Origin of the sequence: uncultured Parabacteroides sp. (assembly GCF_902493135.1) — a bacterium.
GTDB lineage: Bacteria > Bacteroidota > Bacteroidia > Bacteroidales > Tannerellaceae > Parabacteroides.
This window is the reverse complement of record NZ_CABUOD010000017.1, coordinates 1-57671: the sequence shown is the minus strand read 5'-3', so window position 1 is coordinate 57671 and position 57671 is coordinate 1. Positions and strand designations below refer to the sequence as shown.

Sequence of the window (57671 nt, the reverse complement as noted above, 5' to 3'; positions counted from 1 at the left end):
CGGCATACGGACTTCTCGGATAAAAAGGAGTCGTCTCTTTCTGCGGCACTTCCTGCACCAGGCCATAAAGTTCGGATGTGGAAGCCTGATAAATGCGTGTCTTGGGGATCAGGTTCAGCAAACGAACCGCTTCAAGAATACGCAAAACACCCAGACCATCGGCATTAGCCGTATATTCGGGAGTATCGAAACTCACTTTCACATGACTCATGGCCGCCAGATTATAAATTTCATCCGGCTGGATCTCACCGATGATGCGAGTCAGGTTCAAACTGTCGGTCAGGTCACCATAATGTAGGATCAGGTTACGATTTTCCACATGCGGGTCCTGATAAAGATGGTCGATACGATCCGTGTTGAACATGGACGACCGGCGTTTGATACCATGCACTACATATCCTTTCTTGATCAGGTACTCGGCCAGGTAAGCCCCGTCCTGTCCTGTTATTCCTGTTATTAAAGCAACTTTACTCATCGTTGTTAAACGGAAGACGCAACAACCTCCCTATTTTTAATTTTTAATTCTTAATTCTCCAAGTACCAGCCATAAAGGCGCTCAACCCCTTCGTCTATCTCAATCGTATGATGCCAGCCCAAAGTATGCAACTTCGTGACGTCCGTCAGTTTGCGCATCGTCCCGTCCGGTTTGGACGAATCAAACACGATCTCACCTGTAAACCCTACCTTTTCCCGGATCAGGGAAGCCACTTCACGGATAGAAAGTTCCTTGCCAGTACCTATATTGATATGCGTATTCCGGATATCGCCGGTAGCAGGACGGACATCGGCAAAATCGACCTTCTCCATCACATAGACGGAAGCATCCGCCATCTCCTCGCTCCAAAGGAACTCACGAAGCGGTTTGCCAGTCCCCCACAACTCCACTTTACCCGGATAGATGCCGTACTTGGCAAGCACATCCAATATCTCGGATTCGGAAGCATCGCCGGATACGTTTTCAACCGGACGCGTATTCAGGTCCTTCCGGAGCGAACCCCAATCCCCTTCGAAAAGACACTTGCCTAAATGCACTTTACGAATCATGGCCGGCAGCACATGCGAAGTCTCCAGATTAAAATTATCATTCGGGCCATACAGGTTGGTCGGCATCACTGCGATATAGTTAGTCCCGTATTGCAAGTTGTAACTCTCGCACATCTTGATCCCGGCTATCTTGGCTATCGCGTAGGGTTCATTCGTATATTCGAGTGGCGAAGTGAGCAAGCAATCCTCCGGCATCGGTTGCGGAGCATTTCCCGGATAGATACAAGTACTGCCCAAGAACAGGAGTTTCTTTACCTCATTCAGATAAGAAGCATGAATCACATTGTTCTGAATCATCAGATTCTCGTAGATGAAGTCAGCCCGGTAGCGGCTGTTCGCCATAATCCCTCCGACATGGGCGGCCGAGAGGAACACATATTCCGGCTTTTCGGCAGCAAAGAAATCATGAACGGCCTGCTGGTCGGTCAAATCCAGTTCCGCATGCGTACGCAGGACGAAGTTCGTGTAACCTTTCGCCTTCAGATTCTTCAGAATGGCGGAACCGACCAGTCCCCGATGACCTGCTACAAATATTTTACTCTCCTTATTCATTCTCTCCTTTTATCAAATTCAGCAGATATTGTCCATATTGGTTCTTCAGCATCGGAGTGGCAACCCGCCTCAACCGTTCCGCATCGATCCAGCCGTTCCGGTAAGCCACTTCTTCCAGGCAGGCTATTTTCAGTCCTTGCCGCTTCTCTATCACCTCGACGAAGGTAGAGGCTTCGGAAAGAGAATCGTGCGTGCCGGTGTCAAGCCATGCAAAACCACGCCCCAAGAGCCGGACTTTCAATTCCTCCTCCTTTAGGAATTCCTGGTTGACAGTCGTAATCTCCAGTTCCCCGCGGGCGGAAGGTCGGATCCGTTTGGCGACTTCCACCACCTTATTCGGGTAGAAATAGAGACCGACAACCGCATAATTCGATTTGGGGCATGCCGGCTTTTCTTCAATGCTCAACACATTACCCGCCTCGTCGAATTCGGCCACGCCGTAGCGTTCCGGATCATTGACGTAGTAACCGAAGACGGTTGCTTTTTGTTCGTTTTCCGCATTGGCAACGGCGCCTTTTAACATAGCCGTGAAGCTCTGTCCGTAAAAGATATTATCACCTAAGACCAGGCAAACGGAATCCTTCCCGATGAACTCCTCGCCGATCAAAAAAGCTTGTGCCAATCCGTCAGGCGAAGGTTGTTCGGCATACTCGAAGCGGACACCATAATCGGAACCGTCTCCTAACAGACGCCTGAAACCGGGAAGATCCTGCGGTGTGGAAATCACCAATATCTCACGTATTCCCGCCAGCATCAAGACTGACACCGGATAATAGATCATCGGTTTATCATAAATAGGCAATAACTGTTTTGAAACCCCTTTGGTTATCGGATACAAGCGCGTACCGGACCCTCCTGCTAAAACAATACCTTTCATAATCTTCTATGATTTATGATTTATGATTTATGATTTATGATTTATGATACTGGAATCATGTATCAATAATAAATCATAAATCTAAAATCATAAATCCTTAATAAATATACCGGGGGGCAAATGTATTAAAAATAATTCACTTTACCGGCCCGATGAAACTTTTCTTTCCAAAGGTTTGTTACAAAGTAGATTTCAAAATAATTAAAAAACGAATTTATTATGAAGACTTTTATTGACACAATCAACTTCGGAGTAAAAAACTGGTGGGTTTCCCTGCTGTTGGGCCTGCTTTATATCCTCATCGCAATCTGCCTGATGTTCACACCGCTGGCAAGTTATGTCGCACTGAGTGTTTTGTTTAGTGTATCCATGTTTGTCAGCGGCACGTTGGAAATTCTTTTTGCCGTCACCAATAGAAAGAATATTTCCAGTTGGGGTTGGTATCTGGCAAGCGGTATCATCGACCTGATCTTAGGTATCTACCTGATGGCCAATATCGGCCTGAGCATGGCAGTGCTGCCTTTCATCGTCGCCTTCTGGCTGATGTTCCGCGGTTTCGCTTCAACCGGCTACGCTATGGACCTGAAACGCTACGGGACACGCAACTGGGGCTGGTATATGGCTTTCGGCATACTGGCAATCCTTTGCAGCATCGGCATTATCTGGCAACCGGGCCTCGGAGCGTTATCCCTTGTCTATATGATCGCATACACTTTGCTGATCATCGGCATCTTCCGGGTTATGCTTTCCTTCGAACTGAAGAGCTTGCACAAACGGAACAAAGAATACAACGAATAAATCGTATGCTTTTCTCAGCAGTTTCCAATCCATGAGAAAACTTTCTCACCGGGGAGAGAATATATTCTCATCCGCATGAGAAAAGTTTCTCATTACGACGAGAAAAGATTCTCATCCTTATGGGAAAAAGCCCCTCATAAGACGAAAATCTTTTCTCGCTGTAGCTTTATGATCATTCGCCGGCCATCTTCCGCTTAATAAATACGGCCTTACACTTAGCACAGTCCTTCCGGCAGTTCACTTCGGATACGACAACGGCGGCCGGTCGACTATACGCAAGGTAACCCGCTGTTCGGAGGAGGTTCCGACAAAGCCTAAGCCACCCGATATGTTTTGAGGGACGATGACCGGCTCCATAAAGGTTTCGTTATAATCTTCCGAATTCAGGCAGTTCATCGCACGCAAATAACGATAATAAGATTGTGATATGCTCAGCAGCCGGACCGTGACATCCAAGTAAAAATGATCTTTTCTGTTTAATTCGCTAATATACGGGATAGAGGTGTAGACTTTAAGGGTATATGAACCATTTTCAAACCGGCCGTCCGTGAAGACATTGCTGAGATTACGGACAGTCAAGTCCAGGATACCGAACTTGTCATCGTCGGCAGTCGTAAGATGCCCGTCGGTCAACACGATATCCTCCTGGTTGATAATTTCGGGATAAGAGGAAAAGGGACCGTATTGGATACCCGTTTCCGAAGCGATCCTGTATGTATTTTCTTCGATAATAAGACGGTAATAGTTTTTCTCGTTCGGGCGGTCGCGGACCGTTATTTTGTATTGCATACAATCCATCATGCTATAGCTCCCTCTCAGTTGCGTACGAAGCGTATCCACATGGATAGGCTCCTCAATCGGCAACGGGATTTCCACCTCGCAGCCTGCCTCGTATCGCCCGTCTTCGGCTGTCGCCTCAAAACGGATACGGTCACCGGGACGGAAAGGAGTTTTCAATGTGCAATTGGAATCATTGAAAGAATCATAGACCTTCTCCACCTGCGCCGTTTCGGTCTTTTCGCCGTTGACATATACGGTGATGGAACCATTGGAAACACAATCCGCCTGTTGCTCGTCGGCATCGATCAAGCGCAAGGACACTCCGTTTTCTCCTTTTCCGGCTTCGAGGAAAGCGTTCATCAGGAGTTGCGGTACCTGCGGCTTGTCCATGTATGGAAGTTCATTCTCACAAGCCGGGAACAGCACGGAAGCCATCATGAATAATATGGACAAATTCTTTTTCATTTTCTATTCCTTTTTTATTAGAACCGGTACGTATAAGTAATCGAAGGGATACAAGGCAGAAGCGTTTGCTTTATCAGCCTCGTTTTCCGCTTCCAGATTGTCTCATTGCCGCCATCCGGCGTCGTATGCTCCACACCGATATATTCTTCTTCCTTATAGACAAGATTCGGAGTCATGGCATTGTAGGCGTTATAGATCGAAATATTCCAGGTCTGCATCCCGCGGCGCAGTTTCTTATGGAAATTGATGCTCAGATTCAACCGGTGGCTGACAGGGAGACGGTAATTGTTGCGATGGGAAATATAGTCGATCAAGTTGCCCGATGCCGTTCCGGTACGCTGTTCGGCAACCGTAGCCGTTCCTCCCGTATTGAAGATCCAGGTGATCCCTATATCCGTTTTCTTGCTGAAAGCATGGTTCACACAGAGGTTGATGTTGTGGCGGCGGTCGTATTTATAAGGGAAACGCTCGCCGTTGTTGACCGTCCCGTCCTTGAACCGTCGGTCGCTCTTGGCGATCGTATAACCCAGCCATCCCGTTGTTTTCCCGATGGTCTTCTGGGCTAAAATCTCCAAGCCGAACGAGCGTCCCCGGCCCATCTCCACCTTTTCCTGCCATCCGCCGGATGATCCGAAAAAGGTGGCGCCATCCTGGTATTCCAATACATTATGCATATCCTTATAATAGCCTTCCAGAGAGAACTCCCACCCTTTCACACCGGTATAATAGCCGCCTGCGGCATACTGGAAGGAGCGCATCGGGCGGATGTTTTTAGTAACCGGGACCCATAAGTCGGTCGGCAGCGAAATCGGCGAGGATGACAGCAGGTGCACATACTGTTCCATCTGCGTGAAGGAGGCTTTTGCCGCAAAATCGTCATGAAAGCGATAACGGGCGGAGAGACGAGGCTGGGCCGACCAGTAACCTCTCCCTTGTATGGAAAACAAGGAAAGGTGGATGCCGGCATTCAGGCTCAGACGGTCGCCGATATCGGCATTGTCTTCGGCATAAAGCGAGAACTCGTGCCCGTGCAGATAGCTGTTCGAGGAATCGTTGTAGACGGTGTCCTGTGCCGTCTGCCCGTCTGCCGCTTCTTTCACACGCGAGGTCGTCACCTCCGGCCGGAAAGTATGATACAGATAGGAAAGTCCGAACTTGACATGATGGTCCGGGACAGGCATATAATCGAAGTCCGTATGGAAACTATAGTCATGTATTCCGGAACGGTAATCGGAATTATAGACATACGATTCGTTTTTATCGGTTATCAGATTGCCGTCTTTATCCGTTTCGATGATGTCTTTCCGGTAACTGTCTGCCATGCCCACCTGATAATGGTTGTATGCAACGGTCGTATTGCTGAACAACCGGCTGTTGAAGACATAATTCCACCGTCCGGCGGCAATCGTGTTCCCCCAGTTGAAATCGATCCGACTGTTGTAGAAATACATGCTCGGCCCATAATGATTCGAATAGCCGTCATATTCCTTGTCCTGCTTGTAGTCATAATGATCTTTCCCCTTGTAGAAGCTGAGGAACAGGCGGCTGCGGTCGGAAAACTTATGATTCACCTTGGCGTTGATATCATAGAAATAGTAATCGTATTTCTTGTCCTCCGGTAAGAACGGCCTCGCCATCAGGTCGAGATAGGTGCGGCGGCCGGTCAGACAAAAAGAGGTTCTGTCTTTCAGGATCGGGCCTTCGAGATGCAGCTTGCTTGTCAACAGGCCGATGCTGACCGTGCCGTGATAATGCCGCATATCGCCGTCGTTCGTCCGGATATCCACGATCGAAGACAGGCGTCCGCCGTAGCGGGCGGGAAAGGAACCTTTGAAAAGCGTGACCTTTTTCATCGCTTCCGGGGTGAAGATGGAGAACACGCCTAACATATGGTCGGCATTATAGATGGGAATGCCATCGAGAAGGATCAGGTTCTGGTCCGGTCCGCCACCCCGCACATACAGACCGCTGAATCCTTCCGTTCCGGCCTGTACGCCGGGCATCAGCTGGATCGTCTTGAGGATGTCGGCCTCTCCCAAGATAGCCGGAGTATTCCTGATCTGCGTCATCGGGATGTCCAACGTGCTCATGCCCGTTGCCCGGATGCCCGTCTCTTTTTTATCGGAAAGGACGATGACTTCCGCCAACCGGTTATGGGTCTGCAGGCGGATGTTCATCACGGTGTCCCGGCTTAAGAGGAAACGGCAATGCTTGGTTTCATATCCTAAATAAGAAAAGGAAAGTCCGGTCTCTCCTTCCGGCAAGGTAAGGCTGTAGAACCCGAAAGGGTTTGTCGAAGTCCCGGTATGCCGGCCGGTTTCCAAGATATTGGCCCCGATCAGCGTTTCCGACGACAAGGAATCGGCAATATATCCGCTAACCGTATAGCTGCGGGAGACAGGCCGCTCACTCAACAAGACGTGCGTACCGGAGATTTTAAACGCGATCGCTTCCTGCCCGAAAGCATATTGCAAGATTTCCTCGATGGTCTTTCGGCGGACATCGAGGGTGACCGGCTGCCGGAGCCGTACCTTCTCGCCGTAGATAAACGAAAAGCCGGTAGAATCCTCCAACTGGCGGACGAAAGCGTCCAGTGCGGCCTGCCGGACCTGGAAGTCCAGACGCGCCGCCCGGTCCTGTGCGGCGAGCGGCGCAATTCTGAAAACTATCCATAACAGAAGAATAAGCCGGGTGAGCCGGCGGAGACAATATAGGTAATAATTCATGACTCAATTAAGTTTAGAATGGATCAAGATCGTATCATTCACCCTTGCATAACTGAAATTACCGGCAGACTGAAGCAGATCAAGCATCTGTTCCAAACTCTCGCCTTCGGTGAAATGCGCCCTGATATGGAAATCCTTTATATCTTCATCTGTAATCCTGATTTTTACATGAAAAGCATTTGACAGCTCCCGTGCAATCTCCTGCAACGGCAGATAGTCAAAATGGAAATGGCCGTCGCGCCAGCCGGTAGCCGTATCGTTTTCCCCTGTTTTTTCTTCCTGCAGCGTTTTACCGGCCCGGTTATAAACGGCGCTTTCTCCGGGAGAAAGCATAATCCGGCTGCTTCCAGCCGGCGCACTGACGGCAACGGAGCCTTCCAAGAGAGTCGTCTTTACTTCCGCATCGCCGGGATAGGCTTCAACATTAAAGTGTGTACCGAGCACTTCGACCTCGACCGGGTCCGCTTTCACGACAAAGGGATGCCGGACGTCTTTCTCGACTTCGAAATAGGCCTCTCCCTGTAATTGCACTTCCCTCCTGCCCTCTTTGAAACAATCCGGATAGGTCAAAGAGGAATAGCGGTTCAGCGTCACTTTTGTCTGGTCCGGCAAAGTGATTACCGAGATGGTTGCACCTGCTGAAACGGTTTGCATCGTTGCCGGCTTCCGGTAATCATAGACAAACCAGCTTGCAAGGCATAGAAGGACGGATGCGGCGACGGCTCCCGTCAGACGGAACAGCCTCAGCCGCTTTGTCCGGGGAGAAACGATCCGTCTCTGCAACAACTTCCAACTTTCGGGAGCGGAATAGCGCCCGCGGGGTGAACGCGTGGAGGCGACGAGCTTGTCCAGTGTCTTTTCTATATGATCGTGCGAAGGTTCCATGCTTTTCTCTTCTACTTGATTTCAGAGATAAAGACAGGCGGGAAAAAGAAACTCACTATGTGTTTTATCTAAAAGTAAATGCAAGTTTGTTAAAAAATATCATCACATGATAATCTTTGCACTCTATGGAGAGCATATTCTGAGTATTTATGCTTTCCATACAAAGCAAAAGTTGTATATTTGCATTCAAAGTCAGACGAACATGGATAAATCAATTATCAAATCAATCATCCTTCAGAACCAGGAACGAATAGAAACGATTCCCTTGCAAAAGCGGAAGATAGACTTCGATGAAAAAGGGAATTATGTACTGGTAGGGCTTCGCCGTGCCGGAAAGTCTTTCATGCTTTACCAAAATATACAGGAAAGGATCCGAACCGGTAAATCTCAACGTGAAGATATTCTATACATCAATTTTGAAGACGACCGGCTTCAAATAGGAGGCCTGGAAGATTTGGACACGCTGATAACAGCCTATCACGAAATATACACCGAACGCAAGCCTATCGTTTATTTAGATGAAATCCAAATCATCAACGGATGGGAAAAATTCGCAAGACGCTTGGCCGATACTCAATACCGCGTGTTCATTACAGGCAGCAATGCCAACATGTTGAGCCGGGAGATAGCGACCACTTTGGGAGGAAGATTCATAGCCAGAGAGATATACCCGTTTTCGTTTGAAGAATATCTGATCTACAAAGGCATCCGGCTGGATGCCAACTGGGAATACGCTCCTATCGCGACAAAAGTAAGGGGACTGTTTGATGAATATTTCCATTACGGCGGATTTGCAGAGATATTCAATCGGGCAGATAAAAGGGAATGGATAAACAGTTTATGCCAGAAAATCCTATTGGGAGATATCATTGCAAGAAATGATATCAGAAATGCTCCGCTAATTCGCCTATTAGTAAAAAAACTTGCCGAAAGCGTGATGCAACCCACTACACAGACCCGGCTTTTAAACATATTGCAATCGACCGGCATCAAATTAGGACGAAATACGATCAGTGAGTATCTTTCGTACATGGATGATGCTTATCTTACGTTTAGCATTACAAACTATACCGATAGTTTGGCAGAGCGTATCTCCAACCGAAAACGATATTTCAGCGATAACGGATTGCTCAACAACTATCTGTTCGATCCTACCACCAAACTATTGGAAAATCTGGTGGCCGTAACCTTGCTCAAGAAGTATGGAGGATATGAAGAAGACAATTTGTATTACTATAACAAGGGAGTAGAAGTCGACTTTTATGTGCCTTCTCAGGAATTGGCAATTCAAGTATCCTACAATATCAACGATCTCGATACACGGGAACGCGAAACAAAAGCTCTGCTCAAAATGGCTTCGGTATTCCCGCTGAAGAAACTCATGATCATCACAATGGATCAAGAGACTACTATCCAAGAGGATGAAAACAGCATCGAAGTAGTCCCTGTTTGGAAATGGTTGCTAAAATAAGGTAAACTAAAAATAAAAAAACAGCCGAATTATTTGCAGTTTGTCAGAGAATGCATATATTTGCTGCCGTAATAACAACAAAAGTCATGAGAACAATTATAGTAAATACATATTGGTGGTGGCGCTCTTTACAACTCACAAGGTCGTAAGGAACCAGTCCTCATGTATATACTATCGTGATACAATAAAAGGTCTGTCGCACTTGCGGCAGACCTTTTTTCGTTTAAGGCAATTATAAAGATCCGAAAAGACAAAAACAATAAATAAAAACAGAAGGAAAGATGAAAACGTATCAAGTCGATGAAAACGGGTATTATGGTGAGTTTGGAGGGGCATACGTGCCAGAAATACTTCACCAATGTGTGGAGAACTTACAGAAGAAGTATCTGGAAGTATTGGAAAGCGACAGCTTCAAGGAAGAATTTAACGGGTTGCTTCGGGACTATGTCGGCCGTCCCTCTCCTCTCTACCTGGCCAAAAGGTTGAGTGAGATGTATGGCTGCAAGATTTATCTGAAACGTGAAGACCTGAACCATACCGGCGCTCATAAGATCAATAACACGATCGGGCAGATCTTGCTGGCACGCCGGATGGGGAAAACCCGTATCATCGCCGAGACGGGAGCCGGGCAGCATGGCGTGGCGACCGCTACCGTCTGTGCGTTGATGAATATGGAATGTATCGTCTATATGGGTAAGACGGATGTGGAACGCCAGCATGCAAACGTGCAGAAGATGGAGATGTTGGGCGCGACGGTCGTCCCCGTTACTTCCGGCAATATGACGCTGAAAGATGCGACCAACGAGGCGATCCGCGACTGGTGCTGTCATCCTTCCGACACGTACTATATTATCGGATCGACAGTCGGCCCGCATCCTTATCCGGATATGGTGGCACGTTTGCAATCCGTCATCAGCGAAGAGATCAAAAAGCAGTTGTCGGAACAGGAAGGGCGTGACTATCCTGATTATCTGATCGCCTGTGTAGGAGGCGGAAGCAATGCTGCCGGGACGATCTACCATTTTATAGATGATGAACGGGTAAAAATCGTTCTTGCCGAAGCAGGCGGCCTGGGGATTACGACCGGACAAAGCGCGGCAACCATCCAGCTGGGCAAGAAAGGGATCATACACGGGGCGCGTACGTTAGTGATGCAAAACGAGGACGGGCAGATCGAAGAGCCTTATTCCATCTCTGCCGGACTGGACTATCCGGGTATCGGGCCGATCCATGCCAACCTGTCGGAAACACACCGGGCTACGATTCTGGCCGTCAATGATGACGAAGCGTTAGAAGCGGCCTTTTGCCTGACGCGTATCGAGGGGATTATCCCGGCACTTGAAAGTGCGCATGCATTAGGGGCGTTGCCTAAGATAAAATTCAAACCGGAAGATGTCGTTGTCCTGACGGTATCGGGCCGGGGAGATAAGGATATGGAGACTTATATTAAGTATAAATTGAAAAACGAGAAGTGAATAGTGAGAGTCAGGAAGTTCTTCCTATAATCAGTTTTATAATCATCAATTGTCGATCATAATGGACTATACATTTAAAACAATAAGCAGGAAGGTTCTCGGTGACCTTCATACACCTGTCAGTATCTACTTGAAGGTACGGGACGTTTATCCGGAATCGGCGTTGTTGGAAAGTTCCGATTTTCATGGGAATGAAAACAGTCTTTCTTACATCGCGCTTTGTCCGCTGGCAAGTATTGGAATTAATAACGGGGAATGCACCGCTGTTTTTCCTGATGGAAAAAGCGAGGTTACTGCATTGACCGGAACATTCAATGTGGCAGAAGCCATGAATGCGTTTTTGAAGCGTTTCTCGATCGAAGGGCCTGACAGAAAGGTCTGCGGACTGTTCGGATATACGGCTTTCGATGCCGTGCGTTACTTTGAGAACATCCCGGTGATGGAAGCGCACCATGAAGAAAACGATGCTCCCGACATGCTCTACATATTATATAAGTATGTACTTGTCTTCAACCACTTCAAAAATGAACTGACGCTCGTCGAGCTGATGCAATCCGGCGAAAACTCCGGTTTGCAAGAGATAGAGACCTTGATAGAAAACCGGAACTATGCTTCTTATAACTTCCAGGCTACCGGCCCTGAGACATCGCCTGTCAGCGGGGAAGAATATAAAGCAATGGTGCGCGAAGGCATCCGTCATTGCCTCCGTGGAGACGTTTTCCAGATCGTGCTGAGCCGCCGGTTCGAACAACCGTTCAAAGGAGACGACTTCAAGGTTTACAGGGCTCTCCGGAGCATCAATCCCTCTCCCTATCTGTTTTACTTCGACTTCGGAGGATTCCGTATCTTCGGCTCTTCACCTGAAACGCACTGCAAGGTAGCCAACGGACATGCAAGCATCGACCCGATTGCAGGCACGGCTTTCCGCACGGGAGACGTTGCATTGGACAGACAGCGCACCGAAGCTTTGCTTGCCGATCCGAAAGAGAATGCCGAGCATGTCATGCTGGTTGACCTTGCCCGTAACGACCTCTCGCGCAATGCGCATGACGTACAGGTCGATTTCTACAAGGAAGTGCAGTACTACAGCCATGTCATTCATCTGGTATCGCGCGTCAGCGGTGAGATCGATGCCGACAGCAATCCGGTCAAGACCTATATAGATACATTCCCAGCCGGAACATTGAGCGGAGCGCCGAAGGTACGTGCCATGCAGTTGATTACGGATATAGAAAAGCATAATCGGGGTGCTTATGGCGGTTGCATCGGGTTCATCGGCTTTGACGGCGACTTGAACCAGGCGATCACGATCCGTACATTCGTCAGCCGCGGAAACGTCCTGTACTATCAGGCAGGAGCCGGCATTGTCGCCAAAAGCAATGATGAACGGGAATTGCAGGAAGTCAATAACAAATTAGGCGCTTTGAAGAAAGCGATCGATCTGGCAACAACACTTATAAATTGAAAGTTGAAAATTAAAAGTTGAAAGTTTTTATGAAAGTATTACTGTTCGATAATTATGATTCCTTTACCTACAACTTGTTGCATATACTGAAGGAATTGGGTGCGGAAGTTGAAGTACATCGCAATGACAAGATTTCATTAGACGAAGTGGAACGTTTTGACAAGATCCTTTTGTCACCCGGTCCGGGCATTCCGGAGGAGGCAGGCATCTTGCTGCCGTTAATCCGCCGCTATGCGCCGACCAAGAGCATCTTAGGCGTCTGCCTCGGAGAGCAAGCCATCGGGCAAGCATTCGGTGCAACGCTTATCAACCTGGCGGATGTACATCACGGAGTCTGTTCGGATATACGGGTGACGGTGCCGGATGTGTTGTTTACGGGCTTGGAACCCGGTTTCCGTGCCGGCCGCTACCATTCGTGGGTCGTATCGAAAGAGAATTTCCCCGACTGCCTGGAGATCACGGCAGAGGATATGGAAGAAGGACAGATCATGGCGCTCCGCCATCGCGAATATGATGTTCGCGGCATCCAGTTTCACCCGGAATCCGTACTGACCCCCAAGGGAAAGGTAATCATACGGAACTGGATGGGGATAAATTGAGAATTAAAAATTAAGAATTAAAAATTAAAAATCAAGGATGAAAGATATATTATATAGGTTATTCGAACATCAGTATTTGGGACGTGACGAGGCGCGGACGATTCTTCAGAATATTGCGGAAGGCAAGTATAATGATTCACAGATTGCCAGCTTGATAACGGTATATCTGATGCGTAATATCTCCGTAGAGGAATTGGCGGGTTTTCGGGAGGCATTGCTCGAAATGCGCGTCCCGGTAGATTTGTCGGAGTTTAAGCCGATCGATATTGTGGGGACGGGAGGCGACGGAAAGAATACGTTCAATATCAGCACGGCTTCCTGCTTTGTCGTAGCCGGTGCCGGATATAACGTTGTGAAACATGGGAACTATGGGGCGACCTCGGTCAGTGGCGCGAGCAACGTAATGGAGCAGCACGGTGTGAAGTTTACGGCCGATATCGACCGTTTGCGCCGTTCGATGGAATCCTGCCATATCGCCTATCTGCATGCGCCGTTGTTCAATCCGGCCTTGAAAGCCGTAGCTCCGGTACGGAAGAGTTTGGGAGTGCGCAGCTTCTTCAATATGCTCGGTCCGCTGGTCAATCCGGTGATGCCGGCCTACCAATTGTTAGGTGTCTACAACCTGCCGTTGCTCAGGCTTTACAGCTATACCTATCAGGAGAGCGGAACGCGTTTTGCCGTCGTTCACAGCCTCGACGGGTATGACGAAATCTCGCTGACAGCGGAATTCAAGGTAGCAATGCCGGAAAAAGAGAAGCTCTACACGCCTGAAATGTTAGGTTTCCCCCGTGCAACGGAAACGGAACTGAATGGCGGCGAGACAGTCGCCGATGCAGCCCGCATCTTTGACGATGTCCTGAACAACCGGGCGACTCCGGCACAAAAGAATTGCGTAATCGCCAACTCCGCCTTCGCCATCCAAGTCATCTGCCCCGAAAAGAGAATCGCAGATTGCCTGGACGAAGCCCGCGAAGCCTTGGAAAACGGCAGGGCGTTGCAAACATTCAATAAGTTTATCAACTTGAATAACAGATAAATTATAGAATGGAACAACAAATGAAAGATATATTACAAGATATTATGGCGAACAAGCGCATCGAAGTGGAGCGGCAAAAACAAGCGGTCCGGTTACAGACCTTGTTGGGGTTGGGCGGTGAACGGCTCGAACGTCCTACCCGTTCCATGCGGGCGGCTCTCGCTGTATCTTCATCGGGTATTATCGCTGAGTTTAAGCGGAAAAGCCCTTCAAAAGGCTGGTTGCATCCCGATGCAGCCGTAGCCGATGTGTTGCCCGCCTATGAAAAGGGAGGCGCTTCCGCCTGCTCCGTCCTGACCGATTCGAACTTTTTCGGAGGTTCCTTAGGCGACCTTTGCAAAGCACGCAGCGCAGTAGACCTGCCCCTGTTGAGGAAAGACTTCATCATCGATGAATATCAACTCTATCAGGCACGTGTAATGGGTGCCGATGCCGTCCTGCTGATTGCCGCCTGCCTTACTCCGGAACAATGTCTTATGTTTGCGGAGTTAGCCCATACTCTCAATATGGAAGTGCTGTTGGAAATCCATTCCGAAGGAGAGCTTGGCCACCTCAACACATTTGTCGATATGTTGGGGGTGAACAACCGCAACCTCGGTACGTTCCATACTGATGTGGAGAACTCCTTCCGTCTGGCAAAAGCGATGCAAACGGTCACTCATGAAAGAAATCTTTCCCCCCTCTTGGTATCGGAAAGCGGCATTTCGGCAACAACTACCGTATCGGATCTCAGGAAAGCCGGCTTTCGCGGATTCTTGATCGGCGAGACGTTCATGAAAACCGATGTACCGGGCGATACGCTCGCACAATTCATAGGAGGATTATCATGATCATCAAAGTATGCGGAATGCGTGATCCCGAAAATATACGGGAGGTTGCAGTCTTAGGAATCGACTGGATAGGACTGATATTCTTCGCGGGTTCTTCGCGAAGAATAATCGACAATGGACAATCGACAATGGATAATAGCCAATCGACAATGGCGGCAAGCCGTATTCCAAATTGTCTATTGCCTATTATCAATTGTCAATTAAAAAGGGTCGGTGTTTTTGTCAATGCTTCCCAAGAGGAAATGATGGAAATGGCAAATACTTTCCGCCTCGATTACCTGCAACTGCACGGAAACGAGACACCGGATGATTGCCATGCCCTGCAAAAGCGCGGTTTCTCGCTGATCAAGGCATTTCAGATTGCGACAGCCTGCGATCTTGAACAGACCGTCGGTTATGAAGGGCGCGTCGATTACTTCCTCTTCGATACCAAATGCAACAGTTATGGAGGTTCCGGCAAACAATTCGATTGGTCCGTGCTCGAAGCCTACCGGGGAAAGACTCCTTTTCTGTTAAGCGGAGGCATCCGTCCGGAAAGTGCCGGGGCAATACGTTCTTTCCGGCATCCCCGCCTCGCCGGGATCGACCTGAACAGCGGATTCGAGATTGAACCGGGGCTGAAAGACATAGGAAAGCTGAAGGAGTTTTTAAAAGCAATTCAAAATCATAATTCATAAATCTGAAATCACAAATCAAAAGATGAACCGTATCACAAACTTATTCAACACAAAAAAGAACGGAATCCTTTCCGTCTTCTTTACCGCCGGATATCCGAACCTGGATGACACGACGAAGATATTAAAAGAGTTAGAAAACAAAGGAATAGACATGGTCGAGATCGGCATTCCCTTCTCCGACCCGATGGCAGACGGCCCCGTGATCCAGAAAGCCTCCACTGCCGCGTTACGAAACGGGATGTCGCTGCACGTCCTGTTCGACCAGCTGGAAGACATCCGTCAGGATGTGCATATCCCGATTATCCTGATGGGCTATCTGAATCCGATCATGCAATATGGTTTCGAAGCGTTCTGCCGGAAATGTGTGCAGACAGGAGTAGACGGCATGATCATCCCGGATCTGCCTTTTGCCGATTATATGGCGGATTATAAGGCCATCGCCGACCGATATGACCTCAAAATGATCATGCTCATCACACCCGAAACATCCGAAGAACGCATCCGCCTGATCGACGAACATACAAGCGGTTTCATCTATATGGTATCGAGCGCCTCCACTACCGGGGCACAACAGAACTTCAACGAGCAGAAGCAGGCTTATTTCCACCGCATCAACGGGATGGGACTCCAGAATCCACGCTTAGTCGGTTTCGGCATATCGAACAAAGCTACCTTCGATGCAGCAGCCAGCAACTCATCAGGAGTTATCATCGGCAGCAAATTCATGCAATTATTGAAAAGTGAACCGATCGCTGTCGCCGTCGATAAGTTGAAGACAGCCCTCCGGGAATGAAAAGGACAGACAAACCAACCTCTTAAAACAGTCGTCCCCCGACGAACAAGGTGAATTTTCGTTGGGGGACGATAAAAAAATCAGGCTTGACACAAAGAACCGCTACTCTCTTCCGCCTCCTAATGCCTGATACAGATTAATCACACCTTGTATTTCCGCAAAGCGGTTTGCCACTTGCGTCAATTGTGCGCTTAGCAAACTCTGTTGGGCCGTCAGAACCTCTAAATATGTCGTATTTCCGTACAACATCGTCAAAGAAGTGCTTTCGTATGCTTTTTCAAGTGAAGCAACCTGCTTCTCGAAAAGTCCGGCTTTATCGCGGGCAGTCTGGTACTTCACCAACGCATCGTTTACTTCTGATCCGGCATTGAGAAGGGCCTGTCGGAAACTTAACTTGGCTTCCTCCTGCTGTGCCTTGGCAATCTTCAGCTGAGCGATATTCGCACCTCGATTGAACAAAGGCTGGGTGAGCGACCCGATAGCCGTTGCAAGAAATTTCCCCGGATTGACGATCATGCTTCCGGCCGAATTTGTCCAACCGGCACTACCGGTCAAGACAATAGAAGGATAGAACGCAGAGCGTGCCTGGTTGGTGGCATAGAAAGCTCTTTCGAGCGAATGTTCCGCACTGCGCACATCGGGACGGTTTGAAAGCATCTGCATCGGGATGCCTACGGCAAGATGGTCCGGCAATGCTTGTCCCTTCAACGTGCCGCGTCCGAAACTGCGAGGGCTTTCCGCCAACAGAAGCGACAGGCTGTTTTCCGTCTGGTTGATCTGCTCTTTCAGGTCGAGTATCGAAGTGGAGATGCTATAATAGGTAGCCTCCATCTGCGAGACGGCAGCTTCGTTTGCCAAACCCGCATCCATCAAGGCGCGTGTGGCATCGACAGTTTCCTTCCACGATTGCTGCGTACGTTCCGAGATCGCAAGCTGTTCATCCAGCATCAGCAAGGTGTAGTAAACATTGGCAATACCGGATATAAGCTGCGTCTGAACCGCTTGCCTGTAGTCATGGCTTTGTTCGAGCAACGCCTTCGCCTGGTGCCTGGCATTCCGCATACGACCGAAAATATCCAGTTCCCAACTGGCCGTGACGGGCACGGAATAGGTCTGTGCCGCCTTGCCTCCATCGAAACTGCTCACCGTTCCCTGTGGGGCGAGCGCAAACGAGGGCAGGAAAGCCAGCTTGGCTGACATTAGCGTGGCCTCGGCCTCCTTGACACGCCACTGTGCGGACCGGAGGTCGGTATTGCTCTGCAAGCCCTGCTCGATCAATTCACATAGATGCGGATCGGTGAAGACTTCCCGCCAGCCAAGATTGCCAAGATTGTCCGTACTGTCTCCTGTTGCCACCTCTTCCCCATAAAGGTCTTCCGGAACTTCGGCCGCCGGCTTATATTTCGTATAGATGCCGCAACTATTCAATGTGAATGCTGCGAGGATCATGAGCAAAAGGTTTTTACCCTCTATGTGGCGTTTTCTCTCCTCCTTTGCTTCCACATACTCTTCCTGGATCTGCCAATCGGTAGCCGGCTGAAACTGGATGGGACGGACCTTCTCCTGCAAATATTGGAACACGATGAACAAAGAAGGTACGACAAACAGCAACGCCAGCGTTCCGATCAGCATACCTCCTACGGTCCCCGTTCCCAAGGAACTGTTGCCGTTGGCTCCTACCCCCGTAGCCATCATCAGAGGCAACAACCCGAATATCATCGTTCCGGCTGTCATCAGGATCGGGCGCAAACGGGCTTTAGCAGCTGAAAGAGCGGCAGAGGTCAGGCTCATGCCGGCTTTACGGCGCTCGGTAGCATATTCCGTCAGCAGAATGGCGGTCTTGGCGAGCAAGCCGATCAGCATGATCAGACCTGTCTGCAAGTATATATTATTCTCCAAGCCCATCATCTTGGCAAAAAGGAAAGATCCGGTCAGGCCGAACGGGACAGCCAGCAATACCGCGAACGGGATCAGGAAACTTTCGTAAAGCGCGCTCAGGATCAGATAGATCATGAGGAAGCAAATACCGAAGATGACGATGGTCGTATTGCTCTGCGTGTTCTCTTCACGCGTGATTCCTCCGAAATCATAACCGTAGCCTTTCGGAAGGGCCTGCCCGGCTGTCTCCTGTACGGCACGGATGGCATCGCCGGTACTGTAGCCTTCCGCCGGCATCGCATTCACGGCTATGGAGTTGTACATATTGAAACGGCTCAGCGATTCCGCACCGTAACTGCGTGTCAGTGTCACGAACTGACTGAGCGGTGACATTTCCCCATTGGCCATGCGCACGAAGATGTTATCCAGGGAAGCCTCGTCGACACGGTATTTCGGATCGGCTTGTATCATCACTTTGTACACTTTGGAGAAACGGTTGAAGTTAGAGACATATTGTCCTCCATAGTAACCCGACAACGTGCTGAGCACCGCATCCGGCGTTATCCCGGCACGCTTGCACTTCGAGGCATCGATTTCCACGGTCCATTGCGGATAACGGACATCAAAAGTGGAGTAAGCCATCGAGATTTCAGGACGCCGGTTCAGTGCCCCCAAATATTGCTGTGTCGTCGTGAAGAACGTACCGATATCGCCGCCTTGCTTATCCTGCATGTGCAATTCCAACGCGTTACCCATACCATAACCGGGGATCATTCCCGGAGAGATCGCGAAGACACTGGCGTCCTTTATGTCCGCCGTCATGCCGTAGACTTGTCCGATAACAGCTTGCACATCTTCCCCCTTGCCCGTGCGTTCGTCCCACGGTTTCAGTTTCAGGATCAACATGCCGAAAGAGTTTCCCTGTCCGGCCAGCAGACCGTAACCGGAGACTTTCTGGACGTGCAATACCTGCGGGATGCCCTCCAAACGCTGTTCGATACGTTTCATCACATCGTCTGTCGTCTTTAACGAGCTACCGGCAGCCGTACTGACATTTACAAAGACGACACCCTGGTCTTCATCGGGCACCAAACTCGTTTTCGTCGTGTTCATCAGGAATGCCAACAGCACGACCGAGCAGGCAAGCAGCGACCAGACCATCCACTTCCGTTTGATAAAGAACAGGACTCCCTTCTTATACTTCTCGACCATCGAGTCGAATGCAGCATTAAAGGCTTTTCGGAAACGGGCGGCAAAGTTATTGTTCTGCGTACCGTCTTCGTTGATATAGGGTTTGAGTAAAAGGGCGCAGAGTGCCGGACTTAACGTCAGCGCGTTGACGGCCGATATACCGACAGCCACCGCCATCGTCAGTCCGAACTGAGTATAAAACGTTCCCGAAGTCCCGCTCATGAACGAAACCGGGATAAACACCGCCATAAACACCAGCGAAGAGGTGATAACGGCATTGCTGATCCCCTTCATCGCGTCGATACTGGCCATATAGGAAGAGCGGTATCCGACATCGAAGCGTGCCTGCACCGCCTCGACGACGACAATCGCATCGTCCACCACGGTTCCGATCACCAATACCAACGCAAACAAGGTAATCAGGTTGATGCTGAACCCGGCGATCGACATGAACGCAAACGTACCGATCAGCGAAACCACGATTCCCACCAACGGGATCACCGTCGAACGGATATCCTGCAAGAACACATACACCACCAGGATTACCAACAGGATGGCTTCGAACAAGGTCTTCACCACCTCGTGGATAGAGGCGAACAGGAAGTCGTTGGAACTCATCACCTGAGTCAGTTCCATGCCCTTAGGCAAATCTTTCCGCGCTTCGTCCAGGAAAGCGTCGATATTCTGGTTTACCTCCGTTGCGTTCGAACCGGCCGTCTGGAAGATCATACAGGAAATACCGGGATGGCCGTCCATGCCGCCGTGGTAAGCGTAAGATTCTTCACCCATCTCTATATCGGCGATCGTTTTCAGTTTCAAGACTTCACCGTCCTCGGTCGAACGGATCACGATCTCGCCGAACTCTTCGGGTGTGATCAGACGTCCCTTATACTTCATGGTGTACTGGTAAGTTTCGTCCGAATTCTCGCCAAACGATCCGGTTGCCGACTCGATGTTCTGCTCGGCGAGCACCTGCGTCACGTCCGAAGGAATCAGTTTGTACTGGGCCATCACATCCGGCTTCATCCAGATACGCATGCTGTAGTCGCCTCCCATGATCATCATGTCGCCGACCCCCTGTATACGGAGGATGGACGGTTTCAGGTTGATGCTGATATAATTGGACAGGAACTTCTCGTCGTACGAGTCGTCCGGGCTGTGCAGCGAAAACATCTGCAAGATACTGGTCTGCCGCTTTGAAGTCGTGATACCGACCTGCGTCACCTCGGCCGGCAACTGGCCGGTAGCCTTCGACACACGGTTCTGCACGTTGACGGCTGCCATATCCGGGTCCGTCCCCTGCTTGAAGTAAACGGTAATGCTGACCGTACCCGCGTTAGAGGCCGACGAAGTCATATATGTCATATCTTCCACACCGTTTATCGCCTCTTCCAACGGGGCGACGACACTCTTCAGCAAGGTTTCCGCACTCGCCCCGAAATAAGTCGTACTCACCTGTATCGTAGGCGGGGCAATGTCGGGATATTGTTCTACGGGCAATGTAAAAAGCCCGATAATGCCCACAACGACTATCGAAATAGAGATGACAGCCGACAGGATGGGGCGTTCTATAAAGGTTCTTAAATTCATTTTCTTCTCTTAGTTTTGTTTCACTTTAACAGGAGTTCCTTCACGCAGCAGGCCGACGCCTTCCGCTACAATCACGTCGCCGGCTTGCAATCCGTTGTCTACGATATACTCCCGGCCACCGTTCACGCGAGTCACACTGACGGGAACAGACTGCGCCTTGCCGTCCACTACCTTATAGACATACACCTGATCCTGTATTTCGAATGTGACAGACTGCGGAATGACCAGGCTTCCCTTCTTGGAAACTGGCAAGACGACATTCCCCGAGGTTCCGCTATACAACAACCCTTTTTCGTTCGGGAACACGGCCCGGAGGCTGGCTGTTCCGGTATTCCGGTCGACTACGCCGCTGATGGTCTCGATCTTTCCTTTTTCTTCATACACCGATTGGTCGTTCAACTTCAATTCCACCTCCGGCATCTCTTTCAAGGCTTCGTTTTTCGAACCATATTGCCGCGTCAGGGCAAGCAACTGGTTCTCTGTCATCGAAAAATACACATACATATCCGAGTTGTCCGAAACCGTAGTCAGCGGCTGCGGCAAGCCGGCACTCACCAACGCTCCGACGCGATAAGGCAAAGTCCCGACCACTCCGTCGCACGGGCTCTTCACCTCCGTATAAGAGAGGTTGTTGCGGGCACTCAGTTCCTGGGCCTTCATCTGGGCCAATTGCGCTTTGGCGCTTAACCAACTATTCTCGGCGGTTTTCAGGTCGAAATCGGAAACCACGTTACGGGCACGAAGTTCCTTTTTGCTGTCGTAAGTCAGCTTGGCTGTCGCCAGCGAAGCCGTAGCGGCCTCCACATTTGCCTCCGCAGTCTGCAAAGCTGCCCGGTAGGGCACCTGATCGATCACGAACAGCACTTGCCCTCGACGGACCGCCTGCCCTTCCTCTACACATAGTTTAGTTATAAAGCCCGATACTTGCGGATAGATGTCGATATCCTGCCGCCCGCGGATTGTCGCCGAATAAGTAGTGGAGATTACCTTGTCGGAAGGCTGTACCTGCAATACCGCATACTCCGCTTCCATTTGTACCGATGGCGCTTGCTTGCAAGACACCGCTAACACTGCGCAACTGATAATACCTAAAAGTTGCATCCATCTTTTGTTCATCATTATCATTTTCCAATCTTTAATTCGCGGCAAAGGTAAAGGTGATTTGCCCAGCAGCAGAGTTCAAGAGTTAGCCCATATTGTTCAAAACCGGAACATTTTTCGCATACACCGGAGAAAGTTCATTACTTTTGTTCCAAAACAGAAATAAACATGAAAATAGTACGCTTACCTGAACAGGATCCGTTCATTGCCGGCACGAATGAACGGATAAACATCCCCGTCAATCAGATTGCCAAACTGGAAGGAGCCACGATCTTCTTCTGCCATCACGGAACGGCACGCCTCGAGATCGACCTGCAAGCATACGAGATCGTGGAGAACACCCAGCTCGTACTCCTTCCCGGTTCTATTGTCAACAGCACGCATATCAGCCCTGATTTCACTGCTTCCTACGTCGATTTCTCCAAGACGCTATTCGAGGAAATCACCTCCCGGCTCGACCCATCGTTCTTCCATTTCCTGAAAGAACATCCCTGTATCATCGTTCCGGAAGAGCGCGTCAAACCACTCGTCGGCCTGACACTTGCGATGGAAGACCTGTACAAGGACCGTGAAAACAGCTTCCGCTTGCAAATATTCAAAAACTATGTACAAAACTTCCTGCTGGATTTTTACGACAAAACCCAGCACCTCTTTTTACAGAAGAAGCCCGACGGCCCGAACCGCCAGGAAGAACTCTTCAAACACTTCATCCGGTTGATACACGCCCATTGCATGACCCAACGGGAAGTCTCTTTCTATGCCGCCAAACTGTTCATAACCCCGCGCTACCTGTCTTCCGTCGTGCAGAACGTATCCGGCACCACAGCCAAGAACATCATCGACCGCCATGTTATCCTCGAAATCAAAGCCTTGCTCCAATCGACGGAGCTGAGCATACAGGAAATAGCGAACCGGTTGCAATTCCCGGACCAGTCGTTTTTCGGCCGGTATTTCAAGAAGCACACCGGTATCTCCCCGATGAACTACAGGCGTACGTTGAGCTGACCTTACCCGGCCGGACCGACGTACGCCATACAGGGTTATTTCCCATGAAAAATGTAGTACAATGCACGGACGGCAACATGGATAAAAGCCCACACATTCTTTATTTTCTGATATACCGGATGTTTCATATAATGATTGTTTGACGACGATTTTTTCCTTTCAATTTCAGTGACAGATGCATAAACTTCTTACGTCTGTAAAAGATAGCCTGGTCAAAGTTCAGATGCTCTTCTTCCAGTATTTCCAGTAAGCGGGCGCTCCCTCCCGTAAAAATATCGACGGCCTCTCCCGTCAGATGCTGCGAGTCGAGTACACCCCCGACAAGCAGGTTCAGTTCGGGGCATCGATAGCCGCTCGATATGAAGATCGGCAGTCCCGATTTCTTGCGCAACGGTTCCAGCAGATTCTTCACCATATGGCGGATTGCCTTTTGTGCATCGGGCACAGGTTTATTGTCCAAGCCGTTCGCCACGGCAACCGCGCTATATTCAAATTCCCCCATATAAAAATGGTCGCTTATCCAATCCGGATGTTTGGCACGCCAGGCACGCTCCTTTGCTGTCAACGATCTTTCCATTCTTGTTATTTATTTTCAATGTTCAATTTCTAATTTTCAATTTATACGAATAGTCCACTCCGAACAAGGCTCCCGCAAAAGTGCTCACCTCCCCGAAAGCGACCAACACACTGTTATGTATCTCTCCTTCCGGCGCCACCCAGAACCCGGAGAAGATCAGGACAATCCCGCCCACAACAAGCAGAATTGCCATCACCAACTGAACCGTCACCCCCTTCATCCTCTATTTTTTAATTTTTAATTTTTAATTTTTAATTCTTTAGAGTTCCCCCGGTCTCTCCTCCTCGCCCCCGGAACCGCCGGCTACCGTCTCCGGTGTGATCTTTGTAAAATCCAACGTCTTCTTTGTTTCGCGCAGTTCGCTGCCAGGTGTAAAGATGACTTTAGGAGCACGAAGCATGCTGTTGTCAAAGTCCTTTTCATCCGCCACTCCTTCGCTGCTGACCGAAATGCGGAAATTCCCGAATTCACCCAACTGGACGATACGCCCTGCCTGCAATTCCATGTCCAATACAAAATTCAGGTTGTCCAATACGGCTTTCACATCCGCGCTGGAGACAGTGCTTCTTGCTGCGATCATCTTGCAGAGATGCTTCAGATCCGAGAATCCTGTGTTTTTGGATACTGCGTAATACTTTTTTTCCGAATCTTTGACGCCCGGCTGGCTGGGTCGCAGCACTAACTTAAATCCTTGTGCCATAACATTTGAATATTTAAAAGATTATATGTCCGTTATCGAACACAATGCAAAGGTAGAGCCGCCCCAAGAGCCGAAACATCCGTAGATCGAATCGTAAATAAATGAATACAAACCCATTAAACAAAAAAACGTTCATTCCATCCGGAATATACGGATACCCGAAAACGTCATTCTTTATCTTTTCTTAATCTTTCCCGTCAAGCCGGACGATTGCCACCAGTTCCAGGAAATCGCGGACAGTTTCGGCATCGGGAACGGCACGGGCGATCTTTTCCCCAAGGGTGTTCAGTTTACACGGATACCCGAAGGCAATCAGCAGGCAGGATGCCAGATGATGATAAAAGACACGTCCCCGCCGATCGGCATTTTCAAGGACATGAAGGACGGCGATCCACATATCCGGGTGATGAAGCGGATAACGCAGACGGGACATGGCCGTATGACAGGCCAGATAGTCCGTATACAGGTAGCGGTCATGTTTCAGGTACTTGTCCGTAAAACGGCGGTAGGCGGGCGGCAGCTTGTCGTAATAGCCGAAAGCGAGGCGGCAGAGGTCAAGGCGGCATTTTTCGCGCATGGCGGCATCGAGGGTTAACAACTTCTCGTCGAACGAGTCGCAAGTAGGAGCATCGCCAAACAGCGAGCGCATCTCTTTCAATAATTTTTTCATGAAACAGGTACCGGGCGGATAGGTCCGCCGCCCGATACCCTTCACAGCCGGTCTTAAAAAAGGCCGGATCATGGAGTGAAATCATATAGCAAAGCTTTTACCCATTTTTTTACTCCACGACGTCTGCCGCCAGGCAGCGTTCAGCGCAGGGTAGGCTGGCTGTTCGATATAGGTCGTCAGGCCGCTGTAGGCACGGACCGGGATGTCGACAAAGAAAGGCGTGGCCGCCTTGCTGGCGACTGTCCCGGACAAGACGCTTTGAGCAGCCGTTGCAGCTCTCCTCACTTCGGTCCCGCCCTCAGCCTCCATACGGTCGAGCAGGCTACCCATATCGAAAAACAACCGGTTTTCCGACCGGTCGAAACACTGTATCTCATGCACCCATTCTTCCGGTATATCCGCCATACAGGCATACACCCTGCACATGGCCTCCGCCAACTCATCCATCCTGTCCAACCGCACCACGCTCACCGTCGCGCTCCGGTAAGGAGCCTCAAGGTCGTTACAATGGCTGTAATAACTATCCGCCACCGCCAGCAGATCCGCTTCAGGCTGTTTGAACAAAGCTTCGAGCACGGCCGGGTAGACGGGCGTGAAGCCCGGACTCAAGATCTCGGCCGGAGAAGCCAGCAGATAATCCGCCTTGCCTCGCAACTCGCAAGCCACCTCCACGCCCGCCATCAAACAGGCTTCCAGCACGATAAAATCGAACTGCCCGTCGGGAATGGCGGCTGCGAAACCGGCTATTGCCATTTCGCGGCCGTTATCCTCCATGATGCTGCGCAAAGAAGAGGCGCCGGAACGCGGATGCGTATAACTGCCCTCCGGCAACCATCCCGTGCCGTGACTGAAAACAAGCAAGCCGTATGAAGGAGCCGGATAGCCGGTCGTGACATCGCGCAACACCTCCGCAAAAATTTCAGGCGAAGCGCTGTCAGACTCAGGGTATTCTTTCACCACTTTCACATACGGATGCAACGCGTCTCCCTCCACTTTCAAGAGTGAAGGCGTACCGTCCTCATCACGGCTATCCCGGTATATCAGCAAGTTATCCCGCGTATTGTGCCAACCGGCTACCAATGCGTCCGTCTTCGGCCCGACCTCGTCCGACAGGCTGTTGTCACCCGCCAGGTAGATCAACACGGTCCGGCTGGCCACCACCGAATCGACCGGTTCCGCCTCGCTGCTGCACGAGACAGCCGCCAGCAAGAAAAAGAATAGCAAACAGATTTGTTTGTTCATTCCATCATTCATCATCTAATATAATATTGGTTGTTTTGAATCATCATTAGGGAAGGAGACAAAAAAAGCCCCAAAAATCAATGAAGATATTCGAGGCTATAAAAAATAAGATAAAAATTTTATCCTTGTACGGTTTTCTTTTCTATAAAGAAAGGATTTCTTCTTCGGTCAGGCCGGTACATTTCACAATAAACTCTATCTCCAGGCCCATGCGCTTCATATTGGCAGCCGTTTGTCGTATGCCTTTTTCCAGACCTTGCTCGATACCTTTTTCTATGCCTTTTTCGATACCTTGCTCGATGCCTTTTTCTATGCCTTGCTCGATACCTTTTTCTATGCCTTGCTCTATACCTTTCTCCATGCCTTTCTTCAAACCTCTCTTCAGGCCTCTCTCCATGCCGACAGCTTCGCCTTTGCGCATGCCTTTGCGGTAGATGGCTTTTTCGACACGGATGATGTCCCAGAATTTTTCATACTGGTAGAGTTCCGCATCGCTGAAGGCCGACTCTTCCAGTACGGTCAGGGCTTTCTTTATATCCGGTTCGGAGCGCAATTCTTCCGGTACTTCGCGCGTCTTTTCGTCTATCTCCGTCAGGAAGCGGAGCCACAAGACCTGCATGCGTTTCTCGGCATAGGTATGCGCCGTGAATTTGGGCAGTTCGACGAAGATCAGCTTGAGCCCTTCGATGACACGGTCCGAATGTTCCTGATGGACCAAAGAATAATAATGGTAATAGCCCGGAAGCTCAGGTTCGAACACTTCGTTCACTAAGTTCAACGAATAGACCGGTTGCAACAGTTCATACTCGCAACCCGCATCCAACTGACGGACGTAGGCCTTGGAAGCATTGAACAAGACGCGCTGGCGAAATTCGGGAGACCAGAGCATCTGCATCTCGACCAGAAACTGGCGACCCTGCTTGTCACGGCAACGGACATCGACAATACTGTATTTGCGCAACGGGTTGTCCGGAACCATATCGGATGGCAAATACTCGATTTCTTTGATTTCCTCCTCTTCGCTCAGAGGCAATAAGGCGTTGAGCAAACTGATGACCAGATCCGGATGTTCGCCAAAGATACGTTTGAACGGCAGGTCTGCCTTTGGATTCAGATATTTCATAGTTAATTCTATTTAATAGTTAATTCCATTTATATGTTGTGCGACAAAGATATACATTTTTCTTTACTTTCCTATTATTTCCCTCCCCAATATGTCAAAGATCTCATTTTTCTTACAGAGGTTGTGCCAAAACTCACTATCCTGTCATCCCGGATCAAGTCCGTCATGGCAAAGCGGGATGATGGCACAACCCCTCGGGAAGAATCGAATCAACCGAATGCGGTCGACTATTTAACTTCCTTATTCTTGGACACAACGCACGGAAAAGCCATGTGCGCGGTGGTGAGTACCCATATTCAACGTTGCTTCAAAAAAGTACACGTTGTTTGCATCGGTACTGCCCGACGGAACCGACGACGACCAGTAGTCACCATTGCTGCTCTGATTACTGAAAGCACCGCTATCGTCGATATAACCAGCTGCAGGCAAGACGAGTGTACCGTCCACACCGATGATTTTCATCAATTTAGCTGTACCATCCCATTCCACTTTTATAGAAGTATTACCCGCACCAATCGCTTTCCACTCGGACAAAGTCGGAACACGCCAACCGGCAGGACAAGGATCATAGGCCGTTTTAACCGGTTGGTCTTCCGTTCCGGCATTCCACAACTTCTGATACCACGCACCATCTACCATCTCTGAAGCGGCAGGATTATCCTTTCCGACACCGTTGATAAGCAACCAGTTATACTGGGTGTTAAGATTTTCTTTACTCTGATAAATAAATTTGCTATCCCATTTGCTCATATCCGACAAATCATTCTGAGTCGGACGCCCCAAATTACCGCCGATACCGGTCGTATCGACAGCATCGGTCGATGCCGAGAAACCATATTTACGCCCCCATTGGAAAATCTTACCGCAAGTCGAAGTAATATCACCGGTTGAAGCCACTAACGTAGGCATGGACGTTGCACCCACATTGACAGGAGCCCAGAAGAAATTCTTACCCGTCGTGCTGTTCTTCATCAGGACAGGTTGCAACGTCGTCTTATTATAACCCGGCCGACTTTCGATTGTGACCGTGTCACAAGCATCCATGTTGCCACCGTTCCGGATAATCACGTAGATATTCATCGGAACCCTTTCATCTTCCTTCTGTTTCGGGACATTGACCGTAAACGAAGTTTCCACCTGTGCGGCATATGTGATGACCGGAGCGTCAGCCACGATAATCGGAGTCGTTTTCAAATCGGTTTCGATGGAAGAACCGTCCGCATCATACTCGTAAGCCACGTCATATAAGGAAGCGGTCGTCCCCACGGTTTTGAATGTCAATTTACCTGTCGTCGAACCATCCGTATGGATCGTTTTGGTATCTTCGTCCCACGACAAGGAGCCGGTAAGGCCGGTAGCATCAACACTGGTTAATGCCGGAACCGGAAAGATCGGTTTCACCTTGATCGTGTCGGACTCGCTCCAGCCCTTCACCTCGATCTTCCATGTAATGTCCGTCGAATCGGGAGCCGGGTTGATATTGATCACATACCGCGTGTTACGCGCCAACGCGATCGGGCCGCCCGCGTCTGTTTTCTTGAGCACGATGACTTTCGAGATCTTGCCACCCCGGTACGTACCGTCGATCTGCACGGCGGTGGCTGCCGCTTCCGTATCGTTGGCATTCTCATAGGCATACAACGTGTCGAGCTTCTGGATGCCGTCCTCAAGCACGATCGTGCCGCTTGCCGGGAACGGCTGGGCGGCAACTCCGATCGAACCGACAGAAGTGTTTTCCGGCAACAGGTAAGACTTCACCTTCGAACGCACCAGGCGGGCGGATGTCAGGACGAAGCCTTTGCTTTCATCACTTTCGACATAAGCATTGTTATGGATGTCGATACGCGAGACCAGGCGTTGCAGTTCGAAGGTAGCCGAGGCGGATCCTCCGCCATTCTTCCAAGCATCTATATCCTGCGACGCATACATCAAAAGCGGTGTCTGCGGGTTGGCGGCAAGGGTAAGTGTCTGGACATTTGCCAAATCGTCCCAATTTCCAACCGCCTTCAATGTCTCTGTCAGGCCGTTCTCGGCATAGTTGGCGATCACGATCACCTTCGGGCTCGCCCAGCCGTCACTCTTATGGCGGATTTTAGCTGTATAGCTGCCAGACGCCGCTTCGGATAGTTCTTCCTGCAAACCGTTTGTGCTCAAAGGCTTCTCGGTGCTGAAATAAGCGCCGAATCGGCCAGCCTTCGTTCCCCCTCCGTCCGTTTCTTCATCGCCAGTCTTCACAAAGAAGGCGACGCTTTTGATCGTCTTTTCCTCGGCGGTAGCCACACCGGCAAGTTCTTCACCGGCTTTGGTGAGGCTTTTACCGGGATTCGCCAGCGTGACGGTCAATGCGCCGTAACCCGTTTCTACATAATCCGGGTTCGTCCGGATCATCTCCTCGTCACTGTTGCAGGAGGCAAGCATGCCTACCGCCAACAAAGAGAGTAATGCTATTTTAGAGTTCATGATTTATACGTTTTTTTGTTGTTTTATTCCGATTCATTTTTATTCGGCAGCCGCGCCGGCTTCCTGGGAGAAAGTGATTGTCTGAGAGATGGAACTGTCCACCGTATTTACGATCTTGACCGCCGCCTCACGCACAGCCGCGCCGGTTCCCTGCGCCGTGGCCTTCAGCATGAAATAGCCGTTGAAAACGCCTTCGTCGTCATAGGTGTACTCCCGATCGTCGACCTCTTCCAGCGTCAGCCATGCCGCCGCTTCGGGGATCTCGACTTTCCACCCGGTCCTCGCCCTTACCTTTACCTTGCGCAGCCCGTTTTCATCCGGGAAACCGGCAACCGGGATATTGACCCTGCCTTCGTTCAAACCAATACAAGCCACCTGGATCGAACCGAGGTTGCTAGCCGCTTGGCGGACAACCAGTTTTTGCACGAGATCGGTTTGGAAATCGCCGGCTTTTCCGATCGTGACCGTCACGGTGTCGACACGTCCGGTTTCCGAGGTGTTTGCCTTCGGGACGATCGAGAAGGTTACTGTGCCCACACCATTAAACGTAGAACCGTCTTCGGCTGCCGCTTTCAAGCCTGTAGCTTCGTTACCAAAAGTAAACCAGCCGGCAGTGAAGGTCTTCGTGACGGTCCATGAAGTCCCTTCAGGAACGGCTATGCTAACGTTCATCGAATCGGTCTTTTCACCGGAGAAGCTCAGCAGGTTGCCCGAAACGGCACTGCCCGAAAGGTCAATGTAGCGGCCGGTATTCGAATCCTGGGCAACCTGTTTGACGATAAGCGGCTGGCGGATGGACGGACGGCGCACGTTCTGAACCATCACCGTTCCCCAGCGTACTTCCTTGCTGCTCGGGTTGGGAAGCAAAGTCGTCACCCGGAACTCCTTCCGTACTTCGCCTAACGGGATTTCGCTCACGCCGATCCAGTCTTTGGCAGACTCGTCGACCACCAGTTTCCACTCGCCGTCGGCTACCACGCCGATGGTCACCGAGTCCTTCAAGGTCGGCTCGGCAGCGACCGACAAGGTGTTGCCGGCAAAAGCGATGCTTCCGTCCGCGCTCAGCTTGATCGTGCCATCGCCCGTATCGACAGCGACCGTGTCGCCCGACACCCATTCCTTCACCGTCAGCGTTGCCGACAACTCGCCTAAGCCCAGGTCTTCGACCATCACCAAGTAGCGGTTGTTCGCTTCGATCGGGATACAAGGATCGGCCTCTCCAGCAGCTTTGAAGTTCTTGAACGTTACGGGTAACACCTGTACGGCATTCGTCACCAGGTCATTCCCGACAAGCGACAAGGAGAGACCTGAGCCGTCCGTCTTCGTTGTCGGATAGAGGTAAAAGACACTGTTGGTCTCGCCAGCGTTCGAGTTGGCAAGTGCCGTGAAGTCTATCACAGGCATCTTGCCCGCGAGCAAGGGGGCTTCATAACCGGCGATTGGGAACAAGGGCACATCGGCAGGGACGTTGTCCAGCACGACCGTCCGGATCACGAACCCCGACGTCTCGCTTTTGTTCAGGATGTCGAAACGGGCCATACGTCGCACCAACGTCACTTCGACACTCTCCCCATCATTCAGGGTCATCGCCATGTCCGGTAGATCCTTCTGTGCACTCATCAACATCGGGCAGGTGATATGCCCTTTCAAGGGGCTGGACATCTTGGCCTTGAAAACGGCCGTATCCGTTTCATGCAGCACGAGGCTGTCGAGCGAGAGGTGCCCGCGGCCGTTGGCGACGAAAAAGAACGCCTTGTTGTTACCCGCAGGGACGGAGACGGAAGCCGTCCGAGTATCAGAGGCCGTAACCAGTTCATACCCTTCACCGCTGCGGAAGATTTCTTCCAGCACCATCGGCTTGGGTGTCGCGCTGCTCATCGTGTCCTCGCCGAACACGTAGATGTCGAGCGTCTTCAGTTCGTTTTCGGCGGCCGAGGCGATTGCCGAATAAGGAACTACGCCCTGTGCCGTCCCCGGAAAGACGAATGTTAACTGTCGGGGCTTGGTGTGGCTCTCCCCGCCGTCGGAGAAAGGGTCATTGTCTTCGCTGCAAGAGGCTATCATCAATCCTGCAAGTGCCATCAAATAATACTTCTTTTTCATAAACTATAAAATTAAGTTGTTTATATGTGCTATATTGCTGCCTGTTATTTCTATCTTTCAATTCCCAAACCCGATCGTACCCCCTTCCACCCAGTCGCTCACCCTAGCCGACAAGACGACAATCCCGCCACCGGCATCCACCTCCACCACTAAGCTGAACTCCTGGCGGAGGTTGCGGTCAAGGTCGACCTGCATCGTGCGGAAATACTTTTCGAGGTCAATCTCGCGGATCAACGGCCTTCCCCCGCCGAAAAGTTGCAACACCGGGTGGTCGTCCGAGGCAAGCCGATAGGTCACGAACCGCGCGTTGACCGTGCGGGTGATGTCCATCTTTGCCACCACCTTACAGGTTGCAGGCTCACACCCCGCAGGCCGGCCGGGTATATAGTACCGCACATCCGGATAGGGGAAGCCTTCCACCTCAAACCTTGGATCGAAACGGTATTTCGGATAGATACCCGAAAGCGTCATATAGAAGTCGCCCGTATCGGCAGGCGCACGCCCTTTCCACCTGACAGTGACATCCAGCTTAAGGTGCGCATGGACCATATCGACACGTCCGCGACTCATCCCCCGCCCAGCGATGCGGAAACCGGTATAGCCGTAATAGAGCCTCTCCGTCGATTCCAACGCCTTCCCGCCGGCATAGAGGCTGATGTCTTCGAGGCGCGTCTCGCCTATCTTTGCCTCGCCCACCCGGCTGCAACTGTCCACGTTGCCCCATGCCACCAGCGTGTAGCGGCCGGGCGGGAGCTGTAACTCCGCCGCCCCCCCTTTTATCGCGGCAAGCTCGCGCCTGTGGCGAAGCACGCCGAGGGAGTCGAACACGAACTCATCCATCCGGTACACATAGTTGGGCAAGACATTCGCCCGGTCCAGCCCCGTATACCAATACTCCAACCGTGCGTTATAGGGGCATTCGGCCAGGTCGTCGTCGATGTCACACGAAACGAACGCACAAAGAAGCCACAACAACAGGGATGCGTACGAGCCGCAAAAGATATGCGGGAGCTTCCGTTCCATCATTTTTTCATTCGTTTGTTATACAATATCGGTATCTCCTTGATCCGCATGTCCGGGGCGGCATGACCGTAAGGCCCGTACCGGAGGGTATCGCCCTTTACGGTCGGTGTTTCCGCCTTTTCCGGTTGCGCCTCCTCCACCAATTCGCAGGGAGACGGCAGGCCGATATCCTCCGTCAGGACCTCGTCCGCCAGCAGCCACTCCGCACAGCAGTCGCGCCTCGTCTGCCTAAGGATGAGCGAAGCGTGCTCCATCCACAAGGCGTAGGAGAGGCTGACCCGGTAGCGCAATGTATAATCGCTCCTTTTCTTCCGGCAAACCCATACGTGGTAAGGGACGGGGCGGCTGTGGTCCGGATCGACCGCCTCCTCGCGCCGGTCGAAACGGGCGCGCCGGCTACCGGAAAACACGACAGGAGGCAGCACGACACGCTTCTTTCCGCATTCGAGCGAAGGGGTTAGTATCAAAGATTCGCCGGAAGGCATCGACAGGCCCAGGGCATGGATCGTCAGGTCGATGCACACGCTGTCGTCGCTCACCGTCAGGCTGTGCGGGACGAGACGGATCGTGTCCTGCGACAAGACGAAAGACCTGTTGCCCATCATGAACAGGAGGATGAAAATCGGGCGTAAGATACCCGTCCAAACCCATTCCCGCACTTGGCACGAGGAGACATCAAAAGCGGCCGTATAAAGGGCAGGCCGGCAAATCCACGGTGTGTTATATTCTTGTTCCATAATTATCAATCTATCGTTAAGTTTATCAATGTATTATATAGATAAAAGAAACTCCCAACCGCGTCGGCCCGACGAAATGGCGCCTGTAACGCCCCATCAACTCCGCACATTCGGTACATACATATTTATTATATTCCAGATAGCTGTATCCTACTCCCAACATCAGTTCCAATCCCCAGCGCCGACCGATTGCAAAATGATAGCCGTAAGAAACGCCCCCGCCGTACAGTTCGCCGCGATAGGTGTAGGTGTCCAGGCCGGAGATAAAAGGGACCTGCCCGATATTATACTGACCATAATGGACATGCATGCCAAAGAAATGGCCTTCGAAACTTTTACAAGGCCAGAAACGTATTTCGGGCTGCACCAGATAATGGCGCAGGCTCATGCCATCGGGGAAAAATGTCCAAGCATTGTAGTTGCCCGATGCCTCGAACGACCATTTACGTCCAAGTGCCATCTCCACTCCGAAGTTGGGCGTCGTCGTCAGCCAATAGAGCGCATTCGTCCGGACCGCAACCTCTTGCCCATATGCAACAGACAATGTGCAGAATAACAAACAAAACCATGCGAATTTTTTCAAGATATTCTTCCCGATTTCTTTTTTATTCATATTATTTCCCCTATACTTTTGTCTCTTTCTTGGTAAGAAAGAGACAAAAGATGGAGATAATACAATTATCACTGAATTACAAGAACTTAAGAAGAGTATTTTGAAAAAATTAGAGTACTTGGAAAGCTATTTTTCCATCAATCTCAAATAGAGTTTGCTTTATTTTATTGTGATTTTTTTGTTTATATCATAATAACCCGTACATTTGCAGAAACATAATCGTTGATCATCAATGCTTATTTAACAAGAATCCATATAATATCTCTTTCTTACCAAGAAAGGGACATTTTTTATTTTTCTTTTTCTTCTTCCCTCTTTTCTTACGGATTTTCTGTTCCAACATTTCCTCATTCGCCTCATCAATAACGCGTGAAGGCATTCCCTTCATATAAATAAGGGTGACACGTTCCGAACTGTGTCCGAGCCCCTGGCTGATGACCGAGGTGTTCGTGCCGCATGCCTCCACCATCGATGCCCAGGAATGGCGGGCCACGTAAGTCGTCAATGGCCGGGTGAAACCCAACTCTTCGCCTACCTGCTTCAAATGCCGGTTCAACCGTCTGAGAGCGCTTTTCTCGCTAAGTTCCTCTCCTCCCCGCTTGTTCTCCCGGAGGAAAGGAAAGACATATTCACTTTCGGAGTCAGCATATTTTCCGATCAAGGACTTTACTTCAGAAACAATTTTCACCTGCAACGACGCCCCTGTTTTACTGCGTCTATAATAGATGTAATCGCCATAGAGATCCGACTTCTTCAGGTTATAGACATCCACGAAGCACATGCCGCGTGCATAAAAAAGAAACAGGAAAACGTCACACGCCTGCAACAGGTTTGCCTTGACACCGGAACGTTCCCCATAGCCGACCAACCGATACAGGTCTTCATCCGAAAGCGACCGTTTGGGAGTTGGCGGGACGGCAGGGATAAGATCCTTGAACGGGTCCCTATCACCGAGAACTATGGACTTTTCCCTCCGGGCATATCCATAGAGCGCACGCAAATTGCGCAAATAGAAATTCACGCTGCCCGCTTGCAGATTCCCCCGGTTCAAGAGCCATTCCGCATATTCCCGCACCCACTCTTCCGTGATTGCCGACAGGCGGAACCTCTCTGCTTCCTCACCTAAATATTTACTCACCATGCGCCACGCACTCAGATAATTCAATGCCGTAACCCCTTTCCCGTTACTGCGCAATCCTTTTATGCGACACTCGAAATTAGAAAACAATGTTACCGTCTTTGCTGCCATATCATATTATAAAAAAATAAAGATAAGGAACAAAGACGACTTCCTTATGGTTTCGCCGCCTCATAGTTATGAACCGGAAAAAGCATAACGCCATTTGTACACCGACCGGAAGCAGGACAGGGATACGAACCGAGAAACCGTTCTTTATAGAGAGTGTGCCGCTTTCCAGGAGCCGATGTTCCGTTCTTTCTTATCGAACGAAGCTCCGACTTTGACTAAGCGGCGTCCGTCGGCTGAATAAGGGATCAAATATCCTTTTTCTTCAATCTGGCGAAGCGCATCATCCACGCTACCATCAAGTTTAAATTCAAACACATAAATAATGTCAGCTGTTTTCACCACAGCATCAGCACGGCCTCGCGCACTGCGGATTTCCGCGTCAACATACTGCCCCAATAGTTTGAACACAATATAGAAAACCACCTGATAATGACGCTCTGTCTTGTCGTTCAACTCGTATGGGAAATCGGCGAAAAAAGCTCGTAAACGTTCCATAAAAGCATCTACCTCGCCTGCACGCAATTCGTTCACGAATTTTCCGATATAAAAAGGGGCTGTAGCTTCGGAAAGAGGTGTATAATAAGGTGTTATAAAATTCAGCCAACCATATTCCACTTCGGCATTCGGATAGCCCAAGATATAATTGTCGAACTCTGAATCATACCCCTTGATCGTCAGGTAGCCACTTTGGTAAATGATCGGCACAGGGTTTCTGAAGTCCGCCCTGTAGTCAGTCAAAGCGGCAGCCGGAACTTCCATCCCGTCGAGGCGACGCAAGTCAAAGTCTGTCTTTTTCAACATATCCACCAAGGCTGTAGGCGTGCCGGTCGAAAACCAATAGTTGGCAAATCGCTTCATTGCCAGTGCATTCAGCAGGCTGAACGGATTATAAAGTCCTTCGGTAGCAAACTCGGAAAAATGATAGCCGTCGTAACGGCGCGTGAGTTCATCCACAGTCCGGCCATACGAAAGCCGATTCATCCGGGCAAGTTCATTTAGTTCCGGCAGGAAGGTGTGTTCTATCTCCGTGCGGGTCATACCGCATATAGTGGCATAATCCGGGCTCATACTGATGTCCATCAGCTGGTTCAGGTTACTGAAGATCCCCAACTGGGCAAATTTAGTCACTCCCGTGATAAACACGAAGCGCAGATACGGGTCGGCATCCTTCAATACCGTGTAGAAGCCGGTCAACATTTCACGATACAGATGATGTAAAGGATCATCAGCCAGCGTCCGAAACAACGGTTTGTCGTATTCATCGACAAGGACAACCACCTTATTTCCGGTCTTTTCGTATGCCTGACGGATGATTTGCATGAAACGGCGGGCATATCCCAGTCCTTCGGGTGTCGCGCCATACAACCGTTCCCATTCCATAAAATGCGCTTCAAAGACTTGTTCCAGGCTTCGTTTATTTTCATAATATTGCGCATTCAGGCTCAAATGGAGCACCGGATAGGAAATCCACTCTTTTTCAATTTTTCCGATAGCCAGTCCTTCAAACAAAGCCTTTTTCCCTTCGAAAAAGGCTTTGAACGTCGAAAGCAACAAACTCTTACCGAAACGGCGCGGACGGCTCAGAAAAATTTGTGTCCCGCTCATTGCTAACCAGTAAATCAGGGCAGTCTTGTCCACATACAAGAAACCTTCTTCCCGCAATTTGGCAAAATCCTGGATTCCTACCGGAAGTTTTCTCAAAGGTGTTGTTTCCATATTTCATATCATTTTATGCGTGCATACAAAGATAGTACATTAATTTTCTACTTCATTTGTACAATGGAATATTTTGGTGCGGTCGCCTTCGGATTTTATGGATAAGCGTCTGTCTGCCGGAAAAGAATGCGTTAACCTCCATCCATGTGCCGGCCTGCCATTCAAACGGATCTTCGGCGAGCATCCCGATTTAGCCATCTGTTTGCTCAACGCGCTATTGCCTCTGAAAAAAAAGGAAGAAAGGTTTTACCCCGGTGTTGCCCGATTATCCAAAGATTCATTGTATATTTGTCGTTAGGTTTAAAACCTTGTAAACTGTATATATAAACAAGATTAATTCGATTAGTAAATGGGAAGAGTATTAGTGATTGGTGCAGGGGGCGTTAGTTGCGTCGCTGTTAAGAAGATCGCGATGAACGCCGATGTCTTTACCGATATCATGGTTGCCAGCCGCACGAAAAGCAAGTGCGACCGGATCGCCGCCGATATCAAGAATGTAAAGGTACAAACAGCACAGGTCGATGCAGACAACGTGGAAGAGCTCATCCGCTTGTTCAACTCCTTCAAACCGGACTTAGTAGTAAACCTGGCTTTGCCCTATCAGGACCTCCATATCATGGATGCCTGCCTGGCATACGGTGTCAGCTATCTCGACACGGCCAATTACGAACCGCTGGACGAAGCTAAATACCAATACAGCTGGCAATGGGCATACAAAAAACGTTTCGAGGAGGCCGGCCTGACCGCTATCTTAGGGTGCGGGTTCGATCCGGGCGTAACGGGTGTATATACGGCATACGCAGCCAAACATCATTTCGATGAAATACAATATCTGGATATCGTAGACTGCAACGCCGGAGACCATCACAAAGCATTTGCCACTAACTTCAACCCGGAAATCAATATCCGCGAGATTACCCAACGGGGCAAATATTTCGAAGACGGGGAATGGAAGGAGACAGACCCTCTGTCCGTACACAAACCGCTGAACTATCCGAATGTCGGCCCGAGAGAATCTTACCTGATGTACCACGAAGAGTTGGAAAGCCTGACCAAAAACTTCCCGACCATCAAACGCGCCCGTTTCTGGATGACTTTCGGACAGGAATATCTGACTCACCTGCGCGTGATCCAGAACATCGGTATGTCCCGCATCGATCCGATCATGTATAACGGACAGGAAATCGTTCCGATCCAGTTCTTGAAAGCCGTGCTGCCTAATCCGGGCGATCTGGGTGAAAACTATACAGGCGAAACCTCCATCGGTTGCCGTATCCGCGGCATCAAGGATGGCAAAGAAATGACCTACTATGTTTATAATAACTGTAGCCACCATGCCGCTTACCTGGAAACGGGAGCACAAGGCGTAAGCTACACGACCGGCGTTCCGGCCATGATCGGAGCCAAACTGTTCATGCAGGGCGTTTGGAAAAAGCCGGGGGTTTGGAACGTGGAAGAGTTCGATCCCGATCCGTTCATGAAGGAGCTGAACGAACAAGGCCTGCCCTGGCACGAACTGTTCAATATAGATCTGGAACTGTAAACAATGGACAATTGAGAATTGACAACTGACAATTATCAATTAACTAAATGACTCGTAATATCTACAACATACTACGTCTTGGCACGCAAATCAGAAGCAGAAGGCTCAAATTATTGGGCCTCTGGCTGTTTCATGTGTTAGGCAAACGGTATATCGGTATTTTTATAGATCCGGTACTGGCCTGTAACTTCCGCTGCAAGATGTGTTATTTCAGCGATGAGGAAAAAAGGAAAAGCCTGCGGGGTACCTTGAGATATGAAGAGATAGAAGCCATTGCCGGAAGCCTGTTCCACCGCGCCTTGAAACTTCAGGTCGGTTGCGGAGCGGAACCGACTTTGCATAAGGACCTGGTACAGATCATTGCACTGGGCAAACGATACGGCGTCCCTTACGTTTCGCTCACGACAAACGGGAACCTGCTGACGAAAGAGCAGTTAGCCGCTGCCGTAGAAAACGGGTTGGACGAGTTGACACTCTCGGCACATGGTTTTACACGCGAGACATACGAACATCTGATGACGAACGGCAAATTCGACTTGTTCCGCAAGCTGCTCTCCAACGTCGCAGAAATAAAGAAACAGCATCCGCAGTTCAAGTTACGCATCAATTATACGATCAACAACGACAACCTCGAAGAACTAAACCGGATATGGGAAGTCGTCGGAGACGAACTGGATATCCTGCAACTCCGCCCGATACAGAAGATCGGAGAGAGCGAATACCGGGATTTCGATCTGACCAATATCCATGCGAGGTATGACGACGTGCTGGTCCCGCTGATCGAAGAATGCCGCCGCAGGCATATCACCTGCCTGGCTCCCGACAAGCAGAACATCATCGTACTAAAGGAAAACGGGGCGGATGACAACAGTATCGAGAAGGTCACATATTGTTATGTCTCTCCCCAGGAATGCTGGCAGGATGATTTCGACTACCGGACAGAGACATTCGAATCGTATGCCGCCGCCCATCACATGGGCATGAAACTGTTAGGCAAGGTATTCGGACCGAAAAACAGTAAGAAAGCAGACGTGACACGTAAAATGAATTATAACATCAAGTAAAATAAACATATGGCAATACAAATAGGAGATAAAGCACCCGAAGTTCTGGGCCTCGACCAGAACGGGAAAGAGATAAAGCTGAGCGATTTCAAAGGGAAAAAGCTGGCGCTCTATTTCTATCCGAAAGACAATACCAGCGGTTGTACGGCGGAAGCGTGCAGCCTGCGGGATGGCTACAAGGAATTGCAAGCTGCCGGCTACGAAGTAGTGGGTGTCAGCAAAGACAGTGCCAAGTCTCATCAGGGATTTATCGCAAAACAGGAACTCCCCTTCAGCCTCATCGCTGATACGGATACGACCCTGCAACAGCAGTTCGGGGTTTGGGCAGAAAAGAAATTGTACGGACGTTCATACATGGGGACTCTCCGTACCACCTTTATCATAGATGAAAACGGCATCGTTGCCAACATCATCGGTCCGAAAGAGGTGAAGACTAAAGACCATGCAAATCAAATCCTTAATCTATAAAAGGAAATGGCAAAAGAAGATTTATTCGAAGAAGGCAAGCAGCCTGCAGCCGAGAAACCGGCTGTAAACGCAGACAAATTGAAAGCGCTTCGCGCAGCAATGGACAAGATCGAGAAGAACTACGGAAAAGGTTCGATCATGAAATTGGGCGACGAAAGTGTCGAAAATATCGAAGTGATCCCGACAGGCTCCATCGCCCTCAACGCTGCGTTAGGCGTGGGAGGTTATCCCAAAGGCCGTGTGATCGAAATCTACGGGCCGGAATCATCCGGTAAGACAACCCTTGCGATCCACGCGATTGCCGAGGCACAAAAAAACGGTGGCATTGCGGCATTTATCGATGCGGAACATGCTTTCGACCGTTTCTATGCAGAGAAGTTGGGAGTAGACGTCGAAAACCTGTGGATTTCCCAACCGGATAACGGCGAACAGGCGCTGGAAATCGCCGAACAGCTGATCCGTTCGTCTGCTGTGGATATCATCGTAATCGACTCGGTTGCCGCCCTGACCCCGAAAGCGGAAATCGAAGGCGACATGGGTGAAAGCAAGATGGGATTGCAGGCACGGTTAATGTCTCAGGCGCTTCGTAAGTTGACGGCTGCGATCAATAAGACCAACACGACTTGCATATTCATCAACCAATTGCGTGACAAGATCGGTGTGATGTTCGGCAATCCCGAAACGACCACCGGCGGTAATGCGTTGAAGTTCTACGCTTCTGTCCGCCTGGATATCCGCAGCATCGGCAAACTGAAAGACGGCGACGATATCAAGGGCAACCAGGTGCGCGTTAAAGTAGTCAAGAACAAGGTCGCTCCTCCTTTCCGCAAAGCAGAGTTCGACATCATGTTCGGTGAAGGCATCTCCAAAGCCGGTGAAATCATCGATCTGGCGACCGACCTGAACATCATCAAAAAAAGCGGATCATGGTATAGCTACAACGATACGAAGTTAGGGCAAGGACGCGATGCCGCCAAACAATGTGTTGCCGACAATCCCGAATTGGCGGACGAGCTATCCACTCTTATATTCGAATCTCTAAAAGACGGCAATCTCCCGGCAAAGAAAAGTTCGTCTAAAGAGTAAACCGCAGCCGGAACACAAAAGCGGGAAGTTATCCTTTTGCCGGTAAATGACGATCGATCGACATTTGCCGGCAAAACTTAAATCAATCATCCATCGACATGAAAGACAAATACCATTTGCTTTGTAAGACAGAAACCAGTATTCCCATCTTCTCACGTGACTGGTGGCTCGATACGGTTTGTGGCAAAGACAAATGGGAAGTCTTGCTGGTTGAAGAGAAAGAGAGGATCAGGGCTGCAATGCCTCTTTATATCCCCCGGCAGGGAATCGTCTCGATGCCCCCTTACACACAGACGATGGGACCGTGGTTCGCACCGGAATCCGAAGATACCAAATACACCAAAGCATTAGGTCGCCGGCAAACTTTATGCAAGCAACTGCTCAACGCGCTCGAACCCTATCCGCATTTCCTGCAAAATTTCCATTACGGAATCACAGACTGGCTTCCTTTTTACTGGGAAGGTTACCGGCAGACAACACGCTACACCTATCTGCTGAAGGATATCCGGAACACGGAAGCAATGCTGGAAAATATGAGTTCCAACACTCGCCGGAATATCATAAAAGCCAGAGACAAATACCGTATCACGGTAAAAAAAGGCATTTCCATCGAAGAATTCTTACAGGTACAGGCACAAACGTTCGAGCGTCAGCAGGTCATAAATAAAGAAGATACGGAAATACTGACCCGGCTGATCGACACCTGCCGCAAACGGGAGCAGGGAGATTTATGGGGCGGTTATGACGAACAAGGACGTTTGCATGCTGCCGCTTTTGTCGTCTGGCAAGAAAGTTCCGCCTGGTATCTGGCCGGTGGAGGAGATCCGGCTCTTCGGGAGTCGGGAGCACATAGCCTAATATTGTGGGAATGTATCCGTTACGTTTCACTATTCACAAACGTATTCGACTTCGAAGGTTCTATGATTCCGGGAGTCGAACGTTTTTTCCGTGAATTCGGTGCAATTCAAACCCCCTTCTTCACAATAACCAAAGGAAAATTAAGTTTATTAAATAGGGCCTGTTTAAAAATAGGAAGGATAATAAACAGATAGATAATTTATGATACTGAACAGCTATAATGATATACTGGTTTTGGCTCCCCATACGGACGACGGGGAATTGGGACTGGGGGGGACCATAAGCAAACTGATCGAATTGGGAAAGAAGGTGACCTATGTCGCTTTTTCGACCGCCCAGCAGTCCGTGCCCGAAGGTTTTCCGAAAGATGTTTTGAAGACGGAAGTCAGAAAAGCAACCGCCCAATTGGGGATATCGCCTGAAAACCTCATCATCTACAATTACGAAGTCCGCAAACTCGGATATGTCCGGCAGGAGATATTGGAAGAACTGATCCGCCTAAAAAAAGCAAACAGCTTTGACCTCGTCTTCATTCCAAGCCTGCACGACATTCACCAGGACCATACGACGATCGCCCAAGAAGGCCTACGCGCTTTCAAGAACACGACATTGCTGGGCTACGAGTTGATTTGGAACAATCTGACATTTAACACGCAATGCTTCGTCGAACTAAACAGGGAGCACATCCAGGCCAAAGTCGAAGCATTAAAAGCATACGAATCACAAGGAGCACGCGACTACCTATCCGAAGAGTTCATCTTTTCGCTGGCAAAAACACGCGGCGTACAAGCCGGCTGTCCTTATGCAGAAGCATTCGAGGTGGTCCGCCTGTTCCTGTAAAGCTGTAAGACAGTATGAAAGCCGTTATTTCTTATATCATCAAATTCCTGATAGGAGGAGAAAAAGCCGGTGCGCTGAGCAGCCTTGTCGGTTACACATCGGACCCGAACGAATTCTCCCGCTATCGCGTAGTCATCATCCCCTCCCCTTTCTTTCGGGATGAAGTTTACGGGACAGCCGAGTCCATGCCCAAACTGCCACTGGAAGAGATAGAAGGCGTACCACTGCTTTTCGGTTCTTCCAAAACAGAATGGAAAGGCGATATTTGGGTGGTGCATTCCGACATCATCGCCAGCGCCTATTTCCTGCTCACGCGATATGAAGAAATACGGAAACGGAACATACGGGACATCCACGGCCGCTTCCCCGGAAAAGAGTCCCTGCCCTTTAAAGCCGGATTCATCCATCGTCCGGTAGTCGACGAATACGGCAGGTTGTTGCGCCGTTGGTTACGCCAGGCACGTGTACAGTCGGCCGTCGAACCGGCCCCACGCATACAAAAAGTATGGCTGACGCACGATGTGGATGCACCTTTCTTTTGCCGGACTTTCCGCAACCTGATACGGGAAACGGTGAAAGGCACAGGACTGAAACAAGCCTGGAAGATGTTTCACGGTCCGTTACAGGAAGATCCGTTCTACACATTCCCCTGGCTCCTAAAACAACAAAACGAATTAAAGGCGGCTATCGGAAAAGACCGTTGCGAATCCCTGTTCTTTATCAAGTCAGGCGGTTCATCCGTTTACGACAAGCCTCACTATAAACTGTATTCGAAAGATTTACAAGAGCTATTGCTCCTTTTTAAAACCGAAAATGCAGGGATCGGGCTGCATGCCAGTTACGATGCCGGCAAGACTCCGGCACTCATCTCAACGGAAAAAGAATTGCTGGAGAGACAGACCGGAAAATCCGTCATTTACAACCGGCATCATTATCTGGCCTCACGCGAACCGGAAGATATGGCATGGCTGGAAAAAGCAGGAATTACGGACGATTTCACGATGGGCTATCCGGACGTTGCCGGTTTTCGCCTCGGCACTTCCCGTCCGGTCCATTGGATTAATCCGGAGAACAAACGCATCTCGCCACTTCTCCTCCACCCGCTGGCTATTATGGAATGCAGCCTGAACGAACCGGTTTATATGAATCTCGGCTATGCGGATGCGCTTGCCTGCTCGATGCAACTTGCCAAACAGGTGGCACGTGCCAACGGCGAACTGGTGTTGCTCTGGCATAACGACTCCGTCACCACCCGGATCAAACCGAATGTCTCTGTCGACTGGCAACGAAAACTATTCGCCGCCCTCATTGAAGAACTGATAAAATCATGAAGATACTGATATTATGTGATATGTTTCCTCCTGCATTCGGACCGCGAATGGGCTATTTATGCAAATATATGAAGCGGGCCGGATGGGAACCTATCGTTGTCACCGAGCAAATCGATGACGACACTTTTTCTTTCCTGAAGGGAGAAACGCCTGTCACGTATGTGAACTTCTTTCGTGGCAAAGGGAAAATCAGACAGAAGTTAGAGTGGATATGCGTATTCATACTCGACTACTTTTTCCATTATAAAGACAAGAAGATGGCAAAAGCCGCCTCTGGCCTGCTGGAAGAAGGAAGTTACGACGGAATCCTGTGCAGTTCATACCGGGCGTTCCCCCTGCCGGCCGCCCGGTACGTAGCGGAGAAACATCATCTGCCGTTAGTGATCGACTTGCGGGATATAGTCGAGCAATATGCCTCCAACGAATATATCGCCCACAGCTTCCGCACCTTTCCCTGGCTGGACAGGAAGATCACGGCGGCATTCCGTCGTAAGCTGTTACAGGACAGAAACGACGCGCTGAGAAAGGCAGACCGGGTCACGACCATTTCCCCCTGGCACGTGGAAAAACTCAAAACATACAATCCCGACACGGAGTTGGTTTACAACGGCTACGATCCGGAACTCTTCTATCCGGAACAGCACCGGACCTCCCAATTCGTCATCACCTATACCGGACGTTTGATCAGCCTGGCGACACGTGACCCCCGGTTGCTATTCGAGGCCGTCGGCCGGTTGGATCGTGAAAAGCTCATCGATCCGGACAGGTTCCGCATCCAATGGTATGTCGACGCCGGATCAAAAGCGATCATCATGCAGGCCGCCGCCGCTTACCCGGTCGCCCGATATATGGATTTTTTCGGGTATGTTCCCGCCTCCGAGATCCCCGGCGTGCTGAACCGCAGTTCCATCCTGCTGCAACTCGCCAATACCTTTGCCTCCGACGGGCCCAAAGGATTTATGACGACGAAGCTTTTCGAATCGATGGCTGTCGAAAAACCGTTGCTCTGCGTAAGGAGTGACGAAAGTTGCCTCGAAGCCACCATCCGGGAAACCCGTTCAGGGCTGGCAGCCCGGACGGCCGAAGAGGCCTATCGTTTTATCCTGCACCATTACCAGTTCTGGCAGGCTAACGGATATACGCACGTAGATACGGACAAAAAAGCCGTGGAACGTTTCTCCCGTAAAAAACAAGCTGAACAATTTATGTGTATCTTTACACGGCTAAACAGCAAATGACAGATATGGAAAGGCACCTGAACATCATAGCTTTCAATATTCCCTGGCCTGCCAACTACGGGGGGATCATCGATGTATATTATAAGATGAAGGCTCTGCACCACTGCGGTGTAAAGATCATTTTACACTGTTTCGAATACGAGCGTGCGCATTCGCCCGAACTGGAAGCCGTCTGCGAAAAGGTATTTTATTACAAACGGCACACGGGGCTGCGTAGCAATATGACCCTGCTGCCTTATAACGTTTACAGCCGCAAGCATCCTGAACTGATTGCCAATCTGCTGAAGAACGATTACCCGATCCTGTTCGAAGGGCTCCATTGCTGCTATTACATAAACGATCGGCGACTGCAAAACCGGAAAAAAATCTACCGGGAAGCGAATATCGAACATGACTATTATTGTCACCTGGCCCAGGCGGAAAGCCATCCGATCAGGAAAAATTTCTTCCGGATAGAGGCCTGGCGATTCAAGCATTATCAGAAAATACTGAAACATGCGGACTTGATTATCGCCGTGTCGGCAACCGATGCCGATTACCTCCGACGACAATTTCCCGACAAGCCGGTCGAGTTCATACCTTGCTTCCACACCAACGACCAGATCACGGTGAAGCCGGGTTCTTCCGATTTCATCCTCTATCATGGCAAACTATCCGTGATCGAGAATACGCAAGCGGCCCTCTTCCTCATCCGGAACGTGTTCAGCAAACTAAATTGCCGTTGCATCATTGCCGGCATGAACCCGCCAGCTTCTTTGTTGAAAGCGGCAGCTCCCTATCCGAATGTGCATATCGAAGCCAATCCGCCGGAAGAACTGATGAACAAGTTGATACGCGATGCACAAATACATCTCCTGATCACTTTCCAGGCGACCGGATTGAAACTTAAACTGCTGAACAGCCTGTTTGCCGGACGTCATACAGTGGTCAACCGGCTGATGACAGCAGGCAGCGGACTGGAGCAGCTCTGCCATATCGCCGACACTCCGGACGAAATGATCCGCATTTGTCGGGAATTGATGCATACCGATACGACCCCGGAGCTGATCGAACAGCGCCGCGACTTTCTTTATCCGACTTATTCCAATCAATATCAAGGCGAACACCTAAACAATCTTATTTATGGAGACAGATAATACATTGAAAATCCTAACGGATTTTGAACGGAAAATAATAGAGACCGATTTCGATCAACTGCCGATCAGCGACTATAACAAAAAATATATAGCCGGCCTAAAATCAGCTAATTGCTACTACATAAACATATACGCTCTTGTTCGGGTCGCCGTGAAATCGATCTCGCCATTGAAAGAAGAAGAGCTTATCATGGTAGATTATGGAGGCGGCTGCGGTTTTTTCAGCATTTTGATGAAAATGTTCGGAGTCCGCAAGGTCATTTACATCGACCGGAATCCCGACTCCGTAAAGACAGTAGAAGAGGTAAGTAAAGCATTCGGAACCGGGCCGGACGTGATCATTTGCGGCGATTCGCCCGAACTGATCGCATGGTGCCGAGAGAATCATGTAAAGCCGCACTTTGTCGTCGGGCTTGATGTGATCGAACATATTTACAACCTCCGACATTTCTTCGCCGACATCTCCTCGCTCAATGAAAATTTAGGTTTGGTCTTCATGACCGGCTCCAACCCGATGAATTTCTGGAAATGCAGAAAACTCAGGAAAGAGATGGATGCCTATGAAAAAGGGAATGCCGTCACTCCGAACTATTATACCAAAAGACTGGAGTTCATCAAACGGACCCATCCGGAAATGGAGGAAAGCAAAGCCCATGAATATGCAGCCATCACCCGCGGAATGAACTACGAGGATATCCGGTATTTTATCAAATCGGACAACTACAGCGGGACAGCTGCTGCAACGTTAACCGGCTATCAGGACGAGCACAATACCTGCGACCCGGAAACCGGCAATTATATGGAACGCATCCTCCCTCTAAAGGAATATTGTCTCCATCTGTCAGATAAGAAAGACGGATTGTTCCTTATACAATTGGGGTTCTACAACCCTTTCGGGAAAAACAAGCTAAAGAGACTGTGTGCCAGAATCATGAATAAACTGATCATACACACCGACACTTGGGGAATACGCATCGCTCCTTTCATCATCATGGCATCCATCCGCAACAGAACGGAAGAGTAGTTGCACATACTCCTTTTCCCAATCGGCAGGTTTCAGGATCGTTCCATTCCAAAGAAGCAGGTCTATATCGATCGGAATTTCCCCTTTTCGTTTGCTGTCCGGCATACGTCCCAATTGTTTTTCCATTCCTTTCAAAGCCTGCCTCACCCCTTCCAGCGGAACATCCGTACCGGCGATGGCCACCTGGTTGAGGAACAAGCCGGAACCGGGCAAACCTACCGGCTTCGTGTAAGCCGCTTCGGAGAACCGGACCGAGCCGAAATAGGCGAGCAACAGCTCATCCGCCGACTTCAGATTCGCCTCGCAATCCGTATTAGACCCCAAACATAATATAACCTTGTTCCGCATAGTCGTATATTAAAGCTTTTACGGCAGCAAAACTAACAAAAAATACCTACAATACGGTATTGACCATATTGCCATTTCATGCTACCTTTGCACAAGATTAAAAAAAGATGAGACTATCAGAACTTCGCACAGGAGAAAAAGGGGTTATAGTAAAGGTAATGGGACGCGGAGCCTTCCGCAAGCGCATTATCGAAATGGGATTTATCAGAGGGAAAGAGGTCGACGTCATCCAGAACGCACCGCTTAAAGACCCTATACACTATCGTGTAATGGGGTATGACGTTTCGCTGAGACGAAACGACGCGCAAATGATAGAAGTCGTCAGTGCGGCCGAATTCGCAGAAGCCGGAACCGGGCAACCGGAAAACCGCCCGGTCGACTCCTACATCCAAACATCCGGCAAGAGCTTGCAGGCCATGGCGATGCACAAAGGCAAGACCATCAATGTCGCATTGGTCGGAAACCCCAATTGCGGTAAGACATCTTTATTCAATTTCGCCTCCGGCGCACACGAGCATGTCGGCAACTACAGTGGCGTGACCGTCGACGCCAAAGCCGGGACATTCCATCAGAACGGATACACCTTCAAGATCGTAGACCTGCCGGGGACCTATTCCCTATCGGCCTACACGCCTGAAGAGCTCTACGTCCGCAAGCATCTGAATGAAGAACAGCCGGATGTCGTGATCAATGTTGTCGACGCTTCCAACCTGGAACGCAACCTGTACCTGACCTGCCAGCTGATCGACATGGACGTGCGCATGGTAATCGCCCTCAACATGTACGACGAACTGGAACGGCACGGAAATAAGTTCGACCATAACTCGCTATCAAGGATGATCGGTACGCCGATCGTCCCAACCATCAGTAAGACCGGATTCGGTATCGAAGAACTTTTCAACCGCGTCATAAAGGTCTACGAAGAAGAAGATCCCGTGCTCCGTCATATCCATATCAACTATGGCGATGTACTGGAAAAGGCCATTTATCCGGTAAGGCATGCTTTGAAACTGAACGGGAACGTCCCCAAAAGCCTTTCCAAGCGCTACCTTGCCATCAAGTTGCTCGAAGGGGATCCGGAAGTGGAATCGTTCGTAAAGTCAATGCCCGGTTCCCAAGCTGTCCTTCAGGAACGCGACCGCAATGTCGCTCAAATAGAAACCCTTCTGAAAGAAGATTGTGAGACAGCCTTCACCAATGCCCGTTACGGTTTTATTTCCGGCGCACTGCGTGAGACCTACGAGCAAAACAAAATAAAAGAAGCGACGAGCACCCAGATCATCGATCTGTTCGTAACCCATAAAGTGTTGGGGTTCCCGATCTTCATCCTTTTCATGTGGATCATGTTCGAAACCACTTTCCGCCTGGGAGAATACCCGATGGAATGGATCGAATCGTTTGTAGGCTGGATCGGAGAGTTCGTACGTGGAAACATGAGCGAAGGCCCGTTGAAGGATTTGCTGGTCGATGGCATTATAGGAGGCGTGGGAGGCGTTATCGTATTCCTGCCCAACATATTGATACTGTATGCCTTCATTTCTTTTATGGAAGATTCCGGCTACATGGCGCGCGCCGCTTTCATCATGGACAAGATCATGCATAAGATGGGGCTGCACGGCAAATCGTTTATCCCGCTTGTGATGGGCTTCGGTTGCAACGTGCCGGCCATCATGGCATCCCGCACGATCGAAAGCCGCAACAGCCGGATGATCACCATGCTGGTAAACCCGTTGATGAGTTGCAGCGCCCGGCTTCCGGTGTATGTCCTGCTGACAGGCGCATTCTTCCCGCAGACGGCCGGAACGGTCATGCTGATCCTCTATGCTTCGGGCATCCTGCTTGCCGTCCTGATGGCACGCCTGTTCAAGCGCTTCCTCTTCAATGACGAAGATGTGCCTTTCGTGATGGAACTTCCCCCCTACCGCATGCCGACAGGAAAGTCGATCATGATTCACATGTGGGAAAAAGCCAAGCAATACCTGCACAAGATGGGGGGAGTCATCCTGGTTGCTTCCATCATCATCTGGTTCTTGGGATATTTCCCCCGCCACTCGGAAAACGGCGATGCTTTCGACAAACAGATCGCCGAAGTGGAACAGTCCGATACAACCCCGGAAGACAAAGCGGAAACTATCGCCGAGCTGGAACGCCTGAAATCGATGGATCATCAGCAGGCATCCTATATCGGCCGCATCGGCCAGGCCATACAACCGGCACTCCATCCACTGGGTTTCGACTGGAAGATGAGTGTCAGCCTGTTGACGGGCATGGCGGCCAAAGAAGTCGTCGTCAGCACGCTGAGCGTCTTATACACGGGAGAGTCGGATGACAGCCAGGTCCTGACCGAACGGTTGAAGCAGGATAAGAACGCCGAAGGGGAACCGGTCTTTACCCCTTTGATCGCACTGAGTTTCATGCTCTTTGTCCTGATCTATTTCCCTTGTATCGCTACGATATCGGCCATTGTCCACGAATCCGGTTCCTGGAAATGGGGGATATTCGTCATTATTTATACCTGTGTACTTGCGTGGGTCGTCTCATGCGTGGTCTACCAAACAGGTCATTTCTTCATAAATCTATTTTAATCATGTGGCAAGAAATAGCAGTTTCCATCATCGGCCTTATCGTCATTTTCTACATCGGAAGAAAAATATATAAATTCCTGGCACATCCCCCCAAAGCGAACGATCCTTGCCACGGATGTCCGGGGTGCGCACTAAAGGACAGAACCAAATAAATTTGTCTCTGCATTCGATTTGCATTATCTTTGTGGCCTAAACGACAAAAAGATGCATAAAAAAGTTTACTTACTGGCTATACTGGGGATTCTGGCCTTCGTTTCCTGCAAAGACAAAAAACAATATTACGAAGAAAGCGGCACCGTGTTTCATACCCTATACACGATCAAATATGAGGCGCCCCATATTTTAACGGATAAAATCGACGCCGAACTGCAAAAGTTCAACCTGTCCCTGAATCCTTTCAACCCCAATTCGATCATCGCGAAAGTGAATAATAACGAACCGGTGGAAGCGGACGAATGGTTTACGGAAGTATTCGACAAGGCGATGGAAGTCTCCCGCAATTCGGATGGTGTTTTCGATATCACTTGCGCCCCTTTAGTCAATCTCTGGGGATTCGGTTTCAGCAAGAAAGACAGTGTGACACCTGCCATGATCGACAGCCTCAAAACTTTTGTAGGCTACCGGAAAGTCCATCTGGAAGGCAAGAAAGTCGTGAAAGACGATCCCCGCCTGTTGCTGAACTGCTCCGCCATAGCCAAAGGATACTCTTGCGACGTGATTGCCCGCCTGCTTGAAAAGGAAGGGGTGGAGAACTATATGATTTTGATAGGCGGCGAAGTGGTGGTAAAAGGCGTCAACCAGAACGGCGTATGCTGGCGTACCGGCATCAACCTCCCCGAAGAAGATCCGGACGGCACCAAAAACAATTATGACGAAATCGTCCAGCTATGCAAAAAGGGAGCGATCGCCACTTCCGGCAATTACCGCAACTTTTACATCAAAGACGGTAAGAAATATGCCCATACGATCGATCCCCGTACCGGTTATCCTGCCGAACAGAGCGTTTTGAGCGCCACAATCGTGGCAGACGACTGCATGACAGCCGATGCCTACGCCACCGCATTTATGGCAATGGGACTGACAAAAGCCCGGCAAATGGCTGATTCCTTACCAGAGATCGAATACTATGTGATATATGCCGACGAGAACGGGAAGCACCAGATTGAATACTCGAAAGGGATGCTCCAATATCTGCCTAAACGGAAAACAATGATAAGCTCGGATAATTCCTGATTGATTAAATATGATAAGAAACGTCCTGGACCAGTTTGAGTGTAAAATAGGAAAAGCAGGCGAGATTTTATGTAATACGGATGACACCGGCAATGTCTTATTGTTCGTCTCTTCCGGAAAGTTGGTGATCTATAACAGGGACCAGATGCCGGTTGCCGATGTGGACGAAGGGCATTTTGTATTACTGCCTGCCGAAAAATCATTTCTTGCAACGGCCGTCACATCTACACGGCTCATACTCATGCATGCCGGTCCGCTTTCCGAAATGATAACAGACGACCCGGAATGGAATCCGGATCGTCCTGTGGTACTTCCTATTTGCCCGTCTTTAGCCAAAACCTTATACCTGATCGAATATTATCAAAATGAAGAGCGGAACGAACTGAACTAACGGAGCGTGGCTTTCACCAGCTCGTTATTTTCCTGGTGCAAACTGACGCGTACCTTGTGATCGTCGCCATACAGCCAGTCCGTTACCGGGATATCGTTGACCAGCACTTCCGACGGGCGTTGCGGGGCGTCGATCTCCAATTCGTATGTCCGCGCTTTGCACATACCGTCATATGCTCCTTCCACCGGGAAGACAGTGAACTCGACCTTCTGCCCGCTCTGCTTGCATTCGAAACGGGTGGCGGCAATCGCTCCGTTTTCATAATAATAGGTTTTACCGTCATCTTCATACATCGTATAGGAGGAGATATCTTTGGGGAATACTTTCACCATCAGGGTGTCCAACGGTTTCTCCCCGATGAATTGCATATCTTTCTGGAACGGTATGATCGCCCCTTCGCGAACGAACAGCAGCCCTGCACGGTTATCAGGTATCGCATGTCTGATTTCTTTTCCGCCGGCCAGCTTCTCGCCTGTCCAAAAGTCAAACCAGTTTCCTTTCGGCAAGTAGATCGAATCACTGAAGATACCGACCAGAAAACTCTGGCCGAACATATACTGGTAGACCATATCATCCGTCTTACGGTCATCAGGGAACATCAAAGGCATGGAGCGCACGATCGGCATACCCGTCTGTGCTCCCTCCAGTGCGGCCGAATAGATATAGGGCATCAGCGCATAACGCAACTTGACATACTCCCGGTACATCTTCTTCTCCTTTTCCGGAAAATAGAACGGCTGGTGCAGGGAATACCAGCTATTGATCTGTACCCACGGCAGGAAAAGGCCGAAATGCAGACTTTGCAACTCCTCGTCCTTGTTGACATTCATCACGTCGCAGGAGGTATTGAGGAAGCCGCTCATGCCGAGGTTCAACTGGTCGAACAATGCCGTACGCCCTCCTCCGTTGTCGCCGCTGGTGGACGCGCTCCAATGCTGCGTCCCCGACCAACCGGCGGTATAATGATGCCAGGAACGGAGTCCGGTGTGTCCACGCATCATCTTATACATCTGCTTCGGCAGAAGGACCTGGTTCAGGTTGTGCATCTCCTTGTCGGTATGTCCGTTGTAATACTTGAAATTCGGATGTTCGTCTATCGTACGTGCGGGGTCCATCTTGAAACCGTCCACGCCATTGTCCACGAAGTTCTTCAGATGATCCATCCAATACTCCTGCCCGGAAAGAGGCTTCCCCATCGCCTTTGCCAACGCATCCTCCTCCGGAACGCTCAGATCATACTCGATGCAAAGCCAAAGTCCCATGTGATAGCCCATCCCATGCAGGCGGCCGATCAGCAAACGATGGTTTTCTTTCTTCGGATAGCGGGTAGAATCCCAATAAGCCTCAGCCGAAAACTTCTGGTAGTTCCATTTCTTCTTGGTCGAGAAATCATAGCGTTTCTCCATCCATTGCGGTTCGAGCCAGAAAAGGTCGCAAGGGACACCCATCTCACGGAAACGCACGGCATCGTTCAGGATGTCGAACTGGTCTTCCAGCATATTCGGGCCGAAACACAACCCGTATGCATATTTCGGCAAGAGGTAAGGCCGACCGGTAATAGCCGTATAATCGTTGATCACATCGGGCATCGAATTGCCGAACATCAGGTAGAAATCCGCCTCGTCCGTCGTATTATAGATAGAGAAAACATCCGGCTGGTAGTTGCCGATATCGAAGAAGTTCTTCCGCGTCGTGTTATTGAAGATGCCCCAGTTTTCGGAACTGATCATAAAAGGCATCGGGATCTCGGTGTGCTGGTAAGTGGTCCACATGCGCAACAGTTCGCCCCGATGTTGGATATGGTCGCGGCTGGTACTGCCGCCGCCATAGAAACGCTCGCCGTCTTTCAGCGAGATCGAGAGGATACTGGTGTTCTTGTAATCGCCGGTTTCAGCCTGGTCTTTCATGCTTCCCGGATTTTTGTCGTCGCCGATGATCGTACCGTTATTGGGGACTTTCATGTCCTTGTATCTGGCATTGATCACTTCCCCCAGATCGGCACACAGCGGATCGGCAGAGGTGAGAAAGATTGCTTTCTCGATAACCACCCGGCCTTTCCGGTCGGAGACGGATATGGCGCCGGTCTTTTTATCGATTTTCAGCCGATAGGCGCCGGTCGAGACTTCAAACTGCTGTTTGTTGTCTTTTCGGGAGACAGGAACCGGCTCCCAATCCGTTTTAATAATCCCGTAACGTTGCATCAACGACTCGGAAAAGGTTGAACGAGGGGTGACCCGAATCCGGAATATTCCATCCGTACAGACTCCCACATTCATGTTCAGCCCGTTCTGCAAACGGACATCGAAGGATTGTTTCTCTCCTGCCGCAAATACGGATTGCAGGAAAAACAGGCATGCAAGCAAATAGTAGATCTTTTTCATGATACTTAAAAGTTAATACCACAAAAATAGGGACTTCCTATCGGCCTTACCTTCAATAAATCACCTTAAAACTTAGAATTTTGTCCAATCTTCAGAACTTCTTCAACTCCTGGTAAAGCAGCCTGACCGGCAACCCCATCACGTTATAGAAACTGCCGTTGATAGCCTCGACCGCCACATAGCCGATCCATTCCTGTATGCCGTAGCTGCCGGCTTTGTCGAACGGGCGGTACTTATCGACATAGTAGACGATCTCCTCCTCATCCAGGCCGGCAAAACTAACGGCCGACGAAGCGGAGAAGGAAACCGTTTTCTCCTTTGTCGTTATGCAAACGCCGGTAATCACCTCGTGTACGCGTCCGGACAGTTTCCGAAGCATCGCGATGGCATCCTCGCGACCTTTCGGTTTTCCTAAGATTTCACTGAAGGTCCACACGATCGTATCGGCCGTGATCAGCAGCTCGTCTGCCGACATGGAAGGGATGTAGGCTTCCGCCTTTTTCCCGGCAATATAGACCGGCACCTCATCCGGCCGCAGCGTTTCGGGAAAGGATTCGTCTATACCGGGGATCGTCTGTACTTCAAAGTCGATATCCAGCCCCGCCAGCAATTCGCGCCGCCGGGGAGAATTGGAGCCTAATACGATCTTATATCGGCTCAGGTTGGGGAGTATGTTTTTCATCGTTTTATTTTATCAGTCGGTTTCTACCAGCCGAAAGCCTCGTCACCCATCCAGTGGCCTTGGGCTTTCATGGTTTGTTCGATTACATCGCGGGCAACGCCGGCTCCCCCGTCTTTGTGGGAGATATATTTGGCGATACGCTTGATCTCAGGAGCCGCATCAGCGGGTGCTACAGGCAGGCCGACCATTGTCATCACTTCGTAGTCGGGGATATCGTCTCCGGCATACATGACCTCTTCGGGCTGCAAACCGGTCTTTTGCAAGAAATCCAGGTAGTCATGGACTTTTACGGCGCTTCTCATATAGATATGGGTAATGCCGAGACGCGAAAAACGGATCTGTACCGCTTCCGTATAGCCCCCGGTGATGATGGCAACGTGATAGCCTTTCTTGACGGCGAGCTGCAAGGCATAGCCGTCTTTTATATTGACGGTACGCATAGGATCGCCGTTCGGGTGCAACGGGATTACATCACAGGACAAAACGCCGTCTACATCAAAAACGAACGCCTTTATCTTACTCAGATCATAATTGATACTACTCATGTTGTGCCTCCTTATGTATGCTTTGGCTGATCAGCCGGTAGATCGACCGCATATCGGGATCGCCCAGCATAGCCAGATGTTTATTGATCACATTCTCATCGTACCGGATAGCCGGACCGGTCTGCGCCTCCCTTGGCGGCATCGTGTGTATCTTGGCTGCCGTCTCGTCGATAAGCGGCAGCAAGACATCGGCCGGTATATCCTGTTCCTGCAATAATTTAACAGCCAACGCATAAATATGGTTGGTGAAATTGCAGGCAAAGACAGCCGCCAGATGCAAACTTTTGCGTTTTTCGGAAGACAGGAAACGGACATTTCCCGAAAGCTTCTCCGCCAGCTGTTGCAACTTGCCGGCATTTCCGGGTGTGTTCGCTTCAAGGAAAAAAGGAATGGCGCTGAAGTCCACCTCTCGTGTTTTGCTGAATGTCTGCATCGGGTACATGACTCCGTAGTTGGCGGCATATCCGCTGAAAACGTCCATCGGCATGCTGCCTGCCGTATGCACCCACAAACCGTCGTTCGGCCTTATACGGGCAATCACATCCGCCAAAACCGTATCTTTGAGCGAAAAGACATACAGGTCGGCATCCGTCCCGACAGCTTCGGGGTCGGTCGTCCAGGGACAGCCCAACCGGACGGCAAGCTGCTGCGCGTTTTCCGGCGTATGGCTATACACCTGCCCGATCCGCATCCCTTTGCGATGCATTTCGAGTGACAGGCGCGTTGCCAGGTTTCCGGAGCCTAAAAAGATGATTTTCATGCTTCTTCCTGTTGGTTTTGGATTGGCATGCGGAAAGTTCCGAGATGAACCTTTTCCCATTGGAGGTGCGATTCGTCAAAAGGCTTACGTTCCTGGTCCTTATATCCGATGCCGATAATGGACAGGACTTCCAGCTGGTAAGGCACGTCGAGCAGGCCACGCACATACTGGGCGGCATCCGCATCGTCTTCCGTCTGCCGGTTGCGAATCTGGCACCAGCAGCTTCCCAATCCCAGGTCCTCGGCCTGCAATTGCATATAGATGGAAGCAATCGAAGCATCTTCCACCCAAACATCGCTTTCCATCACATTCGCCAGCACGACGACGGCCAAGGCGCAATCTTTCAGGAAAGCGGCTCCCGCCGGTTTGCATGTCGACAACTTGGCCAGCATCTCCTTGTCCTCCACGACTACAAACTGCCAGGGATTTTTCCGTTTGGACGCCGGTGCCATAAGAGCGGCTTTCAATATCATTTCCACCTGATCGGGATTCAGTAACTGGTCCGTGAACTTACGGGTACTTCTTCTGCTTTTTATTAATGTTGCGAAACTTTCCATGTATATTTTACTTTTATTGATTGCGATAGAAGAGACAAAGATAATTATTTAACAGATAATGAACGATTGTCCTGAAATAAAATGTATCATTCCCTCACGGCTCTTTCATTTAAAAAATAGACGAATATTGAAAATAAGGCTTATTTTATC

General features: G+C 50.0%; 50 protein-coding genes (1 of these 50 running past the window's edge). 23 read left to right on the top strand and 27 right to left on the bottom strand.

The features are described from left to right. The 3 genes in view from gmd to rfbA are tightly spaced (at most 50 nt apart) and all read right to left on the bottom strand, a layout consistent with a single transcriptional unit that may run on beyond the window. A protein-coding gene (gmd, locus tag RDN79_RS09695; RefSeq protein WP_298548730.1) for a GDP-mannose 4,6-dehydratase crosses the window boundary here: on the bottom strand, positions 1 to 475 show its start. 677 nt of this gene lie to the left of the window's left edge; only the first 475 of its 1152 coding nucleotides appear in the window; it begins with the start codon at positions 473 to 475; its stop codon lies beyond the left edge, outside the window. 50 nt (positions 476 to 525) lie between these two features. Next, positions 526 to 1596 carry a GDP-L-fucose synthase gene (locus RDN79_RS09690; protein WP_298548732.1) on the bottom strand — a complete coding sequence of 357 codons (1071 nt, stop codon included), beginning with the start codon at positions 1594 to 1596 and terminating at the stop codon, positions 526 to 528. Then, positions 1589 to 2473 (bottom strand): glucose-1-phosphate thymidylyltransferase RfbA, encoded by an 885-nt coding sequence (gene rfbA, locus RDN79_RS09685; RefSeq protein WP_298548734.1) that lies wholly within the window; start codon positions 2471 to 2473, stop codon positions 1589 to 1591. Before rfbA ends, RDN79_RS09690 begins: the two co-directional genes overlap by 8 nt. A 219-nt stretch (positions 2474 to 2692) precedes the next feature. Here rfbA and RDN79_RS09680 point away from each other — a divergent pair, with 219 nt between their 5' ends. Then, positions 2693 to 3271 carry an HdeD family acid-resistance protein gene (locus RDN79_RS09680; protein ID WP_298548739.1) on the top strand — a complete coding sequence of 193 codons (579 nt, stop codon included), beginning with the start codon at positions 2693 to 2695 and terminating at the stop codon, positions 3269 to 3271. Positions 3272 to 3508: 237 nt separating this feature from the next. Here the strand turns inward: RDN79_RS09680 and RDN79_RS09675 are convergent, their stop codons facing one another. The 3 genes from RDN79_RS09675 to RDN79_RS09665 are packed head-to-tail and all read right to left on the bottom strand — an operon-like array spanning position 3509 to position 8127. Further along, positions 3509 to 4516 (bottom strand): DUF4249 domain-containing protein, encoded by a 1008-nt coding sequence (locus RDN79_RS09675; RefSeq protein WP_298548743.1) that lies wholly within the window; start codon positions 4514 to 4516, stop codon positions 3509 to 3511. A gap of 17 nt (positions 4517 to 4533) precedes the next feature. Further along, positions 4534 to 7242, bottom strand: coding sequence for a TonB-dependent receptor (locus RDN79_RS09670; RefSeq protein ID WP_298548744.1), 2709 nt, complete (start codon positions 7240 to 7242; stop codon positions 4534 to 4536). A 3-nt stretch (positions 7243 to 7245) separates the two neighbouring features. After that, complete coding sequence (locus RDN79_RS09665) at positions 7246 to 8127, bottom strand: FecR family protein (protein WP_298548746.1); 882 nt, start codon at positions 8125 to 8127, stop codon at positions 7246 to 7248. A gap of 202 nt (positions 8128 to 8329) precedes the next feature. On the opposite strand from RDN79_RS09665, the gene RDN79_RS09660 reads away from it, so the two are divergent. The 8 genes from RDN79_RS09660 to trpA all read left to right on the top strand — a co-directional run bounded on the left by RDN79_RS09660 (position 8330) and on the right by trpA (position 16473). Continuing rightward, positions 8330 to 9598, top strand: coding sequence for an ATP-binding protein (locus tag RDN79_RS09660; protein ID WP_298548748.1), 1269 nt, complete (start codon positions 8330 to 8332; stop codon positions 9596 to 9598). A gap of 281 nt (positions 9599 to 9879) precedes the next feature. Next, entirely contained in the window at positions 9880 to 11073 is a 1194-nt protein-coding gene (gene trpB, locus RDN79_RS09655; RefSeq protein ID WP_298548751.1) for a tryptophan synthase subunit beta, read from the top strand. Between the two features lie 61 nt (positions 11074 to 11134). Beyond that, positions 11135 to 12538 (top strand): anthranilate synthase component I family protein, encoded by a 1404-nt coding sequence (locus RDN79_RS09650; protein WP_298548753.1) that lies wholly within the window; start codon positions 11135 to 11137, stop codon positions 12536 to 12538. Positions 12539 to 12567: 29 nt separating this feature from the next. Next, positions 12568 to 13137, top strand: a complete 570-nt coding sequence (locus RDN79_RS09645) for an aminodeoxychorismate/anthranilate synthase component II (RefSeq protein WP_298548756.1) — start codon at positions 12568 to 12570, stop codon at positions 13135 to 13137. A gap of 37 nt (positions 13138 to 13174) precedes the next feature. Beyond that, the gene (gene trpD / locus RDN79_RS09640; protein WP_298548759.1) at positions 13175 to 14173 is read left to right on the top strand and encodes an anthranilate phosphoribosyltransferase; all 999 of its coding nucleotides are present in this window, start codon (positions 13175 to 13177) and stop codon (positions 14171 to 14173) included. Between the two features lie 20 nt (positions 14174 to 14193). Then, a complete protein-coding gene (trpC, locus tag RDN79_RS09635) occupies positions 14194 to 15003 on the top strand; it encodes an indole-3-glycerol phosphate synthase TrpC (protein WP_298548762.1) in 810 nt (269 codons plus the stop codon). Further along, complete coding sequence (locus RDN79_RS09630; RefSeq protein ID WP_298548764.1) at positions 15000 to 15680, top strand: phosphoribosylanthranilate isomerase; 681 nt, start codon at positions 15000 to 15002, stop codon at positions 15678 to 15680. The genes trpC and RDN79_RS09630 overlap by 4 nt, the downstream gene beginning before the upstream one ends. A 22-nt stretch (positions 15681 to 15702) precedes the next feature. Next, complete coding sequence (trpA, locus tag RDN79_RS09625; protein ID WP_298548766.1) at positions 15703 to 16473, top strand: tryptophan synthase subunit alpha; 771 nt, start codon at positions 15703 to 15705, stop codon at positions 16471 to 16473. A gap of 102 nt (positions 16474 to 16575) precedes the next feature. Here the strand turns inward: trpA and RDN79_RS09620 are convergent, their stop codons facing one another. Continuing rightward, complete coding sequence (locus tag RDN79_RS09620; RefSeq protein ID WP_308573190.1) at positions 16576 to 21132, bottom strand: efflux RND transporter permease subunit; 4557 nt, start codon at positions 21130 to 21132, stop codon at positions 16576 to 16578. 9 nt (positions 21133 to 21141) lie between these two features. Beyond that, positions 21142 to 22257 carry an efflux RND transporter periplasmic adaptor subunit gene (locus RDN79_RS09615; protein WP_298548769.1) on the bottom strand — a complete coding sequence of 372 codons (1116 nt, stop codon included), beginning with the start codon at positions 22255 to 22257 and terminating at the stop codon, positions 21142 to 21144. Between the two features lie 144 nt (positions 22258 to 22401). Between RDN79_RS09615 and RDN79_RS09610 the strand changes: the two genes are divergently transcribed. Beyond that, positions 22402 to 23238 (top strand): helix-turn-helix domain-containing protein, encoded by an 837-nt coding sequence (locus tag RDN79_RS09610; RefSeq protein ID WP_298548771.1) that lies wholly within the window; start codon positions 22402 to 22404, stop codon positions 23236 to 23238. Between the two features lie 124 nt (positions 23239 to 23362). Here RDN79_RS09610 and RDN79_RS09605 read toward each other — a convergent pair whose 3' ends face one another. The 13 genes from RDN79_RS09605 to RDN79_RS09545 all read right to left on the bottom strand — a co-directional run bounded on the left by RDN79_RS09605 (position 23363) and on the right by RDN79_RS09545 (position 37451). After that, positions 23363 to 23815 carry a D-Ala-D-Ala carboxypeptidase family metallohydrolase gene (locus RDN79_RS09605; protein ID WP_298548774.1) on the bottom strand — a complete coding sequence of 151 codons (453 nt, stop codon included), beginning with the start codon at positions 23813 to 23815 and terminating at the stop codon, positions 23363 to 23365. Positions 23816 to 23837: 22 nt separating this feature from the next. Next, a complete protein-coding gene (locus tag RDN79_RS09600) occupies positions 23838 to 24035 on the bottom strand; it encodes a hypothetical protein (RefSeq protein WP_298548776.1) in 198 nt (65 codons plus the stop codon). 39 nt (positions 24036 to 24074) lie between these two features. Beyond that, positions 24075 to 24515 carry an HU family DNA-binding protein gene (locus tag RDN79_RS09595; RefSeq protein WP_298548778.1) on the bottom strand — a complete coding sequence of 147 codons (441 nt, stop codon included), beginning with the start codon at positions 24513 to 24515 and terminating at the stop codon, positions 24075 to 24077. Positions 24516 to 24699: 184 nt separating this feature from the next. After that, positions 24700 to 25185, bottom strand: a complete 486-nt coding sequence (locus tag RDN79_RS09590) for a hypothetical protein (RefSeq protein ID WP_298548781.1) — start codon at positions 25183 to 25185, stop codon at positions 24700 to 24702. An 81-nt stretch (positions 25186 to 25266) separates the two neighbouring features. Then, positions 25267 to 26442, bottom strand: coding sequence for a clostripain-related cysteine peptidase (locus RDN79_RS09585; protein ID WP_308573186.1), 1176 nt, complete (start codon positions 26440 to 26442; stop codon positions 25267 to 25269). 127 nt (positions 26443 to 26569) lie between these two features. Next, positions 26570 to 27550 carry an Rpn family recombination-promoting nuclease/putative transposase gene (locus RDN79_RS09580; protein WP_298548785.1) on the bottom strand — a complete coding sequence of 327 codons (981 nt, stop codon included), beginning with the start codon at positions 27548 to 27550 and terminating at the stop codon, positions 26570 to 26572. A 240-nt stretch (positions 27551 to 27790) separates the two neighbouring features. Next, positions 27791 to 30010, bottom strand: a complete 2220-nt coding sequence (locus RDN79_RS09575) for an FISUMP domain-containing protein (protein WP_298548789.1) — start codon at positions 30008 to 30010, stop codon at positions 27791 to 27793. A gap of 39 nt (positions 30011 to 30049) precedes the next feature. Beyond that, positions 30050 to 32113 (bottom strand): hypothetical protein, encoded by a 2064-nt coding sequence (locus RDN79_RS09570; protein ID WP_298548791.1) that lies wholly within the window; start codon positions 32111 to 32113, stop codon positions 30050 to 30052. 57 nt (positions 32114 to 32170) lie between these two features. Beyond that, positions 32171 to 33136, bottom strand: a complete 966-nt coding sequence (locus RDN79_RS09565) for a FimB/Mfa2 family fimbrial subunit (RefSeq protein ID WP_308573201.1) — start codon at positions 33134 to 33136, stop codon at positions 32171 to 32173. Further along, the gene (locus tag RDN79_RS09560; protein WP_298548794.1) at positions 33136 to 33873 is read right to left on the bottom strand and encodes a hypothetical protein; all 738 of its coding nucleotides are present in this window, start codon (positions 33871 to 33873) and stop codon (positions 33136 to 33138) included. Before RDN79_RS09560 ends, RDN79_RS09565 begins: the two co-directional genes overlap by 1 nt. A 25-nt stretch (positions 33874 to 33898) precedes the next feature. Beyond that, positions 33899 to 34486: a DUF3575 domain-containing protein gene (locus RDN79_RS09555; RefSeq protein WP_298548796.1), complete on the bottom strand. Its 588-nt coding sequence runs from the start codon at positions 34484 to 34486 to the stop codon at positions 33899 to 33901. A gap of 229 nt (positions 34487 to 34715) precedes the next feature. Then, the gene (locus RDN79_RS09550; RefSeq protein WP_298548799.1) at positions 34716 to 35735 is read right to left on the bottom strand and encodes a site-specific integrase; all 1020 of its coding nucleotides are present in this window, start codon (positions 35733 to 35735) and stop codon (positions 34716 to 34718) included. A gap of 144 nt (positions 35736 to 35879) precedes the next feature. Further along, a complete protein-coding gene (locus RDN79_RS09545; protein WP_298548801.1) occupies positions 35880 to 37451 on the bottom strand; it encodes an ATP-binding protein in 1572 nt (523 codons plus the stop codon). A 349-nt stretch (positions 37452 to 37800) separates the two neighbouring features. On the opposite strand from RDN79_RS09545, the gene RDN79_RS09540 reads away from it, so the two are divergent. The 10 genes from RDN79_RS09540 to RDN79_RS09495 all read left to right on the top strand — a co-directional run bounded on the left by RDN79_RS09540 (position 37801) and on the right by RDN79_RS09495 (position 48039). Beyond that, on the top strand, positions 37801 to 38994 hold the full coding sequence (locus tag RDN79_RS09540; protein ID WP_298548803.1) for a saccharopine dehydrogenase family protein: 1194 nt from the start codon (positions 37801 to 37803) through the stop codon (positions 38992 to 38994). 47 nt (positions 38995 to 39041) lie between these two features. Continuing rightward, positions 39042 to 40058, top strand: coding sequence for a radical SAM protein (locus RDN79_RS09535; protein WP_298548806.1), 1017 nt, complete (start codon positions 39042 to 39044; stop codon positions 40056 to 40058). A gap of 9 nt (positions 40059 to 40067) precedes the next feature. Continuing rightward, positions 40068 to 40526, top strand: coding sequence for a thioredoxin-dependent thiol peroxidase (bcp, locus tag RDN79_RS09530; protein WP_298548808.1), 459 nt, complete (start codon positions 40068 to 40070; stop codon positions 40524 to 40526). 6 nt (positions 40527 to 40532) lie between these two features. Then, the gene (gene recA, locus RDN79_RS09525; protein ID WP_298548810.1) at positions 40533 to 41612 is read left to right on the top strand and encodes a recombinase RecA; all 1080 of its coding nucleotides are present in this window, start codon (positions 40533 to 40535) and stop codon (positions 41610 to 41612) included. A gap of 92 nt (positions 41613 to 41704) precedes the next feature. Further along, on the top strand, positions 41705 to 42664 hold the full coding sequence (locus RDN79_RS09520; protein ID WP_308573200.1) for a GNAT family N-acetyltransferase: 960 nt from the start codon (positions 41705 to 41707) through the stop codon (positions 42662 to 42664). 7 nt (positions 42665 to 42671) lie between these two features. Beyond that, a complete protein-coding gene (locus RDN79_RS09515) occupies positions 42672 to 43310 on the top strand; it encodes a PIG-L deacetylase family protein (protein WP_298548815.1) in 639 nt (212 codons plus the stop codon). 14 nt (positions 43311 to 43324) lie between these two features. After that, on the top strand, positions 43325 to 44641 hold the full coding sequence (locus RDN79_RS09510) for a polysaccharide deacetylase family protein (RefSeq protein ID WP_298548818.1): 1317 nt from the start codon (positions 43325 to 43327) through the stop codon (positions 44639 to 44641). Beyond that, the gene (locus tag RDN79_RS09505; RefSeq protein WP_298548820.1) at positions 44638 to 45879 is read left to right on the top strand and encodes a glycosyltransferase; all 1242 of its coding nucleotides are present in this window, start codon (positions 44638 to 44640) and stop codon (positions 45877 to 45879) included. The genes RDN79_RS09510 and RDN79_RS09505 overlap by 4 nt, the downstream gene beginning before the upstream one ends. A gap of 5 nt (positions 45880 to 45884) precedes the next feature. Then, a complete protein-coding gene (locus RDN79_RS09500) occupies positions 45885 to 47015 on the top strand; it encodes a glycosyltransferase (protein ID WP_308573181.1) in 1131 nt (376 codons plus the stop codon). Then, complete coding sequence (locus tag RDN79_RS09495) at positions 47002 to 48039, top strand: hypothetical protein (RefSeq protein ID WP_298548825.1); 1038 nt, start codon at positions 47002 to 47004, stop codon at positions 48037 to 48039. The genes RDN79_RS09500 and RDN79_RS09495 overlap by 14 nt, the downstream gene beginning before the upstream one ends. On the opposite strand, the gene RDN79_RS09490 is transcribed toward RDN79_RS09495, so the two are convergent. Continuing rightward, a complete protein-coding gene (locus RDN79_RS09490) occupies positions 47923 to 48363 on the bottom strand; it encodes a 2-amino-4-hydroxy-6-hydroxymethyldihydropteridine diphosphokinase (RefSeq protein ID WP_308573180.1) in 441 nt (146 codons plus the stop codon). The two genes, RDN79_RS09495 and RDN79_RS09490, sit on opposite strands and share 117 nt — an antisense overlap. Before the next feature lie 131 nt (positions 48364 to 48494). Between RDN79_RS09490 and feoB the strand changes: the two genes are divergently transcribed. The 3 genes from feoB to RDN79_RS09475 all read left to right on the top strand — a co-directional run bounded on the left by feoB (position 48495) and on the right by RDN79_RS09475 (position 52596). Continuing rightward, positions 48495 to 50972 carry a ferrous iron transport protein B gene (gene feoB, locus RDN79_RS09485; RefSeq protein ID WP_298548828.1) on the top strand — a complete coding sequence of 826 codons (2478 nt, stop codon included), beginning with the start codon at positions 48495 to 48497 and terminating at the stop codon, positions 50970 to 50972. Between the two features lie 204 nt (positions 50973 to 51176). Further along, positions 51177 to 52205: an FAD:protein FMN transferase gene (locus RDN79_RS09480; RefSeq protein ID WP_298548830.1), complete on the top strand. Its 1029-nt coding sequence runs from the start codon at positions 51177 to 51179 to the stop codon at positions 52203 to 52205. A gap of 10 nt (positions 52206 to 52215) precedes the next feature. Further along, positions 52216 to 52596: a hypothetical protein gene (locus tag RDN79_RS09475; protein ID WP_298548832.1), complete on the top strand. Its 381-nt coding sequence runs from the start codon at positions 52216 to 52218 to the stop codon at positions 52594 to 52596. Here RDN79_RS09475 and RDN79_RS09470 read toward each other — a convergent pair. From RDN79_RS09470 to RDN79_RS09450, 5 genes are all read right to left on the bottom strand, one after another. After that, positions 52593 to 54977, bottom strand: coding sequence for a TIM-barrel domain-containing protein (locus RDN79_RS09470; protein WP_298548835.1), 2385 nt, complete (start codon positions 54975 to 54977; stop codon positions 52593 to 52595). The genes RDN79_RS09475 and RDN79_RS09470 overlap by 4 nt on opposite strands. A 91-nt stretch (positions 54978 to 55068) precedes the next feature. Then, the gene (locus tag RDN79_RS09465; protein ID WP_298548837.1) at positions 55069 to 55659 is read right to left on the bottom strand and encodes a Maf-like protein; all 591 of its coding nucleotides are present in this window, start codon (positions 55657 to 55659) and stop codon (positions 55069 to 55071) included. A 23-nt stretch (positions 55660 to 55682) separates the two neighbouring features. Beyond that, a complete protein-coding gene (locus RDN79_RS09460) occupies positions 55683 to 56204 on the bottom strand; it encodes an HAD family hydrolase (RefSeq protein WP_298548839.1) in 522 nt (173 codons plus the stop codon). Continuing rightward, positions 56197 to 56964, bottom strand: coding sequence for a Rossmann-like and DUF2520 domain-containing protein (locus RDN79_RS09455; RefSeq protein WP_298548841.1), 768 nt, complete (start codon positions 56962 to 56964; stop codon positions 56197 to 56199). The genes RDN79_RS09460 and RDN79_RS09455 overlap by 8 nt, the downstream gene beginning before the upstream one ends. Further along, positions 56961 to 57521 (bottom strand): nitroreductase family protein, encoded by a 561-nt coding sequence (locus tag RDN79_RS09450; protein ID WP_298548843.1) that lies wholly within the window; start codon positions 57519 to 57521, stop codon positions 56961 to 56963. The genes RDN79_RS09455 and RDN79_RS09450 overlap by 4 nt, the downstream gene beginning before the upstream one ends. Positions 57522 to 57671: the final 150 nt, after the last annotated feature.

What these genes read in the sequence shown, in the direction of transcription:
- RDN79_RS09560 (WP_298548794.1), bottom strand. Translation starts at nt 33,873, where the DNA reads ATGGAACAAGAATATAACACACCGTGGATTTGCCGGCCTGCCCTTTAT.
- RDN79_RS09470 (WP_298548835.1), bottom strand. Translation starts at nt 54,977, where the DNA reads ATGAAAAAGATCTACTATTTGCTTGCATGCCTGTTTTTCCTGCAATCC.
- trpA (WP_298548766.1), top strand. Translation starts at nt 15,703, where the DNA reads ATGAACCGTATCACAAACTTATTCAACACAAAAAAGAACGGAATCCTT.
- RDN79_RS09535 (WP_298548806.1), top strand. Translation starts at nt 39,042, where the DNA reads ATGACTCGTAATATCTACAACATACTACGTCTTGGCACGCAAATCAGA.
- RDN79_RS09615 (WP_298548769.1), bottom strand. Translation starts at nt 22,257, where the DNA reads ATGATAATGATGAACAAAAGATGGATGCAACTTTTAGGTATTATCAGT.
- RDN79_RS09595 (WP_298548778.1), bottom strand. Translation starts at nt 24,515, where the DNA reads ATGGCACAAGGATTTAAGTTAGTGCTGCGACCCAGCCAGCCGGGCGTC.
- RDN79_RS09670 (WP_298548744.1), bottom strand. Translation starts at nt 7,242, where the DNA reads ATGAATTATTACCTATATTGTCTCCGCCGGCTCACCCGGCTTATTCTT.
- RDN79_RS09455 (WP_298548841.1), bottom strand. Translation starts at nt 56,964, where the DNA reads ATGAAAATCATCTTTTTAGGCTCCGGAAACCTGGCAACGCGCCTGTCA.
- bcp (WP_298548808.1), top strand. Translation starts at nt 40,068, where the DNA reads ATGGCAATACAAATAGGAGATAAAGCACCCGAAGTTCTGGGCCTCGAC.
- RDN79_RS09580 (WP_298548785.1), bottom strand. Translation starts at nt 27,550, where the DNA reads ATGAAATATCTGAATCCAAAGGCAGACCTGCCGTTCAAACGTATCTTT.
- RDN79_RS09585 (WP_308573186.1), bottom strand. Translation starts at nt 26,442, where the DNA reads ATGATGAATGATGGAATGAACAAACAAATCTGTTTGCTATTCTTTTTC.
- RDN79_RS09610 (WP_298548771.1), top strand. Translation starts at nt 22,402, where the DNA reads ATGAAAATAGTACGCTTACCTGAACAGGATCCGTTCATTGCCGGCACG.
- RDN79_RS09500 (WP_308573181.1), top strand. Translation starts at nt 45,885, where the DNA reads ATGGAAAGGCACCTGAACATCATAGCTTTCAATATTCCCTGGCCTGCC.
- RDN79_RS09505 (WP_298548820.1), top strand. Translation starts at nt 44,638, where the DNA reads ATGAAGATACTGATATTATGTGATATGTTTCCTCCTGCATTCGGACCG.
- RDN79_RS09675 (WP_298548743.1), bottom strand. Translation starts at nt 4,516, where the DNA reads ATGAAAAAGAATTTGTCCATATTATTCATGATGGCTTCCGTGCTGTTC.
- trpB (WP_298548751.1), top strand. Translation starts at nt 9,880, where the DNA reads ATGAAAACGTATCAAGTCGATGAAAACGGGTATTATGGTGAGTTTGGA.
- RDN79_RS09510 (WP_298548818.1), top strand. Translation starts at nt 43,325, where the DNA reads ATGAAAGCCGTTATTTCTTATATCATCAAATTCCTGATAGGAGGAGAA.
- RDN79_RS09550 (WP_298548799.1), bottom strand. Translation starts at nt 35,735, where the DNA reads ATGGCAGCAAAGACGGTAACATTGTTTTCTAATTTCGAGTGTCGCATA.
- RDN79_RS09620 (WP_308573190.1), bottom strand. Translation starts at nt 21,132, where the DNA reads ATGAATTTAAGAACCTTTATAGAACGCCCCATCCTGTCGGCTGTCATC.
- recA (WP_298548810.1), top strand. Translation starts at nt 40,533, where the DNA reads ATGGCAAAAGAAGATTTATTCGAAGAAGGCAAGCAGCCTGCAGCCGAG.
- RDN79_RS09555 (WP_298548796.1), bottom strand. Translation starts at nt 34,486, where the DNA reads ATGAATAAAAAAGAAATCGGGAAGAATATCTTGAAAAAATTCGCATGG.
- RDN79_RS09465 (WP_298548837.1), bottom strand. Translation starts at nt 55,659, where the DNA reads ATGAAAAACATACTCCCCAACCTGAGCCGATATAAGATCGTATTAGGC.
- RDN79_RS09645 (WP_298548756.1), top strand. Translation starts at nt 12,568, where the DNA reads ATGAAAGTATTACTGTTCGATAATTATGATTCCTTTACCTACAACTTG.
- RDN79_RS09605 (WP_298548774.1), bottom strand. Translation starts at nt 23,815, where the DNA reads ATGGAAAGATCGTTGACAGCAAAGGAGCGTGCCTGGCGTGCCAAACAT.
- RDN79_RS09475 (WP_298548832.1), top strand. Translation starts at nt 52,216, where the DNA reads ATGATAAGAAACGTCCTGGACCAGTTTGAGTGTAAAATAGGAAAAGCA.
- RDN79_RS09460 (WP_298548839.1), bottom strand. Translation starts at nt 56,204, where the DNA reads ATGAGTAGTATCAATTATGATCTGAGTAAGATAAAGGCGTTCGTTTTT.
- RDN79_RS09480 (WP_298548830.1), top strand. Translation starts at nt 51,177, where the DNA reads ATGCATAAAAAAGTTTACTTACTGGCTATACTGGGGATTCTGGCCTTC.
- RDN79_RS09540 (WP_298548803.1), top strand. Translation starts at nt 37,801, where the DNA reads ATGGGAAGAGTATTAGTGATTGGTGCAGGGGGCGTTAGTTGCGTCGCT.
- rfbA (WP_298548734.1), bottom strand. Translation starts at nt 2,473, where the DNA reads ATGAAAGGTATTGTTTTAGCAGGAGGGTCCGGTACGCGCTTGTATCCG.
- RDN79_RS09665 (WP_298548746.1), bottom strand. Translation starts at nt 8,127, where the DNA reads ATGGAACCTTCGCACGATCATATAGAAAAGACACTGGACAAGCTCGTC.
- RDN79_RS09680 (WP_298548739.1), top strand. Translation starts at nt 2,693, where the DNA reads ATGAAGACTTTTATTGACACAATCAACTTCGGAGTAAAAAACTGGTGG.
- RDN79_RS09565 (WP_308573201.1), bottom strand. Translation starts at nt 33,136, where the DNA reads ATGGAACGGAAGCTCCCGCATATCTTTTGCGGCTCGTACGCATCCCTG.
- RDN79_RS09650 (WP_298548753.1), top strand. Translation starts at nt 11,135, where the DNA reads ATGGACTATACATTTAAAACAATAAGCAGGAAGGTTCTCGGTGACCTT.
- RDN79_RS09545 (WP_298548801.1), bottom strand. Translation starts at nt 37,451, where the DNA reads ATGGAAACAACACCTTTGAGAAAACTTCCGGTAGGAATCCAGGATTTT.
- RDN79_RS09570 (WP_298548791.1), bottom strand. Translation starts at nt 32,113, where the DNA reads ATGAAAAAGAAGTATTATTTGATGGCACTTGCAGGATTGATGATAGCC.
- RDN79_RS09515 (WP_298548815.1), top strand. Translation starts at nt 42,672, where the DNA reads ATGATACTGAACAGCTATAATGATATACTGGTTTTGGCTCCCCATACG.
- feoB (WP_298548828.1), top strand. Translation starts at nt 48,495, where the DNA reads ATGAGACTATCAGAACTTCGCACAGGAGAAAAAGGGGTTATAGTAAAG.
- trpD (WP_298548759.1), top strand. Translation starts at nt 13,175, where the DNA reads ATGAAAGATATATTATATAGGTTATTCGAACATCAGTATTTGGGACGT.
- RDN79_RS09600 (WP_298548776.1), bottom strand. Translation starts at nt 24,035, where the DNA reads ATGAAGGGGGTGACGGTTCAGTTGGTGATGGCAATTCTGCTTGTTGTG.
- RDN79_RS09575 (WP_298548789.1), bottom strand. Translation starts at nt 30,010, where the DNA reads ATGAACTCTAAAATAGCATTACTCTCTTTGTTGGCGGTAGGCATGCTT.
- RDN79_RS09690 (WP_298548732.1), bottom strand. Translation starts at nt 1,596, where the DNA reads ATGAATAAGGAGAGTAAAATATTTGTAGCAGGTCATCGGGGACTGGTC.
- RDN79_RS09450 (WP_298548843.1), bottom strand. Translation starts at nt 57,521, where the DNA reads ATGGAAAGTTTCGCAACATTAATAAAAAGCAGAAGAAGTACCCGTAAG.
- RDN79_RS09660 (WP_298548748.1), top strand. Translation starts at nt 8,330, where the DNA reads ATGGATAAATCAATTATCAAATCAATCATCCTTCAGAACCAGGAACGA.
- RDN79_RS09590 (WP_298548781.1), bottom strand. Translation starts at nt 25,185, where the DNA reads ATGAAAAAATTATTGAAAGAGATGCGCTCGCTGTTTGGCGATGCTCCT.
- RDN79_RS09630 (WP_298548764.1), top strand. Translation starts at nt 15,000, where the DNA reads ATGATCATCAAAGTATGCGGAATGCGTGATCCCGAAAATATACGGGAG.
- trpC (WP_298548762.1), top strand. Translation starts at nt 14,194, where the DNA reads ATGAAAGATATATTACAAGATATTATGGCGAACAAGCGCATCGAAGTG.
- RDN79_RS09495 (WP_298548825.1), top strand. Translation starts at nt 47,002, where the DNA reads ATGGAGACAGATAATACATTGAAAATCCTAACGGATTTTGAACGGAAA.